At 31.2% G+C, this 57,671-nt stretch carries 58 protein-coding genes and 2 pseudogenes; 30 read left to right on the top strand and 30 right to left on the bottom strand.

Annotated elements, in window-relative coordinates; all coding sequences use genetic code 11:
- Window positions 1-193: 193 nt before the first annotated feature.
- Both C7448_RS09860 and C7448_RS09855 read left to right on the top strand, forming a co-directional pair.
- On the top strand, window positions 194-388 hold the full coding sequence (locus C7448_RS09860) for a hypothetical protein (protein WP_115901202.1): 195 nt from the start codon (window positions 194-196) through the stop codon (window positions 386-388).
- A gap of 495 nt (window positions 389-883) precedes the next feature.
- The gene (locus C7448_RS09855; RefSeq protein ID WP_115901201.1) at window positions 884-1,705 is read left to right on the top strand and encodes a hypothetical protein; all 822 of its coding nucleotides are present in this window, start codon (window positions 884-886) and stop codon (window positions 1,703-1,705) included.
- Between the two features lie 30 nt (window positions 1,706-1,735).
- Here C7448_RS09855 and C7448_RS09850 read toward each other — a convergent pair whose 3' ends face one another.
- The gene (locus C7448_RS09850; RefSeq protein ID WP_115901200.1) at window positions 1,736-2,413 is read right to left on the bottom strand and encodes a GNAT family N-acetyltransferase; all 678 of its coding nucleotides are present in this window, start codon (window positions 2,411-2,413) and stop codon (window positions 1,736-1,738) included.
- On the bottom strand, window positions 2,406-3,293 hold the full coding sequence (locus tag C7448_RS09845; protein ID WP_115901199.1) for a TIGR01777 family oxidoreductase: 888 nt from the start codon (window positions 3,291-3,293) through the stop codon (window positions 2,406-2,408). Before C7448_RS09845 ends, C7448_RS09850 begins: the two co-directional genes overlap by 8 nt.
- A 193-nt stretch (window positions 3,294-3,486) precedes the next feature.
- Here C7448_RS09845 and C7448_RS16185 point away from each other — a divergent pair, with 193 nt between their 5' ends.
- From C7448_RS16185 to C7448_RS09825, 4 genes are all read left to right on the top strand, one after another.
- Window positions 3,487-4,137, top strand: coding sequence for a DUF4331 family protein (locus C7448_RS16185; protein WP_115901198.1), 651 nt, complete (start codon window positions 3,487-3,489; stop codon window positions 4,135-4,137).
- Window positions 4,138-4,164: 27 nt separating this feature from the next.
- Window positions 4,165-4,725, top strand: a complete 561-nt coding sequence (locus C7448_RS16180; protein WP_115901197.1) for a DUF4331 family protein — start codon at window positions 4,165-4,167, stop codon at window positions 4,723-4,725.
- 90 nt (window positions 4,726-4,815) lie between these two features.
- On the top strand, window positions 4,816-6,111 hold the full coding sequence (locus tag C7448_RS09830; protein WP_115901196.1) for a tetratricopeptide repeat protein: 1,296 nt from the start codon (window positions 4,816-4,818) through the stop codon (window positions 6,109-6,111).
- 15 nt (window positions 6,112-6,126) lie between these two features.
- A complete protein-coding gene (locus C7448_RS09825) occupies window positions 6,127-8,355 on the top strand; it encodes a TonB-dependent receptor (protein ID WP_115901195.1) in 2,229 nt (742 codons plus the stop codon).
- Window positions 8,356-8,496: 141 nt separating this feature from the next.
- On the opposite strand, the gene C7448_RS09820 is transcribed toward C7448_RS09825, so the two are convergent.
- From C7448_RS09820 to C7448_RS09810, 3 genes are all read right to left on the bottom strand, one after another.
- Entirely contained in the window at window positions 8,497-9,294 is a 798-nt protein-coding gene (locus tag C7448_RS09820; RefSeq protein ID WP_115901194.1) for an anti-sigma factor, read from the bottom strand.
- The gene (locus C7448_RS09815; RefSeq protein WP_115901193.1) at window positions 9,294-9,821 is read right to left on the bottom strand and encodes an RNA polymerase sigma factor; all 528 of its coding nucleotides are present in this window, start codon (window positions 9,819-9,821) and stop codon (window positions 9,294-9,296) included. The genes C7448_RS09820 and C7448_RS09815 overlap by 1 nt, the downstream gene beginning before the upstream one ends.
- Window positions 9,822-9,961: 140 nt before the next feature.
- Window positions 9,962-12,556: a zinc-dependent metalloprotease gene (locus tag C7448_RS09810; protein WP_115901192.1), complete on the bottom strand. Its 2,595-nt coding sequence runs from the start codon at window positions 12,554-12,556 to the stop codon at window positions 9,962-9,964.
- 478 nt (window positions 12,557-13,034) lie between these two features.
- Here C7448_RS09810 and C7448_RS09805 point away from each other — a divergent pair.
- Window positions 13,035-13,178 (top strand): annotated as a pseudogene (locus C7448_RS09805) (TIGR00266 family protein); the annotation flags it as partial.
- 86 nt (window positions 13,179-13,264) lie between these two features.
- Here C7448_RS09805 and C7448_RS09800 read toward each other — a convergent pair.
- A complete protein-coding gene (locus tag C7448_RS09800) occupies window positions 13,265-14,659 on the bottom strand; it encodes a TlpA family protein disulfide reductase (protein WP_115901191.1) in 1,395 nt (464 codons plus the stop codon).
- Between the two features lie 168 nt (window positions 14,660-14,827).
- On the opposite strand from C7448_RS09800, the gene hutH reads away from it, so the two are divergent.
- Entirely contained in the window at window positions 14,828-16,333 is a 1,506-nt protein-coding gene (gene hutH, locus C7448_RS09795; protein ID WP_115901190.1) for a histidine ammonia-lyase, read from the top strand.
- A gap of 76 nt (window positions 16,334-16,409) precedes the next feature.
- On the opposite strand, the gene C7448_RS09790 is transcribed toward hutH, so the two are convergent.
- The 7 genes from C7448_RS09790 to C7448_RS09765 all read right to left on the bottom strand — a co-directional run bounded on the left by C7448_RS09790 (window position 16,410) and on the right by C7448_RS09765 (window position 19,922).
- Window positions 16,410-16,835: a hypothetical protein gene (locus C7448_RS09790; protein WP_115901189.1), complete on the bottom strand. Its 426-nt coding sequence runs from the start codon at window positions 16,833-16,835 to the stop codon at window positions 16,410-16,412.
- Between the two features lie 28 nt (window positions 16,836-16,863).
- Window positions 16,864-17,409 carry a hypothetical protein gene (locus C7448_RS09785; protein ID WP_115901188.1) on the bottom strand — a complete coding sequence of 182 codons (546 nt, stop codon included), beginning with the start codon at window positions 17,407-17,409 and terminating at the stop codon, window positions 16,864-16,866.
- Between the two features lie 220 nt (window positions 17,410-17,629).
- A complete protein-coding gene (locus C7448_RS09780; protein ID WP_115901187.1) occupies window positions 17,630-18,055 on the bottom strand; it encodes a MoaF-related domain-containing protein in 426 nt (141 codons plus the stop codon).
- Window positions 18,056-18,437: 382 nt separating this feature from the next.
- The gene (locus C7448_RS16175) at window positions 18,438-18,560 is read right to left on the bottom strand and encodes a hypothetical protein (RefSeq protein ID WP_394342465.1); all 123 of its coding nucleotides are present in this window, start codon (window positions 18,558-18,560) and stop codon (window positions 18,438-18,440) included.
- A 40-nt stretch (window positions 18,561-18,600) separates the two neighbouring features.
- The gene (locus C7448_RS16025) at window positions 18,601-18,846 is read right to left on the bottom strand and encodes a hypothetical protein (RefSeq protein ID WP_245939463.1); all 246 of its coding nucleotides are present in this window, start codon (window positions 18,844-18,846) and stop codon (window positions 18,601-18,603) included.
- 269 nt (window positions 18,847-19,115) lie between these two features.
- The gene (locus tag C7448_RS16170) at window positions 19,116-19,292 is read right to left on the bottom strand and encodes an ester cyclase (RefSeq protein ID WP_170137032.1); all 177 of its coding nucleotides are present in this window, start codon (window positions 19,290-19,292) and stop codon (window positions 19,116-19,118) included.
- A 105-nt stretch (window positions 19,293-19,397) separates the two neighbouring features.
- Window positions 19,398-19,922 carry a hypothetical protein gene (locus C7448_RS09765; RefSeq protein WP_115901185.1) on the bottom strand — a complete coding sequence of 175 codons (525 nt, stop codon included), beginning with the start codon at window positions 19,920-19,922 and terminating at the stop codon, window positions 19,398-19,400.
- A 123-nt stretch (window positions 19,923-20,045) separates the two neighbouring features.
- Here C7448_RS09765 and C7448_RS09760 point away from each other — a divergent pair.
- Window positions 20,046-21,573, top strand: a pseudogene (locus tag C7448_RS09760) (IS1182 family transposase).
- A gap of 91 nt (window positions 21,574-21,664) precedes the next feature.
- On the opposite strand, the gene C7448_RS09755 reads toward C7448_RS09760, so the two are convergent.
- From C7448_RS09755 to C7448_RS09740, 4 genes are all read right to left on the bottom strand, one after another.
- Window positions 21,665-22,153: a hypothetical protein gene (locus C7448_RS09755; RefSeq protein WP_115901184.1), complete on the bottom strand. Its 489-nt coding sequence runs from the start codon at window positions 22,151-22,153 to the stop codon at window positions 21,665-21,667.
- Between the two features lie 87 nt (window positions 22,154-22,240).
- Window positions 22,241-22,735, bottom strand: a complete 495-nt coding sequence (locus tag C7448_RS09750) for a hypothetical protein (protein WP_115901183.1) — start codon at window positions 22,733-22,735, stop codon at window positions 22,241-22,243.
- A gap of 81 nt (window positions 22,736-22,816) precedes the next feature.
- Entirely contained in the window at window positions 22,817-23,323 is a 507-nt protein-coding gene (locus C7448_RS09745; RefSeq protein WP_115901182.1) for a TIR domain-containing protein, read from the bottom strand.
- On the bottom strand, window positions 23,323-23,979 hold the full coding sequence (locus tag C7448_RS09740) for a hypothetical protein (RefSeq protein WP_147300521.1): 657 nt from the start codon (window positions 23,977-23,979) through the stop codon (window positions 23,323-23,325). The genes C7448_RS09745 and C7448_RS09740 overlap by 1 nt, the downstream gene beginning before the upstream one ends.
- Before the next feature lie 141 nt (window positions 23,980-24,120).
- On the opposite strand from C7448_RS09740, the gene C7448_RS09735 reads away from it, so the two are divergent.
- Window positions 24,121-25,188, top strand: coding sequence for a tyrosine-type recombinase/integrase (locus tag C7448_RS09735; RefSeq protein WP_115901274.1), 1,068 nt, complete (start codon window positions 24,121-24,123; stop codon window positions 25,186-25,188).
- On the opposite strand, the gene C7448_RS09730 is transcribed toward C7448_RS09735, so the two are convergent.
- Window positions 25,189-27,393, bottom strand: coding sequence for an endonuclease MutS2 (locus C7448_RS09730; RefSeq protein ID WP_211321908.1), 2,205 nt, complete (start codon window positions 27,391-27,393; stop codon window positions 25,189-25,191).
- Between the two features lie 160 nt (window positions 27,394-27,553).
- Here C7448_RS09730 and C7448_RS09725 point away from each other — a divergent pair, with 160 nt between their 5' ends.
- Entirely contained in the window at window positions 27,554-28,219 is a 666-nt protein-coding gene (locus C7448_RS09725; RefSeq protein ID WP_115901180.1) for a uracil-DNA glycosylase, read from the top strand.
- Here the strand turns inward: C7448_RS09725 and C7448_RS09720 are convergent.
- The 6 genes from C7448_RS09720 to C7448_RS09695 form a co-directional block, all read right to left on the bottom strand.
- A complete protein-coding gene (locus C7448_RS09720) occupies window positions 28,206-29,222 on the bottom strand; it encodes a glycosyltransferase family protein (protein WP_115901179.1) in 1,017 nt (338 codons plus the stop codon). The two genes, C7448_RS09725 and C7448_RS09720, sit on opposite strands and share 14 nt — an antisense overlap.
- Before the next feature lie 96 nt (window positions 29,223-29,318).
- Window positions 29,319-30,191, bottom strand: coding sequence for a UDP-2,3-diacylglucosamine diphosphatase (locus C7448_RS09715; RefSeq protein ID WP_115901178.1), 873 nt, complete (start codon window positions 30,189-30,191; stop codon window positions 29,319-29,321).
- Between the two features lie 168 nt (window positions 30,192-30,359).
- Complete coding sequence (secA, locus tag C7448_RS09710) at window positions 30,360-33,710, bottom strand: preprotein translocase subunit SecA (protein ID WP_115901177.1); 3,351 nt, start codon at window positions 33,708-33,710, stop codon at window positions 30,360-30,362.
- Between the two features lie 127 nt (window positions 33,711-33,837).
- On the bottom strand, window positions 33,838-34,059 hold the full coding sequence (locus tag C7448_RS09705; protein WP_047789198.1) for a DUF2795 domain-containing protein: 222 nt from the start codon (window positions 34,057-34,059) through the stop codon (window positions 33,838-33,840).
- Window positions 34,060-34,158: 99 nt separating this feature from the next.
- Complete coding sequence (locus C7448_RS09700; protein ID WP_115901176.1) at window positions 34,159-34,731, bottom strand: cob(I)yrinic acid a,c-diamide adenosyltransferase; 573 nt, start codon at window positions 34,729-34,731, stop codon at window positions 34,159-34,161.
- Between the two features lie 22 nt (window positions 34,732-34,753).
- A complete protein-coding gene (locus C7448_RS09695) occupies window positions 34,754-35,158 on the bottom strand; it encodes an acyl-CoA thioesterase (protein WP_115901175.1) in 405 nt (134 codons plus the stop codon).
- Window positions 35,159-35,330: 172 nt separating this feature from the next.
- On the opposite strand from C7448_RS09695, the gene dnaA reads away from it, so the two are divergent.
- The 3 genes from dnaA to C7448_RS09680 are packed head-to-tail and all read left to right on the top strand — an operon-like array spanning window position 35,331 to window position 37,954.
- The gene (gene dnaA, locus C7448_RS09690; RefSeq protein WP_115901174.1) at window positions 35,331-36,755 is read left to right on the top strand and encodes a chromosomal replication initiator protein DnaA; all 1,425 of its coding nucleotides are present in this window, start codon (window positions 35,331-35,333) and stop codon (window positions 36,753-36,755) included.
- Window positions 36,756-36,806: 51 nt separating this feature from the next.
- Window positions 36,807-37,250: a low molecular weight protein-tyrosine-phosphatase gene (locus tag C7448_RS09685; protein ID WP_394342464.1), complete on the top strand. Its 444-nt coding sequence runs from the start codon at window positions 36,807-36,809 to the stop codon at window positions 37,248-37,250.
- The gene (locus tag C7448_RS09680; protein ID WP_115901173.1) at window positions 37,250-37,954 is read left to right on the top strand and encodes an SAM-dependent methyltransferase; all 705 of its coding nucleotides are present in this window, start codon (window positions 37,250-37,252) and stop codon (window positions 37,952-37,954) included. Before C7448_RS09685 ends, C7448_RS09680 begins: the two co-directional genes overlap by 1 nt.
- A gap of 52 nt (window positions 37,955-38,006) precedes the next feature.
- On the opposite strand, the gene C7448_RS16165 is transcribed toward C7448_RS09680, so the two are convergent.
- Window positions 38,007-38,594 (bottom strand): peptidoglycan-binding protein LysM, encoded by a 588-nt coding sequence (locus tag C7448_RS16165; protein WP_115901271.1) that lies wholly within the window; start codon window positions 38,592-38,594, stop codon window positions 38,007-38,009.
- Window positions 38,595-38,787: 193 nt separating this feature from the next.
- The gene (locus C7448_RS09670; RefSeq protein ID WP_115901172.1) at window positions 38,788-38,988 is read right to left on the bottom strand and encodes a helix-turn-helix domain-containing protein; all 201 of its coding nucleotides are present in this window, start codon (window positions 38,986-38,988) and stop codon (window positions 38,788-38,790) included.
- Window positions 38,989-39,205: 217 nt separating this feature from the next.
- Between C7448_RS09670 and C7448_RS09665 the strand changes: the two genes are divergently transcribed.
- The 4 genes from C7448_RS09665 to C7448_RS09650 all read left to right on the top strand — a co-directional run bounded on the left by C7448_RS09665 (window position 39,206) and on the right by C7448_RS09650 (window position 43,363).
- Window positions 39,206-39,412, top strand: coding sequence for a hypothetical protein (locus C7448_RS09665; protein ID WP_115901171.1), 207 nt, complete (start codon window positions 39,206-39,208; stop codon window positions 39,410-39,412).
- A gap of 67 nt (window positions 39,413-39,479) precedes the next feature.
- Window positions 39,480-40,187 (top strand): GLPGLI family protein, encoded by a 708-nt coding sequence (locus C7448_RS09660; protein ID WP_115901170.1) that lies wholly within the window; start codon window positions 39,480-39,482, stop codon window positions 40,185-40,187.
- Between the two features lie 5 nt (window positions 40,188-40,192).
- Window positions 40,193-42,838, top strand: a complete 2,646-nt coding sequence (locus C7448_RS09655; protein ID WP_115901169.1) for a TonB-dependent receptor — start codon at window positions 40,193-40,195, stop codon at window positions 42,836-42,838.
- Window positions 42,839-42,844: 6 nt separating this feature from the next.
- Window positions 42,845-43,363, top strand: a complete 519-nt coding sequence (locus C7448_RS09650; protein ID WP_115901168.1) for a thioredoxin family protein — start codon at window positions 42,845-42,847, stop codon at window positions 43,361-43,363.
- A 6-nt stretch (window positions 43,364-43,369) separates the two neighbouring features.
- Here C7448_RS09650 and mltG read toward each other — a convergent pair whose 3' ends face one another.
- From mltG to dapF, 3 genes are read right to left on the bottom strand one after another with little or no spacing between them, the layout of a single operon-like run.
- Complete coding sequence (gene mltG / locus C7448_RS09645; RefSeq protein WP_115901167.1) at window positions 43,370-44,398, bottom strand: endolytic transglycosylase MltG; 1,029 nt, start codon at window positions 44,396-44,398, stop codon at window positions 43,370-43,372.
- On the bottom strand, window positions 44,391-44,915 hold the full coding sequence (locus C7448_RS09640; RefSeq protein ID WP_115901166.1) for a GNAT family N-acetyltransferase: 525 nt from the start codon (window positions 44,913-44,915) through the stop codon (window positions 44,391-44,393). Before C7448_RS09640 ends, mltG begins: the two co-directional genes overlap by 8 nt.
- Window positions 44,915-45,691, bottom strand: a complete 777-nt coding sequence (dapF, locus tag C7448_RS09635; protein ID WP_115901165.1) for a diaminopimelate epimerase — start codon at window positions 45,689-45,691, stop codon at window positions 44,915-44,917. The genes C7448_RS09640 and dapF overlap by 1 nt, the downstream gene beginning before the upstream one ends.
- A 136-nt stretch (window positions 45,692-45,827) precedes the next feature.
- On the opposite strand from dapF, the gene C7448_RS09630 reads away from it, so the two are divergent.
- The 8 genes from C7448_RS09630 to C7448_RS09595 all read left to right on the top strand — a co-directional run bounded on the left by C7448_RS09630 (window position 45,828) and on the right by C7448_RS09595 (window position 53,933).
- A complete protein-coding gene (locus tag C7448_RS09630) occupies window positions 45,828-47,216 on the top strand; it encodes a trypsin-like peptidase domain-containing protein (RefSeq protein WP_115901164.1) in 1,389 nt (462 codons plus the stop codon).
- A gap of 163 nt (window positions 47,217-47,379) precedes the next feature.
- Window positions 47,380-48,822, top strand: coding sequence for a glyceraldehyde-3-phosphate dehydrogenase (locus C7448_RS09625; protein WP_115901163.1), 1,443 nt, complete (start codon window positions 47,380-47,382; stop codon window positions 48,820-48,822).
- 96 nt (window positions 48,823-48,918) lie between these two features.
- On the top strand, window positions 48,919-49,281 hold the full coding sequence (locus C7448_RS09620) for a hypothetical protein (protein ID WP_115901162.1): 363 nt from the start codon (window positions 48,919-48,921) through the stop codon (window positions 49,279-49,281).
- A gap of 135 nt (window positions 49,282-49,416) precedes the next feature.
- On the top strand, window positions 49,417-49,980 hold the full coding sequence (locus tag C7448_RS09615; RefSeq protein WP_115901161.1) for a hypothetical protein: 564 nt from the start codon (window positions 49,417-49,419) through the stop codon (window positions 49,978-49,980).
- 4 nt (window positions 49,981-49,984) lie between these two features.
- The gene (gene ligA, locus C7448_RS09610) at window positions 49,985-51,982 is read left to right on the top strand and encodes an NAD-dependent DNA ligase LigA (RefSeq protein ID WP_115901160.1); all 1,998 of its coding nucleotides are present in this window, start codon (window positions 49,985-49,987) and stop codon (window positions 51,980-51,982) included.
- Window positions 51,983-52,054: 72 nt separating this feature from the next.
- Complete coding sequence (locus tag C7448_RS09605) at window positions 52,055-52,711, top strand: lysoplasmalogenase (protein ID WP_115901159.1); 657 nt, start codon at window positions 52,055-52,057, stop codon at window positions 52,709-52,711.
- 7 nt (window positions 52,712-52,718) lie between these two features.
- Complete coding sequence (locus C7448_RS09600; RefSeq protein WP_115901158.1) at window positions 52,719-53,426, top strand: helix-turn-helix transcriptional regulator; 708 nt, start codon at window positions 52,719-52,721, stop codon at window positions 53,424-53,426.
- 48 nt (window positions 53,427-53,474) lie between these two features.
- Window positions 53,475-53,933 (top strand): GyrI-like domain-containing protein, encoded by a 459-nt coding sequence (locus C7448_RS09595; RefSeq protein WP_115901157.1) that lies wholly within the window; start codon window positions 53,475-53,477, stop codon window positions 53,931-53,933.
- Between the two features lie 46 nt (window positions 53,934-53,979).
- On the opposite strand, the gene C7448_RS09590 is transcribed toward C7448_RS09595, so the two are convergent.
- Window positions 53,980-54,369 carry a DoxX family membrane protein gene (locus tag C7448_RS09590; RefSeq protein WP_115901156.1) on the bottom strand — a complete coding sequence of 130 codons (390 nt, stop codon included), beginning with the start codon at window positions 54,367-54,369 and terminating at the stop codon, window positions 53,980-53,982.
- Window positions 54,370-54,530: 161 nt separating this feature from the next.
- Here C7448_RS09590 and C7448_RS09585 point away from each other — a divergent pair, with 161 nt between their 5' ends.
- The 4 genes from C7448_RS09585 to C7448_RS09570 all read left to right on the top strand — a co-directional run bounded on the left by C7448_RS09585 (window position 54,531) and on the right by C7448_RS09570 (window position 57,638).
- Window positions 54,531-55,604 carry an esterase-like activity of phytase family protein gene (locus C7448_RS09585; RefSeq protein ID WP_115901155.1) on the top strand — a complete coding sequence of 358 codons (1,074 nt, stop codon included), beginning with the start codon at window positions 54,531-54,533 and terminating at the stop codon, window positions 55,602-55,604.
- Window positions 55,605-55,633: 29 nt separating this feature from the next.
- Complete coding sequence (locus C7448_RS09580) at window positions 55,634-56,146, top strand: DUF6913 domain-containing protein (RefSeq protein ID WP_115901154.1); 513 nt, start codon at window positions 55,634-55,636, stop codon at window positions 56,144-56,146.
- Entirely contained in the window at window positions 56,146-57,021 is an 876-nt protein-coding gene (gene dapA / locus C7448_RS09575; protein WP_115901153.1) for a 4-hydroxy-tetrahydrodipicolinate synthase, read from the top strand. Before C7448_RS09580 ends, dapA begins: the two co-directional genes overlap by 1 nt.
- Before the next feature lie 101 nt (window positions 57,022-57,122).
- The gene (locus tag C7448_RS09570; protein ID WP_115901152.1) at window positions 57,123-57,638 is read left to right on the top strand and encodes a ferritin; all 516 of its coding nucleotides are present in this window, start codon (window positions 57,123-57,125) and stop codon (window positions 57,636-57,638) included.
- Window positions 57,639-57,671 lie beyond the last annotated feature (33 nt).

The following is a 57,671-nucleotide window of genomic DNA, read 5'->3' as shown; positions in this document are numbered from 1 at the left end:
AAACCTAGGCCTTTTAATTATATATAGAAAGTAGTTGTAACAAAAACGACATTTTAATAATAGATATAATGCTTATTTTAAGGAAATGTTTTTTATCAACATCATTAATTAATAGAGGTATTCTAAAAATAAATTTCTATAATTTATAGAAATGATTTATGATTTCTATTATATTTGAGAAAAATAAAAAATTATGAGTAAATTAGAAAACCTTAAAAAATTTAAAATAGCTAAAGAAGAAGCAAAATCTATTAATGGAGGGAATGTAGACCCTCATGCTTTAGTATGTTTTTCGTATAGAAGTTATTTAGGAAAATTTGAAAGATGTAGATCTGGTTATAGGTGTATAGAAGATGATATAAGGGATTATGTTCAACTTTTTTGTTAATCACAAAATCTATTTTAAATAAAAAAAGTTTAGGAGAATATTCTAAACTTTTTTATTTATAGAGCATAAACTAGTTTCTACAAAGTTAAATCAATTTCTTCTGAAAATGTTTTAATAGATATTTTCAGGAAAAGTTACAGGAGGAGCTGATGGGGATATTACAGGAGCTATGGATATAGATAGAGGTTCAGGGATACCTTTAGAGTCAAAGATTAATATGACAATGAAGATTCAAGGACGAGATGCAACAACAAATATGACGACTAAGTTTACCAAAGGTTAAAATAGAATACATAATTATTTAGAAAGCTCAGAATTTATTCTGAGCTTTTTTATGTTTTAAAAATAGTTAAAATACTTACCTTAAGTAGTTTAAAATTTGTTAAATTTGTAAAACTCTCATTATACTTCTCATAAAAGGGCTAGTTTATGATACTTTTCTTAAGCGAATCCTTGAAAATTACATTTTTTCAATCATAACTAAATCTTACTATTATGAAAACAGTTAAACTTAAGTTATTAATGGGATTTCTATTGTTTATGGCTATTCCAACTACTATCTTTTCACAAGAAGATAATCAACGTCCTGAATATATTACGGTCACAACAGGGCATTGGAACCTTAATTATGAAAATTTTGATAAAGGAGAATGGATTGCTACGGAAAAAGAATTTTTAGATAAAGTTGTAAAAAAGAATGAGTTTATTCTAAGATCATTTGTGTTTTTACATCGATTTACACCAGATAATACAGAGATAATTTTTGTAACTACGTATTCTTCTTGGGATAATATTGATAAAGCTAACCAAAGAAGTGGTGAATTAGCAAAAGAAGCTTGGCCAGATAAAGATAAAAGAGAAGCATATTTTAAGAAAAAAGATGCCTATTATACACATCATCATTCAGATGAGATTTATGCACCTATTGGAGGAGTAAAGATGTTACAACCTACCAATAAAGAAATGATTTGGTTAGTAGTAAAAGGACATTTTGCATTTCCAGAAGATGGCTCTATGGAAGAGTTTGAAGAATTATCTAAACAATATTTAGATAACGTTATTCAAAAAAATGAATTTATAAAAGGATTTTACCAACATGCACATGCTTGGGGATCTGATAGAACAGAGTATACCAGAGCTTATGTAATAGAGTCAATGGGAGGTTTAGATAAAATGGGAAAAAGAAGTAATGAGCTTTATAGAGAACATTGGTCTGATGAAGCAAAAAGAAAAGAGTTTGGAAAGAAAATGAGTAAATATTTTACCGGTAAACATGGTGATTATATTTATACATCAGTACCAGAACTAACCAAATAAAAAGAAAAGAGCTCAGAAATTTCTGAGCTCTTATTTTTTATGAAAAAACCACCAATTCATATCTCTTGTTAGTTTATACCCTAACTTTTCATAAAGCTGTATTGCAGGGTTTCCTTTGTTGGTATGTAAAATAGGATGTTTTCCATCTTTTAAAATCTCTTTAGTAACGTGTTGAGAAAGTTGTTTAGCTAATCCTTTTCTAGTATACTTAGGATGAGTAACTACAGCGCTAACCTCAATAAAATTGTTAGTTTGTATACGTTGTCCTGTTACAGCAACAAGCATATTATCTTTAAAAACACCAAAATACTTTCCCATGTCAAATGTTCTTTTTTTATAGTATCCAGGCATTACTAACCATACTAGCTTGTAAATTTTATCAACATGTTTTTCTGTTAATGGTATAATTTCTTCGGTAATATCTAATTCGGTTACATTCTCTAATACCATTTGACAACCATCAATCTTTTTATACAAAAGAATGTTGTCTTTGTTATAAGTAGGAATTTCTTTTTCAGAGACTAAAAAGAATTGATCAGTCAGTTTTGAGTATTCATCTAAAGCTTCCGTAGTTTTTGAAGCATCCGTAAAAGCACCAAATGGACAAATTGTAGGGTTGTAAAATTTTACATCATCATAATTAATAGCAAAGTTTTCATGTGTTTCACACAACGAATGCCAAACAGGATTTTCAAGTTTATTATTCATTATAAATATTGGTTAAAGCAGTTTTTAAGTTTGGAAAAATAAAATTATAAGTATTACTTGTTTTTTCAGAGGAAACTTTACTTCCTTTTAATAAAATATAAGCCATTTCACCCAAAGCAGTTTTTAAAATAAAAGAAGGAGCATTCATAGGAAGCACCAGTTTATTAATAACACTTCCAAGTATTTTAGTGAAATTTTCATTGGTTTGATGTTCAGGAGCAATAGCATTAAAAACCCCAGTAAAGTTCTTGTCTTCTATTGCTTTTATATAAAGATTACACAAATCATCAATATGAATCCAGGGCATGTATTGTTTACCATTACCTAAAGCAGATAAAAATAAAGGTGTGTTCATTTTTTGTAAGGCTCCGCCTTTTTTTGAAAGTACAATGCCAGTTCGTAAAATAGTTACGGGAATGTCTATTTGCTCAAATTGATGAGCAGCTTCTTCCCATTTTATACAAATTTTAGAGATAAAATCATTTTCAGGCTTATCTTTTTCTGTAAATACTTTATCAGAAGTAACAGCTCCATAATACCCTACGCCAGATGCAGAAATAATTTTTTTAAGAGGTATTTGATATTCCTGAGTTTTATTGAACAATAAATTTGCAGTTTTTACACGACTATCAATTAATTCTTTTTTTCGATTGTTAGTCCAGCGTTTATCCGCAATTCCAGCTCCTGCTAAATGAATAATATAATTTACGTTGGTAAAAGCATCTTTATCGATAAAACTTTCTTCAACATTCCAACGAAATTCATTGTCCTTTTTAGGAGTTCTAGTAAGAATATTTACCACATGTCCTTCACTAGTTAACTTTTTAGTTAACTCTTTTCCAATTAAACCAGTTCCGCCTGTAATTAATATAGTAGCCATAGTACTCAAAAATAAACATTCATTTTTAAAAAAACTAAGGGACGAAAGAAGAGGATTAAAAAATAAGAGCTACAATCCTTGTAAAATAAGGTGGTTGTGAATTTTTATAAAAAAAAGTTAAAAAATGAAAACCAAGATTATCATTTTCTCGTAAGTAAGGTTGAATGAGTAATTAACTTTAAAATTTACAACCATGAAAAAAATGAAATTAATTATTGGAGCTAGCGCTTTAGCATTAATAGGAATAATGTTATTAGCAGCTGATCATATTGACGCTCCAGACGTAACAGGAGGGTCAAGTGATATTACAGACTTTTATGCTTTCCAAGGAGAAAATATAAGTAACCTTGTGTTTGTAGCAAATATTCAAGGATTACTAAGTCCATCGGCTACAGCAGCAGCAAGTTTTGATGAAAATGTATTGATTGAGTTTAATATTGATAATACTGGTGATAATGTTGAAGATTTGGTAATTCAAGCAATTCCAAGAGATGGAAAAATGTACTTTTTTGGTCCATACAATCCATCAATTACTGGTTTAAGTAGCATGTTACCACAAGATGGATCAGAGTATGGAGTTTCTATAACTCCTTATGGATCTAATGCTATTATTGGTAGTAAAGGGGGGATGCAGTTTTTTGCAGGACCTAGAGATGATCCTTTCTTTATGGATTTTGCTCAGTATGGTGAAATTATAGCTGGAAATGCAGGTGGTTTTAACGACCCAGGAGCAGACACTTTTGCGGGTACTAATGTATTATCAGTAGCAGTAGAAGTTCCAAAATCTATGATTGGAGGCTCAGGAACCATTAATACTTGGGTAGAAACAAAAACAAAGCAGTAGAAACAATCAACTTTAAAAATAAAAGATATGAAACTTAACAATATAAAAATCGTAGCAATTTCAATCCTATCAATTTTTGCTTTAGCAAGTTGTAGTGATGATGATAATAATATACCGCCAATGGCTTCTATTGATTTTTCAGGAAGCTATATGCAAAAAGATCAAATGGGTAGACCAGCAGTAAATACAGTTTTTGTAAATAGTGATATGAAAGATGCATTTAATGTAACTATACCGTCAGAGCAAGGAGCAAATTTTGCTGTAATGTTTGAAACGAATTTAAAAGCATTAAGCCCTGCTTATGCAAATGATGGAGATACGAATGCATTAGGTTTAGACGCAGCAACTTTTGCTGGTGTATTGGCAACTGATGTATTAACTGTGTCGTTAGATGGTACAACAACTTTTTATGATGGAACGAATGTGTTAACAGGTAGAGCTTTGGCAGATGATGTAATTACCGTTGAATTATTATTGATTTTCGGAGGAGAAGATTTTTCTGAAAACCCAACATTGTCAGACGATAATGTAGATGCAAATGACAAAGACTTTTTAAGTTCTTTTCCATACTTGGCTAGTCCTTGGTAAAAAAGGAATGATTAAACCTCCTAGAATTAAAATTGGTTGCTTTTTAGCAACCAGTTTTTAAACAAATTTTTAACTAAAAATCCTTCTAAAATGAGAACTATTAAAATAATTATATGTGCTATTTTAAGTAGTACCATATTAAGTTGTACAACTTCAAAAACAACAAAAGTAGCCAACCAAGAAGCCTATAATAAGTATTTGCAAAATACAAAAACTACTTCAGAATCGTTAGCTCAAAAAGAATTAGATTTTTGGCAGAAAAAACTAAACAATCAGCCAACACAATATCCGTATTTAAGTAAACTAGCGAAGGCTAATACATTACTTTTTTCAGAAAAGGGAAACATTTCTTACTTGATAGAAGCGGAAAAAAAGCTATTAAAAATCAACCAAAAAACGAATTATAACAAAGCTTCGCACTTAAGATCTTTAGCGAGAAACTATATTTCTCAACATCGATTCAAAGAGTCGCTAGAATTATTAAAAAAAGCTGAGGTAAACGGTGAAAACCTAAATGCCACTCAAAAAATGTTATTTGATGTTTATTTAGAGTTAGGAGCTCCACAAAAAGCTTCTGAATATTTAGCAAAAATTGAAGATTATTCCGATTTTGATTACTTGATAAGAGTTTCTAAATGGCATGATTATAAAGGGGATTTGTCTTCAGCAATTCGTTTTATGGAAAAAGCGATGAAGAAAGCAGAAGAAGCGAATAATAGAGAGTTAAAAGCTTGGAGTTATACCAACTTAGCCGATTTTTATGGTCATAACGGACAAATAAAAGACTCTTATAGTTTATACTTAAAAGCATTAGAGTTAGATAATAGCAATGCGTATGCCAAAAAAGGCATTGCTTGGATAGTATATTCTCATGATAAAAATGCGGATGAAGCATTACGAATTTTAGATATAATAAGTAACGAACATTCTTCACCAGATTACTATTTGTTAAAGGCAGAAATAGCCGAGTTTAAGAATAATTTAACAATGAAAGAAAGTAATATAGAGGTATATTTATCGGCTGTAAAAAATAACCTATACGGTGTAATGTATAATCAGCATTTAGCTAAATTGTATTTAGAAGAATTAAATGATGCACCAAAAGCATTGTCATATATTGAAAAAGAAATAGAGAATAGACCTACACCGCAATCGTACGATTTATTAGCTTGGTATTATTATAAAAATAAAGATTTTACAAAAGCTTTAGAAATAATCAATACACATGTAGTAGATAAAACTTTCGAGCCTAAAGTACAATATCATATAGCTGAAATTTACAAGGCAAATGGAGTTAAAGATAAAGCTATGGCTTTAAAAGAAGAGTTATTAGAAAGCTCTTTTGAATTAGGACCATTGATGACAGAAAAAATTTTAAGTATATAATCAAACCTCAATATTTTGAAAACAAAGATTTTATTTTTAGTGGTACTACTAGGTAGCTGCCATGTATTTTCACAGCATTTTAAAGGAAAAGTTTTAAATGTCAATAAAAAACCTTTAGAGAACGTGTATGTATATAATACTACCAGTAATAGTCATACACATACAAAAGTTAGTGGAGAATTTATTTTAGATAACTCGAAAGTAGGAGATATTATTGAGTTTGGAATTTTAGGGTATAAAAAAATCAATTTACAATTAGATAGTGAGGATTTAAAATTTCCAAAAACAGTTGTCTTAAAGATGAAAAGTTTTTTATTAGATGAAATGGTATTGTCTAATAAAAGAGACCCATTACAAACAATTGTTAGGGTTGATTTAGATAAAAAACCAGTAAGTTCATCTCAACAAATTCTACAGCGAGTACCAGGACTTTTTATCGGTCAACATGCTGGAGGAGGAAAGGCAGAACAAATTTTTTTAAGAGGTTTTGATATAGATCACGGTACAGATATAGCATTATCGGTAGATGGAACACCTGTGAATATGGTTTCTCATGCACACGGACAAGGGTACAGTGACTTACACTTTATAATTCCTGAAACAATTGAAAAAATTAATTTCGGAAAAGGGCCTTACTACGCTAGTAAAGGAGATTTTAATACTGCTGGATATGTAGATTTTAAAACAAAAACATATTTACAAAACAGTCAAGTAGAAGTAGGTATAGGGCAGTTCAATACATTTAGAACGTTAGGAATGTTTAATTTGTTAGATAAGAATAGTACTGATAATGCCTATGTTGCCATTGAATATTTAGAAACAGATGGTTTTGTAGAGTCTCCTCAGAATTTTAGTAGAATTAATATCTTTACAAAGTATAGAACTTTTTTAAAGGATAATAGTAGTTTATCAGTATCAGCTTCACATTTTACTAGTAAATGGGATGCTTCTGGGCAAATACCACAAAGAGAAGTTGATAATGGAAATATTACTCGTTTTGGTTCAATAGATGATACTGAAGGAGGAACAACATCGAGAACAAACATAAACTTAGAACATTCAAAAGTTTTAAAGAATGACGTTAGTGTAACTTCAAACGTTTTCTATTCAAATTATAACTTCAATTTATTCTCAAACTTTACTTTCTTTTTAGACGATCCTGTGAATGGAGATCAAATAAAACAAACCGAAAACAGAGATATTTTTGGTTTTAATACACAATTTAAAAAGAAAACATATATATCAAATACTCCTGTAGAATTAACTTTTGGAACAGGTTTACGTGCTGATATTGCAGATAATTTAGAGTTATCTCATACACTTCAAAGAAAAGAAGTGTTAGATCAAATTCAATTAGGAAAGGTGAACCAAACAAACTATTATGCTTTTGTAAATAGTGAGTTTGAATTCGGAAAATTTATGGTAGCACCAGCGTTACGTTTAGATTACTTAAAGTTTAACTATAATGATTATTTATTAGATGAGTACAAAACGTTTTCTAAATCACAAGTAGTAGTAAATCCTAAAGTAAATCTAACGTATACTCCAAATGAAAAAATTCAACTGTTTTTAAAATCAGGAATTGGATTTCATTCAAATGATACTAGGGTAGTGGCAACACAACCTAATAGAAAAACATTACCAAGAGCTTATGGTGTTGATTTGGGAACAGTTTGGAAGCCTACTTCAAGAATAGCTATAAATACAGCATTATGGTATTTGCTTTCAGAAGATGAATTAGTTTATGTTGGAGATGCAGGTATTGTTGAACCATCAGGAGAAGCACAACGTTATGGAATAGATTTAGGCCTTAGATATCAATTAACAGATTGGTTGTATTTTGATAGTGATGCTACTTTTACAAAAGCAGAAAGTGTTGAAGATCCGTCAGGTGAAAATAATATTCCTTTAGCACCTAAAGTAACTGTAACAGGGGGATTATCAGTAAATAATTACAAGAATTTTTCTGGAGGAGTACATTACAGATATATAGGAGATAGACCTGCAAATGAAGACAATTCAATAGTTGCAGAAGGTTATTTTGTTACTGATGCGAATATTAGTTATAAAATAAATAACATAACACTAGGTGTAGCTTTAGAAAACATTTTTGACGTTGCTTGGAATGAAACCCAGTTTGCTACTGAATCGAGGTTGCAAAATGAGCCAAATCCAGAGGAAGAAATTCACTTTACACCAGGAACTCCGTTTTCTGCAAAAGCCACCATACGATATTCTTTTTAAAGTAAATGATAGTCCGGGGGGACTTGATTAAGTTGTCATTTTTTTAGAAGGATTAATGGCAACGAAAATATAGCCGCTTTAAGCGGCTATATTAGTTTATATATATAATAATTATATTAGTTTATATATATAATAATTATATTATACTGCACCTAGAGTATATAATTGTTCTAAAGTAGGTGTTTCGCTTCCACCTGCAGGCTCTAGAGTAATACCAAAAGCTTGCGATTCATTAGGATTGTTAATGGTGAATATTTTAGTATCACTAGCTGTAAAATTATCTATCGTTCCTAAACTGGTAGGAGATAACGGACTAAGTTTTAAAGACCATACTTGGTACACCTTTCCTTCTGGCGGATTAGGTAACCCTTGCACATCTAAGTAAATGTTTTTAGAGTTTTTATTCCAATATACCTTTGCGTAAGCTTCAGGAGATACTTTTTGTCCTTGTAACGGAACGGTAAGAATATCTTTACTTCTTATTACTGCTAAAAGTTTTTTGTTTTCAGCTAAATCAGTATTTGTTTTGTCTAATTGAACTTCATATTGCTCTTTAGCTTCATTAATAGTATCTATTTGACCTTGCAAATTAGCACTCTTATTTAAAGACAAAATTAAGGTACTACCAACAACTAAGGCAGCAGCCCATCCAGTATAAGTTACCCAATTATTTTTTGATGTTCGTAAAGGAATTGTTTTTACTGAATCTTCTTTTTCTTGTAACATTTTAATTAAAACGTCTTTAAAAGAATTTTCAACATCTTTAGGGGCAACATGAGACGTAAGAATAGAAATTGACTTTTCAATTTCTTTTACTTCTTCTAAAATCTCAGGATGTTTCATCATTAAACTATATACCTGCTCATTTTCTTTTTCAGAAAGAGCTCCAGCTACATACAGTTCTAATATTCCAGATTCTATGTGTTTATTTCTAGCCATTATTTAAGCATAAGTCTTAATTCGTTAATACAGTTTCGGCTTCTAGTTTTTACAGTACCAAGAGGCATCTTTAAACTTTCAGAAACCTCTTTTTGTGTAAAGCCTTTAAAGTAAAGAAGCTCTATAACCTTAATACAAGTATCTTTTAACTTGTTTACAAAGTTTTTTATACCAATTGCATCTGTTTGAGAATTCAAGCTATCATGGTTTTCTAATATATCTACGAAAATTTCAGCATCAAGGTTTTTTGAATTGTTCTTAAAGTTTTTAGATCTTGTTTTGTCAATAGCAGCATTTCTAGCAATATTAATAATCCACGTAAAAAAACGCCCTTTTTTCTCAGAGTATGTATTTGCATTATTCCAAGCTTTTATAAAAACATCTTGTGTTATTTCTTCAGCTATTTTTTGATCTCTAACAATATTGTAAATTACACCAGTAACGCTTTGTTTATACATTTCGTAGAGACTTTCAAAAGCTTTTACATCTTTGTTTTTAAAATTTTTAACGAGGGATTCTAGTTGCATATAGTTAATTGATTGGAGTACAAAATACTAAAAATCATTTAGAATCATAACTCCATGGTTTAAATTATAAACTTCCTGCAAAAAAACAAGCCTCATCATAAGAAAATGATGAGGCTTGTTTTGCTATAACTATAATGTAACTACTTAAAGTCTTTAAGTGAGTTATTAATTAATAGTTTTAATTGATTTTTGTGAGCTCTAGTAGCAATATTTCCAACACCATTACTTACCTGTGATTTAACTTTGTTTAAATTATACAAAGCCATAGATTTAGAGGCATTAGTATATTTACTTTTACTACTAATCATTTTTAGTAGCATTTTGGTGTATTCAGTTTGTAAATTTTGACGGAAAGAGTTTACATTGGTGTTTATATCAGCCTTAAAGATTGCATTATTAAGGTCTGTCATAAAACTAGCTAATTTATATTGATTTCCATATAATTCTGAATCAGAAATTCTTTGTAAAGTATTTCTGTGTAAAATATGATTTAAAACTCTTTTTTGATAACTTAAAACCTCAGCATGGATTTTAGGATCTTCTGATCCAGAGAAAAAGTTAAATCCACGTCTTTGTCTTGCTAAATAGTTATATAAGTCCTTAGGAGCTTTAAAGGCATCTGGAGCAAAAACATATGTTTTTAAAGCATCCATAGCTCTTTTTTGATCTGTTAAACTTACTGGGGTATAAGGTTGGTTAGCACTTTCTTGACCAGATACAGCTCTATCCACATAAACACCACCTATAAATCTAGAAATAACATCGCCGGCTCTAGCAGCTTGTCCGTTTAAGATATAATAAGCATTTCTAAGTTCTTCATAGGTTTCTCCATTTTTTGAAAAACGTTGTTTAATGTTTTTCATCATATTATTAGCCAGTTTAATGCGGTTAATTGAATATTTGATTTGATCGTTTGATAAATCGCCTGTCATAACACGAGGGTCTATTGCCTTACCAGGAGAACGCATATCATCAGCATCGTTACCAAAAATTAATTCCGGTTTTGTTGATTGTGCTAATAAAGCGTCCATTTCAGCTCTGTTTTTAAAAGGAGTATAACCGTATTGAATAGCCCAAATATCATAAGGCCCTACAGCAGTATCATAATATTGCCCTTGTTTACTTCTATCAAGAGTTAAATTAATAGCAGCATAATCCATTACAGAACCAGTTAAGCATTTTCCTTTTATAAAATCAGGGTCAGCTAGTTGTTCTGGAGTAAACAATTGACTTGCTTTCATATTATGGTTTAAACCTAGTGTATGACCTACTTCGTGCATGATTAATGATTTCATAGCTTCTCTTTTCATACCTTCCATTTCTAAATCAGAAGCACCTGTAACTGCTAAAACTGTTTTACCAAACATGGTGTTTTCGTGCATTAAATGACCTGCTGAACAGTACATAAGGTTGTTTTTATTGGTAAAAATAGCACGTGCCTCTTCTTCTGAAGAAGCTTTTGATATATCACCAAATATTTTATTGTATTTCACACGATTGGTAAAGTGAACATATTCAAGCATAATATCTGCCCCTAAAATTTCTCCTGTTTTAGGGTTCACAAAACTAGGTCCGTAACCACCAAAAGGAGGATTAGGAGAAGAGGTCCAACGTAGTACGTTGTAACGAACATCACCAGCATCCCATGTAGCATTATCTGGTTGAACTTTTACAACCATAGTATTTTTAAATCCAGCTTTTTCAAAAGCTTCGTTCCAAGCTAAAACACCTTCTTTTATAGTTTCAATAAACTCTTTAGGTGTTGAGTTTTCAATCCACCAAGTAATTGGTTTTACAGGTTCTGAAATGGCTAATTCAGGGTTTTTCTTAATAAGCTTCCAACGATGTATAAAATCTCTATAGTTCACAGTTTGTGTAGAGGTCATATCGTTAGTGTTTGTTAAAAAATAACCTACTCTTGGGTCATCTATTCTGGTTTGATAGTTGTTCTCAGGAACGTTCATAAACGTATGAAAAACCTTTATAGAAATATACCTACCATCTTTAATAGCTCTTGACCCTTGGTTTAAAACCGAAGGATTGTTGTATACATATTCAGTTTTAATGTTGGTGTTTTCTGGATAGTTTTTTATGGTATTTATTTTTGACTTTTTCTTATCAAATCTACCTAGCTTAAATGCAAAAGGTGAACTTTTAGGAAAGTTTGGAGCTTTAATTCGAGTAAAAGCTTCAGAAATAAATAAGGTATTAGCATCTATAAGATATTCTCCTTTTTTTTCATCAGAGGCTAAAATTTTAGTACTTGCTATAATAGCATCGCTAATATTTGCTTTGGCTGATTTAGAAATAGCATTATTTTTATCGAAATAAAATGAAGTATTAGGAGCAACAAACTCAATTTTATTAAAGTGTTTTTTTATATTGAAAATGCTAGAACCTTTATAAGCGCCTCTAAAAGCACCAGCCTCTGTAACACCATCAGCAATTTGTGAGAAATAAATAAAATCTTTGTTTAATTGTTCTTTTTTCAATAGTAACTTAACATTACCGGTAACTGAGTCTTGGAAAATAGTAAATAAACCGTCTAGTTTTTTACTACTTTTTGTTAAGCTTTTAATTGTTTTTTTGGGTTCCTTTTTTTTTGATTTAGAAGAAATTTCTGTTTTAGCTTTGTTCTTTTTCTTTTTCCTTTTTTGAGCATTTATGTCTTGAATGCCGATTATTGAAATGGTTAAAAAAAGTAAACAAACTAACTTTAGTTGTTTTGTAAACATAATAATTTGTTTGAGTTGATAAATAAGGTAACCAATTTACTTTATATTATTGTCTATTATTGTTAATTATATTATAAAACTTAACAGTTTATTCTTAATAGGTTAAATATTCTGAGGCTTATCTCATACAAAAAAAGTAATCATTGGGTGCATGTCCATATATTATATTCATCATCATAGAAGCTATAATATTTCAATACTTCTATACCCGTTTAGTTTGTTTGATTAAATATAGAGGTTTGATTTAAGACCTAAAGAGATAATATTTTAAAGGAAGCTTGTTTTAACTATTGAAGATGATATGAATGAGATTCACTTTTGGGGATAGGAAGAGGTAAGAAATACGTTTATTTTTACTTCAGAATGTTCGGACTTACAGTCCAACTAAAATAGTTAGGGGGATTACCATATTATAGCAAGGGAGATTTTTTACAAACACGAGGTGTTAAATGTGCTTTGCAGTGAGGTTCGTTATGAAACTGTATATATTCAATCATTACCATTTAGCCGATTAGCAGGTAGAGTGTTAGCAATGGCGCCTCAAACAGGCAAAGGTGATAGAGGAGAAGGAAGTGTTTTAGGTGGTTTAGGAGATATCTTAGATGGAGATAATCGTTTTTAATTATAACCTATAAAGTAGTACTGAATATAAAAAGCAGCTAAATTAAATTTTAGCTGCTTTTTTTAGTTTGTGTTAGTTTTTAAGTTTTAAATACCTAACTCTTCAAACATATTGATTAAACGCTCTCCTTGTGATGGAGCAGGAGCATTAGGACTTACAATATTACCTTCAGGATCTATTAAAATAAATCTTGGTAATCCTTTAATTAAGAAGTTTTGTGCCCACTCTAATTTTAAGTGACTATCACCTGCCATTAACTGTATACCAGTCATTTCTCTGTCTTGAATGGTTTCTTTCCATTTTTCGTCATTACCCTTCGCGTCAACATTAATACTTACAAACTCAATGTTTTTACCATGGTATTCTTGCTCTAATCGCTTTAACAAAGGAATTTCTCTTTTACAATACGCACACCAAGTAGCCCAAACATCAATATATAAGTACTTCCCATGTCCTAATAAATCATCAAAAGAAGTTGTTCCGCCATTATAGTTTACATAGTTTGTAAATTTAGGTGCAGGTTGCCCTTTAGCAGTAGTTTTTAAAAGATCGTAGTCTTTAGTAATTTCTTTTTTATGTGTTTCATTTGTAGAATATGCCATAAATTTTCTGTAAAACTCTTTTAAGTCACTGGTATATGTTATACTGCTTTCAGCACTATTATATAATAAATCATTTTTTGCAATTGTATCGGTAACTTCAGTTTGAACTGTTTCTAAATAAGTCAAGTATAAATCTTCACCTTCTTTGTTTTTTTCTTTAGCTATGTTGTTTAACTCAGTTTCTAACATTGCTCTATAGAAGTATGAAGTAGAATAGTCGCCACCACTATAGTTAAAGTTTTCTAGTGGGTCAGGAAAATTTTCAGAAACAGTGAAATCTTTATTTCCTGTTAACGTTCTGTGATAATCTTGATAATTATATAAGTTTCTTAAACATTCATAGTCAATGTTTTTTACTTCTTTTTTTAAGAAATCAGCAGGTAATTGTTTAGAGATAGAAGCTTCGGTTACAGCATCTTTATATTCATTAGTTTTTGCTAAAAACTCTTCTTCTTCTAAAGCAAAATATTGATTAGCACTAACAAGTATTTCAGGCCAAGTTTTTTGTTTTTCATGAAGGTAACTATTTATTCTTTTGTTAGTACCTTCAAAATTAATAAAGTCAGGGTTATCGTAATCAAAGACAATACCTGTATCATCAGTTTTTGTTAAATATAAATTGATAGTTTTAATAGGTTTAGTATTATAAACTAACGTGTAATACCCATTTCTATTAATTTTAAGGGTATCGATAAAAGAACCAGTTTTTTTATCAAACTTTATTTTCTTTTCAAACTGAAAGCCATTTAAAGTAACATTTCTTTTTTTAAAGTTGTCAATCTTTCCAGTTAAAACTAAGTAGTCTTTAACAGGCTTCTCTTCCTTTTTACATGAAATTATGGTAACTCCTAAGAGGACTAAAAGTACTAGTTTTTTCATTGTTTAATGTTTAGTGAAAATATGGTGTTTAAGGCGCCGAAGTTACTTTTTTTAACTTTTTTATCAAAGAAATTAACATTTTATTTAAACTAAGCTTTATTTTTTACAAAAAATCACCTTGGAGTTTTATCTTTTTTTTGGTTCTTTGTACACCTTAAAAATATTAAAATGGATACTACACATATAATAAATTCACAACCAGTAGGTTTAGAAGATATTCATGGTATTTTACTACTAGATAAAAAACTTTCTTTATCAGAAGAATCAACTGAAAAGATATTAAAATGCCGCGCCTATCTTGACGAAAAAATGAAAACTCATAGTGATCCAATTTATGGAATCAATACAGGGTTTGGTTCATTGTGTAATGTTAAGATTAGTGGAGATAATTTGCAACAACTTCAAGAAAACTTAGTAATGAGCCATGCTTGTGGAACAGGTGATGAAGTGCCACAAGAAATTGTAAAGTTAATGTTGTTGCTAAAAATACAATCGTTAAGCTATGGTCATTCTGGAGTACAGTTGGCTACAGTTGAGCGTTTAATAGAGTTTTACAATAACGATATTTTTCCAGTTGTATATACACAAGGTTCGTTGGGGGCATCTGGTGATTTAGCACCGTTAGCACATCTTTCATTACCATTAATTGGTTTAGGAGAAGTGTATGTTTCTGGTGAACGAGTTTCTGGAGAAAGTTTATTAGAAAAATTTGGATGGGAGAAAATAAACTTACAATCTAAAGAAGGTTTAGCACTGTTAAACGGAACTCAATTTATGAGTGCTTATGGTGTTCATAATTTATTAAAAGCGTATAAACTTTCGTACTTAGCAGATGTTATTGGTGCTGTTTCTTTAGAAGCTTTTGACGGAAGAATTGAGCCTTTTAACGAGCTAATTCATTTGGTGCGTCCACATAACGGACAGTTAGCTACAGCAAAACGTATTAAGGAGGTATTAGAAGGTAGTGAGTTAATTCAACAACCAAAAGAACACGTACAAGACCCTTACTCTTTTAGATGTATGCCTCAGGTTCACGGAGCGACAAAAGACACATTGGAGTTTGTAAAGAAAACATTCATTACAGAAATCAATTCGGTAACGGATAACCCAAATGTATTTGTTGATGAAGATATTATTGTTTCAGGAGGAAACTTTCACGGACAACCATTAGCTTTAGCTTTAGATTATTTAGCGATTGCAATTGCTGAATTAGGAAATATTTCGGAAAGAAGAACCTACCAGTTAGTTTCTGGTTTAAGAGGATTACCTGACTTTTTGGTGTCCAATCCAGGATTAAATAGCGGATTTATGATTCCACAGTATACAGCAGCTAGTATTGTAAGTGCAAACAAGCAACTTTGTACACCATCTAGTGTAGATTCTATCGTGTCAAGTAACGGACAAGAAGACCACGTAAGTATGGGAGCTAACGGGGCTGTTAAAGCTAAAAAGGTAATAGATAATGTATGTTCTGTATTAGCTATTGAATTGATGAATGCTTCTCAAGGACTTTCTTTTAGAAAAAATAACACTTCTGAATTTTTAACTTCTTTTGTAAGTATGTTTAGACAAGATGTACCTATAGTAAATGATGACAGAGTATTGCATAACGACATTAAAAAAGCAGAAAGCTTTATTAATAGCTTAACTATTGAAGTTGAGGAATTGTTTTAAGCAATTATAAAAAATAGTATAAAAAAGCTCAAACTGTAAAATTTTACAATTTGAGCTTTTTGTTTGTTATTGATGGTTAACTTCCAAAACTAGAATATAAGAAGAATACAATTGAAGCATTTCTATACGCGTCATTTTTAACAGGTGATATTTTCATTCCTGTACTTTCATTTCCTCTCATTAATTCACCATTTTCAGACCATTCGATAAAAGTTTCTGAACCATTGTCCATTTTCCCGTTTTCGTCAATTTTAATTAGAGTTTTACCTTCTGAATCTTGAAGTATGTTACCTTCTCCTATTGTTGCGATTACAGTTCCGTTTTTATCTGTCACAGTTCCATCTTTTGAAATATTACCATTCACTTCATTATTAATAATAATACTTCCGTTTGTTTGTACGATAATTCCAGTTTCTCCATCTGCATTTTTAATTTCAAAGTCAGTTTTAGCTCCACAAGAAATTAAGAATACTAAGCTTAAGCATAAAAATAATTTTTTCATAATATTGAATTTTTAGTTTGCCTACTTTCTATTTTTGGGGTTCGGCTGTTCCCGTTGTTTTTAATATTTTAAGAAATGTTAGAATTTCATTTTTTTGAACTTCTCCACACTCTTTTGCAATAGATAAAGTTTTATTAATAAAATTTGTAGTAAAAAAAAAATTAATCAGAGAGGTAGACTCTTTAGATAAGAAAACCCCTTTAAGTTCTTTCTTGATAAAATTTTGGTTTGTACTATAATCTCTTCCTGAAGTTATAAAGCTAAAAATAATTTTCCTAAGAGCTTCATAAGTAACATCAAGTTGCTCATATATTACCATTTCTGTTAGTATTTGTAGCTCAATATCACCAAGATTTACATTACTTAGATGAATATGTCCCGAAATAAGAGATTTCATATTATCTGATTTATTTTTGTAATTGTTTTTTAAATAAATCCAATCTTTTTCATCGAGATTCTTAATAATATCTTTATCGATAGCTTGATGGGCATACTCAACCCAATCCATAGAATCTGTTCCCTCTTTTTCATATTTTTCTAACTCAGAGAAAAGTTTTTTAATGTTTGGTGTCATATTTTTTGCCCTTCTTTTATGTTAGGATTGATGTTAATGTGTTTGTTTATAGTTTTTTATGTGTAAAGATGTAGGTGTACAGGTTTTTTTAGATTAACTAAAAGTAATACGTTATTTTAACGTACCATTATTAAAAACCAGGTTTAAAATTTGACGTATTTCATAAATGAATTCGAATCTTACAGTTAAACTAGGTTTTATATTAGATACCTGTTGGTTTTTATTCATCTAATTTTTGTAATTCATGAATAGTCCCTGCAATTGGGATTATTTCTTTGCCTATTTTTAAAAAAGTATTAACAGTATTATTTTTTAAGTTAATAACTTGACTAACCCCTAATCCATCTTCTTCAACCCATGAAATAAATAAGGTATAGTTATTTAGTTTTTGTTTAGAGTAAGTTTCATCAGCTTCTCTTCCTTTTTCATTTCCTTTTACACATTTCCAATGTAATGTGGTTTCTGATTTAAAATTAACTTCATAAACATAATCACCATAATTATATTCAAATGATTTTCCTGATAAGGAAACAGTTTCTTTAGGTCTACCTTTTTCCATTTCTGTTAATTCGTCTTTAGATTCATTTTGATTTTTACAGGATATGATTGTTGTTAAAATCATAATAATGAAGATTACTTTTTTCATACTTTATTTTTTATTACTTATGTATTTTAAATATTATTTATATGGTTTTTGACTGTAGCAAATGGTCTGTGTAAGGTTAATGATGCTTTTAAGTAACTAATTTAGCAAATACAAACCTAATAGAAGATTAAAAAGGGGGTAAGTAGGCTTGAACTAGCACTTTTTATAGGATACAATATTGTGTGTAGCTCTTATTTCTTTACAAAATTTTACTGTATGCGGTGTTTTTTATACTCAAGTTTTGTCCATACTTTATTAGAGCTCCTGCAAACAATTCCAACTCGTTATTGACTTTTCTTGAGTGAATATGAAGTTGAAGAGATGTTGGAGTTTTATGAGAAAATATAGAGGCTTTCTCAAAAGTTTTTTCAATAATGTTATCCTACAACTCTATTCCTTTCTTATCAGCAATTTTTTTGATTTCGTTCATAATATTAGTTGGATCTTCTTTTTGGGATTTATCAACACAAACCATTCCTATTGATGAGTTATATTTTGCAGTTATAAGCCCAAAACTTACTATAAAAATAAATTTCGTCCAAATGTCAACCTAAAACGTTATCTTTAAAATCAAAGTCTGTTTTACTGTTTTCCATCAAGTCAATAACCCAATCGATTTTCTCGGAATTGTTTTTCGGATCTTTTCCGAAAATTAATTTCCCTACCTTTTCTTTATGTTTAACAATATCTTTTTGTTTTATATGAGATGCCACATATACACAAGAAGGTAAAATGATATTATTCGGAATTATTTGTTGAATTCTATCATAAATATCTGCACCATTCATCATTGGAAGTAAAATAGTATTGCTTGTTATTATCTTTTACAAACCCTTCGGTTTTTTTAATAAAAGCTCTATTGTAATCTAATTTTTCTTTGAAAGCAAGGTAGAATTTCTTTGGAATTTCAAATTCATCAATAAAAATAACTTCTTTTTTGTGAATTTTGATTTATTAATTTTTCTGGGATTACACTTAATTGTTGGAAAAAAGATAATTTATCAGGATATGCCTTACTGTTAACGATTTTGCGATTTTTAATTCATAAATACTGACTCTCTCAACTATTATTTTTTTTATCAGTGGGTAAAATATTACTATAGATATTCTTATGTGTTCCACTCCAATTATATAAGGTTATAACGTTGTTAACGTCTCCGAATATTTCATTTATCGTGAATTCTATATCGGGAAAGGCACTCAATAGCTGTTTGTTGGTAGTATTGAACTCTTTCAAATAATCCTTATCGATAAACAGATTTACTTTATCTAGTTGCTTTTGGTATAAGATTTTGTAAAATTTACTTGTTTTTTACCTCAGTTCTTTGTTGTACTTAGTACTTTATTCTTTAAACTCAATACTCAGAAGTATAGCCATAGCTTCTTTAAAATTAGTGTCATAAATACTTTTAAGAGAAGAATAATTGTAATTATAATATTCTTCATTATGTTCAAAATAGATAGTATATCTTTTATAGTTTTTTCCGTTCCACTTTGATTCGGTTTCAAGAGTGTAAACATCTCCGAGTTGACTGTTTTCAACTAATAAGGCTTCTTGAGATGTAATATTAAGGGTTTTATTGGTTTCTTTTATTTGACTTAAAGAAAACTCCTTTAATGACGAAGGTTTTTCTTTTAGCTGATATTGAAAAATAGAAACCAAATTATTGAAGAAATTATCTCCTTTTTTAATGGGAGTATAACCAACATAACCATGATGTTTTATTGGTCTCCAATTATTAGGTCTAACAACAACAAAGTTTTGACTATTTATCCAATTTTGTGTTTCAACTTCAGTTTTATTTTTTTTGACTGATCCACAATTAGATAATATAAAAATCATGAGTAATAAAATAATTTTTTTCATTCAGTTTTTCGTAAGTAAGCTAAAAGTAAGCAATTACTTATAGCCATTGTGCCTGTTGCACAAGTTAGCAAAAAATTGACATTATGTTGATATTTTCCTTTCATAAGATTCTTAAATTGAAGGATGCAAGGCAAAAAACAATATCAGGAAAAGCTATTCAATCAGTTTCAGTTAAGTGAACGCGTTCCCAAAGAAAATTTCTACCGCCGGTTAAAAAAGGTATTGGATTTAGATTATCTATACCAGTTAACCAAAGGCTACTATGGCAGTAGCGGACAAAAGAGTATCGATCCGGTAGTGTTTATTAAACTGTGTCTGGTTGGATATTTTATTCTTTTTAGGTTACGATATCGATGAAGAACTTCCCTGGCACTCTACGATGAGTCGTACGCGTCAATTGTTTCCTGAAGCAGTATTTGAAGAAGTTTTTACTAAGGTATTTGAATTATGTGTGTCTTCGGGGATGGTCAGCGGCCATACCCAGGCTATCGACAGTGCCCCTGTAAAAGCCAATGCCTCGATGGACAGTTTGGAGCTCAAAGTGCCTGAGGAAGAGTTGGAGTCACACCTTCGTAAGGTTCGTCATATTAGCAAAAGAGACAAGGACAAATCGTTACGTCAGGCGAAAGAGAACAAGGCAGGGAAGGAACAACAAACCCTATCGGCCAGTAAAAAGGAGTTACAAGATATTGCCAGCAGGAATATCAAATGGGCAAAAGAACAGGACGGGCGTCCCGGGGCAGGCAATAAAGGAGCCAGATATACCAGCAATAAAACCCATTACAGTCCTACCGATCCCGATGCCCGTATCAGTGTGAAACCGGGAAAGGCTAGGAAACTCAATTACCTCTCCCAACTTACTGTAGATACCTCCAATCATGTTATAACGGATATTAAAGCCTACCATGCCGATGGCAAGGACAACCAACAACTCCCTGATATTGTAAAAAGGGTACAGCGGCGATTATGGAACTCAGGCTTGGTATGGGAAAACTGTGTAGCCGATACGGGGTATAGCAGCGGCGAGAACTATGCCTTTTTAGAGAAGAAACAAATCAAGAGTTTTATCCCACCCCATGGTACCTATAAAGGGAGTCCAAATGGATTTACCTATAATGAATCCGAAGATCATTATATCTGTCCACAAGGAAAGGTGATTCCTTTTAAAAAAGTGTTTTACGAGAAAAAGAACAATACAAAGAAGAAAGAATACCGTGCATCTAAAAAAGTCTGTATCGATTGCCCTATACGTAGGCAATGTTTAGGCAGGACAGCACAGGAAAAGAAATTTACGGTAACGTATTACCGAGGAGAGTACCAACGTAATATAGCCCGGGTGAACAGTCCGCAGGGTCGTTATATGAAAGCCAAACGACAAAGTACTGTAGAACCGGTGTTTGGTACCCTAACCCAGTTTATGGGACTAAGAAAAGTAAATACTATAGGAATTAACCAGGCCAACAAATGTATGCAGCTCTCGGCCATAGCTTACAATCTTAAAAAGTATCTGAAGTTCATTGAAAAACGTACTAAAAGTGGAGCAGTAAACAAGCAAGAGGTTTGTTTTTCTTTAAAAGTAACCATACACCGTATTTTACTTCTTTTTAAGCCTCATATCTTTAACCTGAAACTAAATTACATTGTAAAATAAAAGCCCTCAAAAGGGCTTATTTATATCTTGTTTTGGTGAAATTAATAGCTTGTGCAACGGTTACCATTGTTAGGTGTAGTTGGTTTAAATTCTAAATTAGAACTTTTATAGCAAGAAAGATAACTAATAGAATTGTAATAATCCACGCAAGCAAAGACTTTAGATTCTGTCTATTTATCATTCGTCCATATTTTTCAACATCTGTAGAAAAATTCCAATTCATTCTTTGTGAGGCATGCCTGAAGATACTCATTTGAGAGATTTCAATATATACTAGATAAAAAATACTCCCTATAGGTAAAAGAACATACCATAAGCTAAATAGTGGGTTATCCGCTGGGAATTTAGCAAAACCAATATAAAGTGCTATCAAAATACTATTAATGGTGAATAATTTATCATGTATACGATCGAAGATTGTTTGAAGTTTGTTGGCTGCATCTTCTCCTTCTTTTTCTGCTTTTTTAATTAAACCATCACCTTCCGACATTCGTTCCTTGGTATCAATTCTTACTTCGTTTTTAGCCATTAACTTCAGTATTTGCTGAAGGATTTCATTAGTTTCTTTATTTTCTCCCATACTTTATGTGTGAATTAATTAGGTGTTTACCAATTAGTTAGTCTGTAGTCTTAGTGATATGTTACTGAAGAAAATTGATTTTTAGAACTAAATTAGGGATTTTATTAAATTCCAAATAGGCTTTAAATTTGTCAAAATGGCTCCTGCTACAAATGCGATAACCGAATAAATAATATATCTCTTTAATTGAGTATTCTGTAATTTGAGATTTTCAATAGTCAAATTGTCAATTTCCGATTGTTTTTCAACAACCGAATTCTGATGTTTTAGATTTTCGTTTTGAAGTTTTAAATTTTCTGTTGTTAGATATTGAGTTTCGTTTTCTTTGTTGCTTTCCATTCTCAAATCATAGAAAGTTGTAAAATCCCATCCTTTTTGCGTTAACTTAATACTCTGTAAAGGTGTATATTCTGCTAATTCTAGTTGTTGTAATCTATCTGCTAAAAAAGCAGGCTCAAAATAAGTATGCCCAGAACGATGAAGTTCCCTTTCAAGGCGATAAAAATCCATTCGTCCACTTCTGTCTTTTAGAGTATGAACTATTAATTGTAATGCAGCTTCTTGTCTTTCAATGTTATTCATTTTGTTTAAATTACACCTAACGTTCTGTGTATGGTGTGTATCCCGAAGGGTATGCACTATACACCTTGTTGGCTGTAGTTTTTATATCAATCCTAAGTTTCTGTAGATATGTTCTTTCCAAACTCTATTGTTCTTCTCGTCTTGAGAAACAAGTCTTTTATGTTCATCAATCCAATTGTCTATTGAATGTCGAATTAGAATTTGATTAAATTGTACATTTAGTACTAATTCATCTCTTAAAATAGGTGGATATTTGTCCCAAACACGAGTTTGATTATCTAAAATATTTACTGCTATTATCGGGATTTCTAATTTTAAGGCCACTTCAATTTCCCAACGAACATATTTATAATGAAATCTAGTTTGGCTCCCAACTAAAACTATTAAAAGCTTAGTGTCATTAAATCTTTCACGAAGTCTTCGTTTAATGGTTTCTTCACTACTGTCATCTCGTAAGTTATTTAAATCGTGAGCATCATAAAAGTTAAAATCGATATGGTCAGCAGCTTTCCATTGCTGCATTGCTCTATAATATTCTATATCTCCATCTGCATCAAAGCAAACATAAGTTTTGTTTCTGTATGCCATTAATCTACTTCTTTTATTTGAGGAATTGAATTTGCTAAAATTATTGTTAAGAAAACAAATGATATTATTGTCTCTATTAAAGAAATTCTGTGTCCGACACTACTAATAATAGTTACAGGTTCATAACTTGAAGTTATTGAATTTGATAAACTAAAGAGAAGTGAATCAGATAATGTTGAATAACCATTTTGCCATTTAAAGTTAGAGGAAAAAGGTTGAGCAAATAAATAACCAAAACAGGTCACGTTGAACGCAATTGATAACAATAAATTCAAAAACCTTCTTTTTATTCGGTCAAGGTCAAATTCATTTCTCGCTAATTTTTTTGACCAAGAGTGATGATAGAAATAAGTGTATAAGTTGCAAAAGATTAAATACCAAACAATTGTGTTTGCAAAAGAGTTTTTTATATTAAAAAACCAAAAAAGACTAATCACTATCCATTTAAGTATTATAAATAAATCAACAGCAGCCCTAGAAGCAGTTCTAGTATTTCTTGGATATATTTTTTCTGCTATTTTTTTAAAATATTCAACAAGATTTAGATACTTTAAGTTCTCTATAATCCAATCAAAAATTGTATATATTATTCCTCTCTCCATTTTTTTATAATTACAGCCAACACCCAAATATATGGACATTTCTTTATCAAACAAAATTGTTTTATTTTAAATATTGCGTGTTGTTTATTTGGTTCTTAATCAATGGTTTATGTTTTGTTTTTTGCTGTCTGTAATTTGTATATAAAAATCAAATTACTTAAATTCGACAAACGAATTAATATACAAATTACAGACATGGATTTTTCTCAATATACATTTACACCCAACCAACATAATGGAGAAAACAGAATCTTTATATCTTTTCAGTATACGATTGAAAAGAAAAATGCGTTGAGAAAAAGATTTCCGTCTGCTAAATGGAGTAAAACGAAACGCGCTTGGCATCTCCCAGATTTGCCTGTTGTGCGAAAGGCTCTAAACATACCTTTAAAATCTATCTTTATTCAACAAAAATCTAAAATTCATGCAGTTAACGAACAAGCGCTTTCTAATTTTATAGCTCAATTAGAGCTCAAAGCATATAGCCAAAATACGATCAAAATTTATGTTTCTGAATTTATACATCTCCTAAAGATTTTAAAAAGTTATTCAGTTAATAACCTTACACCTAAACGCCTCAAAGACTACTTTTTGTATTGCGTAAAAGTAGAAAAAATGAAAGAACGGAAAATTAATGGAAAAATCAATGCTATAAAATTTTACTTTGAACAAGTATTACATCAAGAACGTATGTTTTTTGATATTCCTCGTCCTAAAAAACCACAGACTTTGCCTAAAATGCTGAGTAAAACAGATATTAGAAAAACGTTCAAAGCGGTAGAAAATCCAAAGCACTTACTAATGCTACAATTGTGTTACGGAATGGGTTTGCGAGTAAGTGAAGTAGTAGGATTGAAAATAACACATATAGATAGCAAACGTATGCAGGTACTTATACTAGAAGGAAAAGGTAAAAAAGATCGTTATGTAAACCTACCAGAATCTGTTCTCACACTTTTGCGGACATACTACAAATCGTATAAACCAAAAAGTTGGTTATTTGAAGGTCAGTATGGTGGGCAGTATAGTACTACAAGCGTACAAAAAGTATTTAAAAGAGCGATGAAAAAAGCAGGTATAAATAAACAAATAGGTATTCATGGGCTACGTCATAGTTATGCAACACATTTATTAGAAAGTGGTGCAGATTTACGTTTTATTCAGAAGCTTTTGGGTCATCATAGTATCAAAACAACGCAAACCTACACACATGTATCTAAAGCATCTATTAAAAATATAAGTAGCCCTTTAGATAGCTTATAGCTATTTTTTTGCGCGTTCCACCAATTCTAACTGTTCAATTTTTGCTTCAGTGGTGAACATCCCGTAATTAATAAACGCTTTTTTCTTTTCTACTTTATCAATAGTACCCACGGCATTTCCATCAACTAAACGAACGCGATCGCCAACTTTAAAAACATAAGCAGCTTTTTCTTTGGCAATTTTTTCGGCTTCTTTTTCTTTTTCTTCCCGAACCTTCACAACTTTTTGCAACACTTCTTTTTCTACTTTTTTAATTGCTTCTTGTTGCTTCTGTGTTGCTGCTTTTTCTTGTTTTTTTTCTATTTTGGTTTTCTGCTGTGGCGGATTCTTTTTTAAATGTTTTGTTTTTTCAGCGGTTACCCATTTAAAAAAGTTAGTTGACAATTCTTTTTTATTGTTGGTTTGAAAGTACTTGTTCAATAACTCATTAATCTTTCTACCCAACGAAAGCATACGTTGATTGTTATCATATAATTCTTGAAAACCTTCTAGCTTTTCACGTATTTTAAGCTCTTTTTCTTGTAAGTTTTCAATATGTTCTTGCCCTTTTGATTTTTGTTTGTTTAAACTCTCAGATGTTTTTTGCAGGCGATTTCTCTCTTTTTGAAGTTTGGAAATCGTTTTATCTAAACGAATTTTTTCAGTTTCTACACGTTTTTTAGCACGGTTGATTAAACTATATGGAATTCCGTTTTTCTGTGCTACCTCAAAGGTGAAAGAGCTTCCTGCTTGTCCAACATACAACTTATACAACGGTTCTAAAGTGCGTTCATCGAATTGCATGTTAGCATTGGTAACATTATCTAATTCATCTGCCAATACTTTTAGGTTAGCATAGTGCGTAGTAATAATTCCGAAGGCTTTTTTCTCATAAAACTCTTCTAAGAAAATTTCAGCTAAAGCACCACCTAACTCAGGATCTGATCCTGTACCAAATTCATCAATTAAAAACAAGGTGTTTTCGTTGCATTTTCTAAGAAAAAAGCGCATGTTTTTCAGGCGATAGCTGTACGTGCTTAGTTGATTTTCAATAGATTGATTGTCGCCAATATCTGTTAAAATAGTACTAAAAAGTGTAGTTTCACTACGTTCATGTACTGGGATTAACAAGCCGCTTTGTAACATAGCCTGTAGTAAACCAATAGTTTTTAAAGTGATGCTTTTTCCTCCCGCATTCGGTCCTGAAATAACAATAATTTGTTGTTGTTCATCTAGCTGAATGGTTTGCGGTATGGTGTCAATATTCTTAGCCTTGTTCTTTTGCCATAAAATAGGATGGAAAGCATTTTTGAAAAACACTTTTTTCTCTTTGGTAATTTTTGGGAGTAATCCGTTAATCGTCTTAGCATATTTTGCTTTTGCACCAACCATATCCAAATGCGTTAAAAACGAAACGTATTCAGTTAATAGAGGGGTTAAAGGTCTTATTTCACCGGCTAAAGCTCTTAATATACGTACTACTTCTTGTTTTTCTTCATACACCAAGTTTTGTAACTCTCTACTATAAGAAAGTGTTGCTTGTGGAGCGATATAAACAATGTTTCCTGATTTTGATGAACCTAATAGGCTCCCTTTTATTTTACGTCGGTGCATAGCCAAAACCGCTAATACACGCTGGTTATCAATCACTGTCTCTTTAATATCATCTAAATATCCACTAGCTATATTTTTACTTAAGGCACGTGAAAAACTTTCTGAAATTTTGCCTCTTACTGAGCCAATTTCCTTTCGTATTTGTTTTAAAGTAGGAGACGCATTGTCGGCAACTTCACCGAATGGAGTAATAACTTTCTTAATACTATCTACAATAACGGTAGTAAGCTCAACTTCATCACTTAGTGCAAACAGTGTAGGGTAGTAGGTTTGAAATTTTTTTAAAAACTTCTTTTGTTCATTTACAGTTTCTGAAACTGAAGCAACTTTTAAGAAACCATCTGTTTCTAAAAAACTATTTTCAATAGCAAGTCGTTTAATTTCTTCAGAAATATCTTCAAAATAATGATTCGGAATTCTGTTTTCATTTTCAAATGAAGCCAAATATTCATTAACCATATTCAGTTCAAAAAATAACTTTTTTTTGTTTGAAATAGGCTGAATTTGCATTGTTTTTTCTTTTCCTAAACTAGAAATACAATGCATTGCAACTTGTTCTAAAACCGTTGTGAATTCTAAATCTTGAAGTGTTTTTTCTGTAATACTCACTATCAAATTTCTATTTTTGTTTTTAATTGTCACATCGAGTTAATTTGTGAGGAACAAACAAATTTGTATCGAGATGTAAAGAGTTCTCGATACATTTTTATTCCTTTGTCAGAAAACCACTCGAACTGACAGATTTTTTTGAGAATCACAAAAATAACAAACAATGCAAGTAAAAATTAATGATAGCTGGAAAAATATTTTACAATCAGAATTTGAGAAACCGTATTTTGAAAATCTTACCGGTTTTGTTAAAAATGAATACTCAAAACATACGTGTTACCCAAAAGGGTCAGATATTTTCGCAGCGTTTGATTTCTGTGCGTTGAATGATTTAAAAGTGGTGATTTTAGGGCAAGATCCATACCATGGAGTAGGGCAGGCAAACGGATTGTGCTTTTCGGTACATGATGGTGTTACACACCCACCGTCACTTATTAATATTTTTAAAGAAATAGAAAAAGATGTAAACATTCCATACCCTAAAAGTGGCGATTTGTCTCGTTGGGCAAAACAAGGAGTGTTATTGTTAAATGCTACTTTAACGGTTAGAGCAGGAGAGGCCGGGAGTCATCAAAAACAAGGGTGGGAACAGTTTACCGATGCTGTGATTCAGAAAATATCCGAAGAAAAAGAAGATGTAGTATTCTTGCTTTGGGGTGGTTTTGCTAAGAAAAAAGCAAAGCTTATTGATAAAAATAAACATCATATTTTAACTTCAGGGCATCCATCACCATTAAGTGCTAATAGAGGGTATTGGTTTGAGAACAAACATTTTTCTAAAACCAACGATTTTTTACAAAGTATTGGTTCAGAAACTATTCAATGGTAATTTCGGGTAAAATAGTTTTGTTGTAATACGGTAAAATAATTGCATCTAACATATCTTCAGTAACGTCAGGGTAGTGAACTTCAATAATTTTGTTAGTGTTAATCCACTTTTCAATTTTAGGAAGCTGTTTTTTACTCAATTTTTTCACGACTGTAACTCCCATTTCTTTTAATGTGACAGCATTGCACTGCTGTTCATATTGATTTTTCATAGGAATAACCAATAATTTTTTACGTAAATACAAGGCTTCAGTAGGTGTTGCAAAACCAGCACCACAAACTACTCCTTTGGCTGAAGCCATGCTACGGATAAAAACATCGTCGTTAATTGGTAGGATAGTAATATTATGGAAGAATTGATGTTCTTTTGTTTTTTTAGAAAAGACTTGCCACTTTATGTCTTTTATGCTTGAAAGTACTTTGATTATTTTTTCATCACTATAAGAGGGTAAATACACGGTATAATGCCCTTTGTTTGTAATATTTCTATAACGAATTTCTTTACGGATTATGGGTAAAAAGGTAGAAGAAGAATGAGTTTTAAAATGAAATCCGAATTTGTTTTTTGCAGGAGCGTAGTATTTAATAATTAAGCGTTCTAACCTAAACTTTTTAAAGGCAGAGTTTTTCTCATTTAATAAAGCATTTTGGTTGCTTAATGAAATAATAGGTACGTTTCTAAATAAGCATGCCCATGCTGATATTGGTTCAAAATCGTTGATAACTAAATCGTATTCTTTTACAGGAAGTATTTTAACCTCTTTGTAAACTTTCTTTAGGTTTAAGTCTTTTAAGGTGTTTATTAGATCAATTCCACCTTTTTTACCAAAAACGAAGCCCAATCCATGTAATTTATATTTAATATCAAAAGGGAGGCTTATTTCGTATTGTGATCCACTAACCAATATATCAACATCACCACGCCTCTGTAAATGTGGAATAATTTCTAAGGCTCTACTAGCATGTCCGTTTCCTGTTCCTTGAAAGGCATATAATATTTTCATCTTTTTAACTTTTTTATAATTGATTGTTTTCAGAAAATCACCTATTTAAATAGGTGCTGACCATTCTTTAACTTAATGCCTATTACGGCTTCATGATTATTGGGTTTTAATGTTAAACTCTTTAAGTAATTCTGAAAAAAGTTCACTGTTATTGTGTTCAGAACTGATGAGTTCTAAATCTTTTACAGGGTAGTCTAAATGAATATTTTTAGCGATCTCATCTTTTTCATATTCGTATAAAGACCAATTGTTGTTTTTATATTCTAATGCAGTTAAATTCTCAATCCAATCGCCAGAATTTAAGTAAGTAGTACTTCCTTTTTCAGTTTTGATAATTCTTATTTCTGGTTGATGAATATGTCCGCATACCACATAATCGTATCCTTCATCGATAGCAATGTCGGCAGCAGTGGTTTCAAAATTGTTAATAAATTTAATAGCACTTTTTACACTATTTTTAATTTTTTTAGAAAATGATAGTCTGCCATACCCCATTTTATGACTTATCCAGTTTACAATGGTATTAATTAGGATTAAAAAATCATACCCCATGCCGCCTAACTTAGCAAGCCATTTGGAATGTTGCATGGTTACGTCAAAAACATCTCCGTGAAAAAACCACCCTTTTTTACCATCGATATCTAACACCACTTTGTTTACGATTTCAAAGCTTCCTAAACGAAACCCTTTAAATCTTCGTAACATTTCATCATGATTTCCTGTGATGTAATACACTTTTGTTCCAGAGGTAATAAAATTCATCAGTTGCTTGATGACTTTCATGTGAGGCTTAGGAAAATACCGTTTGTTAAATTGCCAAATGTCAATAATATCACCATTTAAAATTAAAATCTTAGGATTAATGGTTTTTAGGTAATTGTTGAGCTCAGTGGCTCTACAACCGAAAGTGCCTAAGTGTACATCTGATATTACAGCAATATCTAATTTACGTCTTTTGTGTTTTTTCATTCTAAGTGTACTTCGATGTTTATCAAAGTTACTTTTCGAATGTTTTTAAAAAGTGAAGTAATTATAAAGTGTTAGTAATAAAATCTTTACTAAAAAGTGTTGTAAAGGTTATGAAAAAGTAAAAAGCTCGGTTTTTACCGAGCTTTTTATATATAATTTGTTTTAATATTATTTGTTGTACAATACCCATTCTCCCTTTTCTAATAAAGGAATAGCTTGTTTGTACTTAACTTCTTTCTCTTCACCAGACATTACATTTTTGATAGTAACTTTTTCGTTACGACCAATTTTTGGCTGCTCACGCACAACAGTTTCTACTACTTGTTGTTCTTGAGTTTGTTGGTTACGAGCATTACTAATAGCTTGTTGAGTTGAGTTTTGAACTTCATCTTTACGTAAATCTAATTGCTCACGTTGTTCTTCACGAGCTTCTGATACTTGTGAAGCTTCTTGACTTGGTAGTTTTCCTTTGAATAAGAAAGATAAAACCTCTTTGTTTACTTTATCAATCGTTTCTTGGAATAACTCAAAAGCTTCAAACTTATAAACTAATAAAGGATCTTTTTGTTCGTATGTAGCATTTTGAACAGTTTGCTTTAACTCGTCCATTTTACGTAAGTGATCCTTCCAGTTTTCATCAATAATTGCTAAGGTGATGTTTTTTTCAAAGTCGTTTATTAATGATTTTCCTTCACTTTCGTAAGCTTCTTTTAAATTGGTAACTACTTGTAAGTTTTTAGTACCATCGGTAAAAGGAACCACAATACGTTCGTAACGATCACCTTCATTTTCAAAAACATTTTTAATTACAGGGAACGCATTTTCAGCATTTCTTTCTGCATCGTTTTTGTAATGTTCAGTTACTATTTTGTATAATTTGTCAATTAATTCTTGGTCTGACTCTTTATTGAATTCTTCTTCAGAAAAAGGAGAAGTCATAGCAGAGAAACGAATTAATTCGAACTCAAAGTTTTGGAAATCTTTAGCTTCTTTATTTTGTCTTACAATTGAATCACAAGTATCATAAATCATATTTGCAATGTCAATTTGTAAACGTTTTCCGTCTAAGGCATGACGACGACGTTTGTATACAAACTCACGTTGTGCGTTCATAATATCATCATACTCTAATAAACGCTTACGAATACCAAAGTTGTTTTCTTCTACTTTCTTTTGCGCTCTTTCAATAGATTTTGAAATCATAGAATGCTGAATTACTTCACCTTCTTTTAATCCCATTCTATCCATCATTTTTGCAATTCTATCTGAACCAAATAAACGCATTAAGTTATCGTCTAAAGCTACATAGAATTGAGAAGAACCTACATCTCCTTGACGTCCTGCACGACCACGTAACTGACGGTCTACACGACGTGAATCATGACGTTCTGTACCAATAATAGCTAAACCACCTGCAGCTTTTACTTCATCAGATAATTTAATATCGGTACCACGCCCCGCCATGTTAGTTGCAATTGTTACTATTCCAGGTTTACCAGCTTCTGCAACTACATCTGCTTCTCTTTTGTGTAATTTTGCATTTAAGATATTGTGAGGAATTTTACGAATTTGTAACATTCTTCCTAATAATTCAGAAATTTCAACAGAAGTAGTACCAACTAATACTGGTCTTCCTTCCCCAACTAATTTTACAACATCTTCAATTACTGCGTTATATTTTTCACGAGTTGTTTTATAAACTAAATCTTGTTTGTCGTCTCTTTGAATTGGTTTGTTTGTTGGGATTTCAACAACATCTAGTTTGTAAATTTCCCAGAATTCACCTGCTTCAGTAATCGCTGTACCCGTCATACCAGATAACTTACGGTACATTCTAAAGTAGTTCTGTAAAGTAACGGTTGCAAAAGTTTGTGTAGCGTCTTCAATCTTTACATTTTCTTTTGCTTCGATTGCTTGATGTAGTCCGTCAGAGTAACGACGACCGTCCATAATACGACCTGTTTGCTCATCTACAATCATTACTTTATTATCCATCACAACATATTCCACATCTTTTTCAAAAACTGAATACGCTTTTAAAAGTTGATTCATTGTGTGGATACGTTCACTTTTTATACTAAACTCACGATATAATTCTTCTTTTTGATCTGCTTTTTCTTCAGGAGTAGCGTCACTATTGTCTATTTGACCAACTTTTACACTAATATCTGGTAAAACGAAGAAAGTTTCATTTTTTGTGATATCAGAAAGGTGTGCAATACCTTTATCAGTTAAGTCAATTTGATTATTTTTTTCTTCAATGGTAAACCATAACTCTGCATCAACTTCAGGCATTAGCTTATTGTTGTCTTGCATGTAAAAGTTTTCAGTCTTTTGAAGAATTTGTTTAACTCCTTCTTGTGATAAAAACTTAATTAAGGCTTTATTTTTTGGAAGACCTCTGTAAACTCTTAATAATAAGAAACCACCTTCTTTAGTATCACCTTCTTTAATTAAACGTTTTGCTTCTGCTAAAACACCTACTAAATATTTATTTTGAAGTGAAACTAAATCAGCAACCAAAGGTTTTAACTCATTAAATTCATGGGTATCTCCTTGTGGTACTGGTCCAGAAATAATTAATGGTGTACGAGCATCATCAATTAAAACAGAATCCACCTCATCAATAATAGCGTAGTTTGGCGCACGTTGTACTAAGTCTTTCCTAGAGTTTGCCATGTTATCACGTAAGTAATCGAATCCAAATTCGTTATTAGTTCCATAAGTGATGTCTGCATTATAAGCTTCTCTACGTGCTTCAGAGTTTGGTTGGTGAAAATCAATACAGTCTGTACTTAATCCGTGGAATTCAAAAATAGGAGCCATCCACGCACGGTCACGTTTTGCTAAGTAATCATTTACAGTAACAACGTGAACTCCGTTACCTGTTAAAGCGTTTAGGTATACAGGTAGTGTAGAAACTAACGTTTTACCTTCCCCTGTCATCATTTCGGCAATTTTACCTTGATGCAATACAGATCCACCGATTAACTGAACATCGTAATGAACCATGTCCCAAATTACTTCTTTTCCTGCTGCATCCCATGAATTAGCCCAAAAAGCTTTGTCGCTTTCTAAGGTAATGTGTTCTCTTGTAGCTGATAATTCTCTATCAAAAGGAGTGGCAGTTACTTCTAATTCTTCATTATTGGTAAAGCGCTTTGCTGTTTCTTTTATCGCAGCAAAAGCTTCTGGCATAATGTCTAGTAAAACAGCTTCAGAAGCTTGGTAAGCTTCATCTTTCAATTTGTCTATTTCTGCATAAATTTCTTCTTGACGATCGATGTCTGCACTTTTAGCTTCTTCCTCAAGTTCAGTTATTTTGTCAAGAAAAGATTTCGTAGCATCATTAATTTTCGATTTAAATTCGATTGTTTTTGCCCGTAATTCATCATTTGATAAACTGCTTAATGAATTTTCAAAAGATCGTACCTTTTCAACGATCGGTTGTAGTGACTTTAGGTCTTTTTGTTGTTTGTCTCCAACAAATAGTTTTATAATCGAATTTAAAACGCTCATTTGTAAAATATTGTTTTATAGCTAATTAAGTTGTTTTTAATTAGCGTTTTATAGTTGTTTTATAGGGTGCTTAAAAGTAAGCAAAAAAAAAGCCTCTGTAACAGAGACTTTTTAAGATTGTATTTTATTAGTATTCATCTTCGTTCCAAAGATAATCTTCTTCTGTTGGGTAATCTGGCCAGATTTCAATAATAGAATCGTACGCCTCACCTTCATCTTCGATATCTTGTAAGTTTTCTACCACTTCTAATGGTGCTCCAGTACGAATAGCGTAATCAATTAATTCGTCTTTAGTTGCAGGCCAGGGTGCATCTGCTAAATAAGATGCTAATTCAAGTGTCCAATACATTTCTTTATCTGTTTAATAAGATTTCCGCAAAAATAATTTTTTTTTGTAGAAAGTCAAGTTTTTTTTAAAAAATGTGAAATCAATAATTAAAGAACTTAGTTAAAGCTTTTCAGGAATCCATTTAATTTCCTCAGCTTGTAAGTCTTGAGTCAACTTTCGTGCCAACACAAAAAGGTAGTCAGAAAGTCGGTTTAAATACTTTAAAATAGTTTCACTAATTGTTTCTTCTTCATTTAAAGCCACAGCCAATCGTTCCGATCTACGGCATACGCAGCGTGCTATGTGACAAAATGACACGGTTTGATGACCGCCTGGTAATACAAAGTGTGTCATTTGGGGTAGGTCCTTATTCATAAGGTCAATATCGTCTTCTAAAAACTGAATTGACTCTTCATTAATTTTAGGAATGTTTAAGCGTTCTTTACCACTTTTTAAAGTTTCTTTTTCTGGTGGTGTAGCTAACATTGCTCCTAATGTGAATAAATCGCTTTGGATTTTTGTTAATTTCTTTTTTAAAGTGTCGTTAATGTTTTGATCTCTAATTAACCCAATGTAAGAGTTGAGTTCGTCAACGGTTCCATAGCTTTCTATTCTTAAATGGTGTTTTGGAACTCGAGTGCCTCCAAATAGGGCAGTGGTACCTTTATCACCTGTTTTAGTATATATTTTCATATGTTTTTACTTGTTTGATTAACTATTTTAAGATAGCTAATTTATCTAAAATATAATCGGGACAACGCATCGGTTTTTTTGTTTCATTGTTAATAAATGCTAACACGGTGTTTCCAGTTGAAATAAGTTCGTTATTCTGATTGGTAATTTCATAGTCGAATTCAATTTTTACTGAAGGTGTTTTTTTTAAAATGGTTGTAATGGTTAATTCATCATCGTATAATGCTGATTTTTTAAAGTTACAAGATAAAGAAATAACAGGCAACATGATTCCTGTTTTTTCCATATATTTGTAAGTAACGCCCAGAGAACGTAGCCATTCGGTACGACCAATCTCAAAAAATTGTGCGTAGTTTCCGTGATAAACTACTCCCATTTGATCAGTTTCAGCATACCGAACACGTATAGATGTGTAATGTTTTTGCAAAAGATTAATTCATTTTAATTTGACTAACAATACGCAAAAAAAAAATAAAAGTCAATAGTGATTTGATTTTTTTATACTAAAATTTATTCACACTTTTGTTCACCCAGACTTTCGTGTTTGGTGTCCCCTAAATCTGAATAAAAATTAACAACTAAAATTGTTTTTTACCAATATGACTAAAACAGCCGATTCAGTTTGGATGGAATGCTTGTCTTTTATTAAAGACAACATCAAACCACAGGCATACAAGACTTGGTTCGAACCGATAAAACCAATTAAATTGGCAGGGGAGGCTTTGACAGTTCAAGTACCAAGTAAATTTTTTTACGAGTGGTTAGAAGAGCATTACATAAAACTGTTAAGAGTAGCTTTGGTTCGTCAGTTAGGAAGTGATGCAAAATTAATTTACGATGTACGTATGGAAAATACATACAGCAGTAATAGTCCGCAAACAGTAAAAATACCTAGTTCAAACCGTAACCCTTTAAAACCACAAAAGGTAACAGTTCCGTTAGAGTCAAAACGAGAACTAAAAAATCCATTTGTTATTCCTGGACTACAAAAGGTAAAGATAGAGTCTCAATTAAATCCAAATTACAACTTTGTGAATTTTGTTGAAGGTGATTCTAACCGATTGGCACGTTCTGCAGGTATGGCTGTTGCAAACAAACCAGGAGGAACTTCATTTAACCCATTGTTAGTATATGGTGGGGTTGGGTTAGGAAAAACACACTTGGCTCATGCTATTGGTGTTGAAATAAAGGATAAATATCCAGATAAGACTGTGTTATATATTTCTTCTGAAAAATTTACACAACAATTTATAGATTCGGTAAAATCGAATACAAGAAATGACTTTATTCATTTCTATCAAATGATTGATGTATTGATTATTGATGATGTACAGTTTTTATCAGGAAAATCAGGGACGCAAGATGTTTTCTTCCATATTTTTAACCACTTACATCAAAACGGAAAACAGGTTATTTTAACTTCGGATAAGGCACCTGTTGATATGCAAGATATTGAACAACGCTTATTATCTCGTTTTAAATGGGGGTTGTCAGCTGAATTACAAGCTCCTGATTATGAAACAAGAATTTCTATCTTACAAAACAAATTGTATAGAGACGGTGTTGAGATGCCAGAAGAAATTGTAGAGTATATCGCTAAAAATATCAAATCAAATGTTCGCGAGTTAGAAGGGGTGATAATTTCAATGATAGCTCAGGCTTCTTTTAATAGAAAAGAGTTTACAATTGAGTTAGCAAAACAGATTGTAGATAAATTTGTAAAGAACACGAAAAAAGAACTGTCTATTGATTACATTCAAAAAGTTGTATCAAAATACTTTGATATGGATGTAGCAACGTTACAATCAAAAACACGTAAACGACATATTGTACAAGCACGTCAGTTGGCTATGTATTTTGCAAAACGTATGACAAAATCATCGTTAGCAAGTATTGGAAGTCAAATTGGTAAAAGAGATCACGCGACTGTATTACACGCATGTAAAACTGTTGATAACTTGACTGAGACTGATAAGCAGTTTAAAAAGTATGTAGAAGACTTAACGAAAAAGTTAACTTTATAAACAATGAACCTCACCTAGTGAGGTTTTTTTATGAGTATGAAAAAAATATTAATGGTTTGTTTAGGTAATATTTGCCGATCTCCGCTTGCTGAGGGTATTTTGCAATCAAAACTGTCATCAAAAAATTTTTTAGTTGATTCTGCGGGAACCGCAGGTTACCATGTAGGTGAGTTGCCTGATAAGCGTTCTATTGAAGTGGCTAAAAAGTATGAGGTAGATATTACCGGTCAGCGTTCAAGAAAATTTATAAAAACTGATTTTGATAAGTTTGACATGATTTTTGCAATGGATCAGAGTAATTATGGTGATATTATAGCTTTGTCTGAAAATGAAGAGGAACATGAAAAAGTAAAGATGATTCTGAACGAATTGTATCCTAATGAAAACAGGAATGTTCCAGATCCGTATTATGGAGGAGATCAAGGTTTTGAGAATGTATATAAAATGTTAGATGAAGCGTGTGAAATTATAGCTTCAAAATTAGAACAGAAATAATGAAAGGTAAATTATACTTGATTCCTACAACGTTAGGTGATACTGAACCATTAGAAGTAATGCCATTATCGGTAAAAAAAGTAGTAGAACAATTAAACTGTTTTATTGTTGAAAACGAAAAGTCTGCTCGAAGATTTATTAAAAGGATTACGCCAACAAAATCACAACCATCATTAGAGTTGATGTTGTTAGATAAGTATTCTGATGATTTAGAAACTAAGAATTACTTAGATGCTTGTGAGAAAGGAATATCTGTAGGGTTACTTTCAGAAGCTGGAGTTCCAGCAGTAGCAGACCCAGGGGCAAGTATTGTTAAGCTAGCGCATCAAAAAGGAATTCAAGTGGTTCCGTTAGTAGGACCTTCGTCTATTTTATTGGCAATTATGGCTTCTGGTATGAATGGACAAAGTTTCGCATTCAATGGTTATTTACCTATTGATAAGTCAGATAGAAAAAGAGCGATTAAAGATTTAGAAAAACTTTCAAAAGAGAAAAATCAATCGCAGCTTTTTATAGAGACACCATATAGAAATGAAAAAATGCTGGATGATTTGCGAGCTACTTTATCACCTGATACAAGAGTTTGTGTGGCGTGTGATATTACACTTCCAACAGAATATATTAAAACATTAACGGTAAAAGAATGGAAGCATGTAAAGAATGATTTACATAAGCGACCAGCAATTTTTATCATTCATAAATAAAAAAAGCATCGATTTAATCGATGCTTTTGCTTTTTTAATACTTTCTTATTAATTAAACCGTTGGTTTTTTGTCAGCTTTGATGTTAGAAACATCATAACCTGCAAACCTTTTAAGGTATGATTGTATTGAGGTTCCGTAAGCATCGTTAAAACGGATAGATCCGTTTGAACGTAAGAATTTTTTTACATTACCAGCGCCACTTAAATGTGCTGCTGCTAAAATACCTGATTCGGTTATTTTAACTCCATTAATGGTTTTGCCAACACTTCTCTTTATGTCTTTTCTTAAAATCCATTTGTTTAATTTACAATAAGCGACAAATGTGCGTTCTTGTAATTTTGGGCTTTTAAGAAAGTGAGTGGTGTTGTAAATTCTGAATCTCTTTAGGGTTTCCTTACCAAATTGGTATTTCCCTAAGTATCCAAGTGTGTTAACTACTCTATACCTGCCTTGTGATTCTTTAAAAGCTAAAGCTTCTTTAAACCCTACAAAATCATTTAATAAAAAAGGAATGTTAACCTTCTCTACCTTATGAATTGGTATTGGTGTTGTAGTAGTTTTTTCTTTTTTAGCTGTAGTCTCTGTAAAACTGGTTAGTAATACAAATCCTAAAAATACTAATACTAAATATCTGATAATTAATTACTTTCTGTTTAGCGAGGCAAAGATACGGTAATTTTTTATAACAGACTATAAATCAATAATTTACAGTTTTTTAACTGTTGATGATTCAGTTGTTTTCTGGTGTTTTTTTTAGGTAAAAACCAAAAAAAACTATTTTATATTAACTTTTTGATAATGTTTTGTTGAAGTTGATGAGAATAAAATTTTGTTAAAATAATTCTTTTGGAGGGATATTTAAAACTTTACATATAGCCAGAAAACGATACATATCAAGTCTAGTTTTCCCTGTTTCTAATTTAAAATAAGCATTTTGACTCAATCCTATTTTTTTGCCAAACTCATATTGAGATAAGCCTTCTTTTTCTCTTTCTTTCTTAATTTTCTCTAAAATAATACTTACTCTTTCCATAGTTTACTTTTTCTAATTTTCAGTGCTAATATAAAAAATAAGTTATAACTTTTGGGGTTAAGGGAAAACACTTAGTTGCAAAAGGGGTTATGTTTTTTTTGTGTAAGTGTTTGGAAATTATATTTTTGGGAGAACATTGCAATGTAGTCGGTAGTGCTATGGCTGACTATAACAAATCATAGTTTTTTATTAAATAATTTTAAAAACAATTTTTATTATGAAAAAAGTAATTTTATCAGCACTTTTTTTAAGTGCTTTTACTGCAGCGAATGCTGTAACTCTAGATAATCAGTATTTTAGTGATAGGTGTCATGCACAAGCTTGTGAAGCAGTAGGAGATGCAGAAGCAGTTTTTGGAGATGAATTATCAGCTGCAGAGTATGAAGTACTTTATGATATAGAGTTTCAAAACTGTAAAGGATAATTGGTAAATATTAAATGATTAATGGAGCTTGTTTTGAGTTCCGTTAGTCATTTTTAAAAAAAATAGAATGAAAAATAAAATATTTCTTATATTCTTATGGTTTTTATTTTTAATAAAAGCTTATTCCCAAACTGGTGAGGTGACGTATCGTGTAGAGTCAATAAAGCAAAATAATTTAGATAACCCTCTAGTAATGGGAGTAAATAATGAATTGCAACAAAAAACATTTACACTAAAGTATAATAAGTATGAATCTATTTTCAATAAAAATAAAAACATACCAATTAATAAAAGGTATAGTGGTTTAGCAGACGTTTTAATAGGAGCTTTTAGTGACTGGTATCAAAAATCTTTTACTAAAGAAGCTCTAATAAATAAAGAAATTGGAGGTAAAATATATATAGTAAGCTATCCATCAATGACAGGTTGGGAGTTAACTGAGGACACTAAAGTAATAGAAGGTTATACTTGTTACAAGGCAATAAGAAAACAAATTAATAAAAGAACCAGTGTAGGAAAAGATAAAAGATATATAGTTTATACAGCTTGGTATACACCAGAAATTCCAATACCTTATGGGCCCGCTGGAAACGGAGGATTACCAGGGCTGATACTTCAACTAGATAAGAATAATGTTGCTAGATATACTGCAAAAAAAATTAAACTCAACCACAAAAAGAATATTAAAATACCTAAGCTGAAAGAAGCAACAAAAATAACACCAGAAAGAATGGTCGTATTAATGAGGAAAGCAAGGAAGGTAACTGTTGATTAAATCATATGAGATGTAGTTTGTTATTAGTACTGGCTTGTTTGTTTGCAAAAAATATATTTGCACAAGTTATAGTTTCTGGGGTTGTAAAAGGAGAAAATGAAATATTGGAGAATGCTAACATTATAGCAAAACCTTTAACAGAAGGGGCTCGCTTTACCTATACAGTAACAGATGATAAAGGAAATTATAAGCTAAGTTTAACGAAAAATGCAACGTATAAAATAACGGTAAGTTTTATTGGGTATATCACTTTAAAAGAAGATGTTTTGGTTGCAAACATGCCTATAACTAAAGATTTTATTTTAAAAGAGGATCCAAACGAGCTACAAGAAGTTATTATTAATTACAGAGAACCGATAAAAATTAGAAAAGATACTACTACCTATAGGGCAGATGCATTTGTTAATGGTAAAGAACGTAAGCTACGTCAAGTGCTTAAAAAATTACCAGGAGTAGAAGTGGATAGAAAAGGGAATGTAACTGTTAAAGGTAAAAAGGTAACCACTGTATTGGTTGAAAATAAAAAGTTTTTTACTGGTGATAGTAAACTAGCTGTTAATAACATACCTGCTGATGTAATTGATGAGATTCAGGTTATAGAAGATTATCATGAAAGTGATTTACTAAAAGGTTTAGAAACGTCAGAAGATATTGCCTTAAATATTAATTTAAAAGAAGATAAAAAGAAGTTTGCCTTTGGAGATATCGAAGTAGGTGGAGGAGTAAAAGAGAGATATGTAGTACACCCAACCTTGTTTAGATATTCAGAAAAAATAAATTATAGTTTTATTGGAGATTTTAACAATGTAGGAGATAAGTCTTTTACTGTAAAAGATTATATCACTTATGAAGGAGCCTTCGATATAAATTCCTTTTCATCTTTGTATAATTCACCTATTGTTAGATTGTTAAGGGATAAAAAGTATAATGAAAATAAACATTTATTTGGAGGGCTGAATTTACAGTTCAGTACAAGTGAAAAGAATGATTGGAGTGCATTCGTAATAGCTCTTAAAGATAATACGAATTCGGTTGAGGGTTCATACCAAAATTATTTAGTGGATACTATTGAGGAAACAAGGCGCATTTATGATGATAAAAGACAGAATATGTTGTTAGGGAAAATAGAATTAAAATCAAAACCAAATGAAGATGTTCGTATTAAGTTTGAAAATAAAGTAGAAATATCTTCAGCCAATAATAAATCAGAAACTGAAAGTAATTTTAATTCTGAAGATTTACTATATAACTTGAATGATAAGGTAGATAATGTATCATTAAAATCTAATTTAAAGATAGAAAAGAAGTCTTCAAGAGATCATACTTCTCAAGCTAAGATAAATCTTGTTTTTTCAAAAAATAATGAAAATCAAAATTGGTTCAGTACTCAAGATATTTTTTCAAACAGTTTACCTATAGATCAGGCTGAAGAACATATTTTTGTCAGACAAAAAATAAATTCAGAGAATTATCAAGCTAAAACTTTATTAAAGCATTTTTGGATAGTGAATCCAAGAAATCATTTGTATTTTGGAGTTAAAAATGAGTTATACTTCAATACTTATAATTCAAACCTTGGGCAATTGATAGGAAACGATGAGTTAGATAAGTTTGATGATTTTGATAGCGAAAACTCTAATAAAGAAGTATTTTCTTCTTTTTTTGCAGAGTACAAAAAATTAATCGGAGATGCTTTTCTAACATTTAAACTAGAGTATTTAAACTACAATAGGTTTAATAAGCAATTCGAATTAGAAAAAAATAGAACATTTCAAAAGCTTTTACCCAGTGTTAATTTAGAATGGGATTTTGATGCAAATAAAAAGCTTGTTTTTTATTATAGGAAAACAAATGATGTTCCTAGTTATAATCAACTAAATAGAAATAAAAAATTAATAAATTTTAATAGTATTTATCAAGGAAATATTAACTTAACAGAAAGCAGTTATCACTATTTTCGTTTATCTTATAGAAGGTTCAAAACTTATGGATGGAGTTTTTACCCAACAGTAAGTTACAGGTTAAGAACCAATAAAATTCAGAATACTTTTATTTCAGATAATATATATTTTTATAACAGTCCTATAAATATTACAACTCCTGAAAAAGGTCTTTCTCTTGATTTTAAAACTATTTATAATTATAAATACTGGAGAGCCTCTTTAGGGGTTAATTATGGTGATAGAAGTTATATAACGTTATTTAATCAGCGAGAGGAAAAAGCAAATGACGACAGTTATTCGGCAAGATTAAAGTTCAAGTCAGTGTATATTAATGGACCTAATTTTGATGTTTCTTTGAGTCAAAACTATAATGTAAATAAGAATAGCTTTATTAGCGATAATACTTCCTATAGAACTAAGTTTGACTTTCAGGTGGATTATGAGATTGGAGACTGGATTTTTATAGGAGAAAATTTGTATTCTTATTATCAAAACGAAACTTCAAAAACAAAAAACTCTTTTAATCAAATGAATACTTCTATTTTTTATCAAAAAGAAGATAGTCCTTGGGGTTTTGAAATAAAAGCAAATAACTTGTTAGATAATAAAGAACGTGTAACCTCGAGTCTTTCAGATATATTATTCAGTGAGCGTACAGAGTTGGTTTTTCCAAGAACCATAGTATTTAAAATTGTTTACAAAATTTAGTATAAAATGAGAAGAAAAATATATATAATCTTATTCTCTCTGTTTTTCTCTTGCTCTTCTAATAAAAGGGCTGTTAAAATAGAAGAAGGTGGGGAATTCACGGGGGTAATTACCCAAGATGATTTGTTAGAAAAAAATAATGACACCTGGTTTAAATCTCGTTATGAAGCATATGAAATAGAAGACACTTTAATTTCAATATTTGAAAAAAACCTCAAGGATGTAAAAATAAAAGCATTTATAGGGTTGTGGTGCGGAGATAGTAAACGTGAAATCCCTTTATTTTTGAAAATGTTAAAACAAGCGAGTTTTTCAGAGGAAAATATAGAAATAATAGCAGTAAATCACAAGAAAAAAGCAAAAGGTATAGAAAAAGGTTATGATATTTTCAGGGTACCTACTTTTATTTTTTATAAAAAAAATAAAGAGTTAGGTAGATTTGTAGAATTTCCTGTAGAATCTTTAGAAGAAGATGTTCTAAAAATAATATCGGGTAAACCCTATAAACACTTTTATGAAGAATAAAAGAGATTATCTTTTAATTCCTTGTTGATTCATCCATTGTTGATATTTCACTGCATTTCGATTATGCTGTGCTAAAGAGTTAGCAAATTCATGAAAACCAATTTTATCAACACTTGCACACATGTAGTAATAATTGTGTTTTTGATGGTTTAAAACAGCATCAATAGAGGAAATATCAGGCATTGCAATCAAAGTAGGAGGGAGTCCTGTGTTTTTATAAGTATTATAAGGAGAGTTTATTACTAAATCTTTGTTTAAAACTCTTTTTACAACAAAATCTTGTCCTTTAACTTCTTTAATAGCGTATATAACTGTAGGGTCAGCTTGTAAAGGCCAATTACCTTTTAATCTATTAAGGTATAAACCTGCAACAATAGGACGTTCTACTTTTTTAGCTGTTTCTTTTTGAACGATAGAAGCTAGAGTAATTACTTCTTCTTTTGAAAGATTTAGTTTTTTAGCCTTTTCTAATCTTGCAGAAGTCCAAAAACGATTGTATTCATGTAACATTTTGTCACGGAATTTTTCTGGAGAAGTATTCCAGTAGAACTCATAACTATTCGGGATGTATATTCCTAAAGCTGATTTTTCAGTAAGATTATTAGTTGCTAAAAAAGAAGGATCTTTCATAGCTTGTAAAAGAGTAATAGAATCTGCTTCGATTTGTTCAGCAATCCTTCCTGCTAATTTTTCTAAGGTGTCTTGATTGTTGAAAGATAAAGTAATTGGTGTTTGATTTCCACTTCTTAAAAGGTTTACAACATCATTCATGTTCATACCTTTTTTTAATAGGTATTTTCCACCTTTAGGTTTTGTGAATTTTTTCTTTTCTGCAACCCAAACAAAATTTTCAGGATGTTTAACAAATTCAGAAAGTTGTTTTTTTACGTCTACAAAAGAAGCATTAGAACCTATATATATAGCACCGTTTTTAGTAACAGCTTTACCAAATATTTTTTGATAGTAGTTAAAACCAATAATTCCACCAATTAAAAAAATGGCAGTAATACTTCCTAAAATAATTTTCTTATTCATTGATTAATTGAAATAATAGTTCGTTTTTATATGTTCCGTTATGAAATATCCAATCTTTCTTAACCCCAATTTGTTTAAAGTTTTGTTTTTCAAAAAGGTGTAAACTGTTGATGTTGTCATCAGTAATGTTTGCATATAATTGATGTAAATGCAAATGCGTAAAACAATATTTAATTAATAATTGAAGCGCTTCTGAAGCAAATCCTTTCTGTTGAAAATCAGGGTGGATTAAAATTCCGATGCCAGCTCTTTTATGTTGCGGGTTAAAATTGAACAAATCTATCATACCAATAGATTCATTTGTAGCTTTTTCTTCAATAATTAAACGTAATTGTTTTGCTTCAAAAATATCTAAATGCGCATTTTCTAAATATTGTTTTAATAAAAATTTAGAAAATGGGGCTTGTGTATGACTCACTTCCCAAAAAGATTCATTGTTTTCAATTTGAAATAAAAATTCTAAATCTTCAGGTTCTAAAGCTCTTAACTTAATATATGTTCCAGTTAACGTATGCACTAAATGTTTATTTTACCTTCAAATACAAATGTAGCAGGTCCTTTTAGAAATATATTAGAATAGGTTCCGTTTTGTTCTTCAAAAGAAACTTCTAACTCTCCACCTTCAACAGGTAAAGTTATAGACGAACTGTCTGTTTTTTTAGTTGCATGCATAGCTATGGCAACAGCAGTAACTCCTGTACCACAAGCTAACGTCTCATCTTCAACACCACGTTCGTAAGTACGTACTTTAAAGGTGTTGTTTGTGATTTGTTCTACAAAATTAACATTGCTACCTTCGGTACCATAAATCTTGTTTCGAATTTTCTTTCCGTTTGAAAACACATCATAATCAGTAAGGTTACTCACTAGTTGTACATGATGAGGTGATCCCGTATCAGTAAAAACGTACTCATCATAAATTTTCACCTTATTAACATCAATCATTTGTAAAGAAACAAGATTGTTAGAAATAGAAGCATGATGTAATCCGTCAATAGCAATAAAGGTGGTTTCGATTTCGAAAAGCTCAAGTTTATGCGCAAAGGCTACTATGCAACGTCCACCATTACCACACATCGTACTTTCGTTTCCGTCTGAGTTGTAATACACCATTTTAAAATCGGTAGTAGCGTCTTCTTCAAGTAAAATAAGACCATCAGCCCCAATACCAAAGTGTCTATCACATAATTTTGCAATTATGTCAGTTTTGTTTTTTGGAAAGGTTTTTGAACGATTATCAATCATGATAAAATCGTTGCCTGTTCCTTGATATTTGTGAAATTCTAAATCCATATTAATGGACAAAGATACATATTTTATCAAGGAAAGAAGATTGTTAAATAGCGGTTAAAATCAGTTAAATAGAAGTTAAACATATTTGCTTGAAATGTTAAAATAGTATATTTGAAGTATAAAATTTTGTAAGCATATGAAGAAAATTATTGGAACTTTAGGAATTGCGATATTAGGAGGCGCAATAGCACTTGCAGGATATAAGACAATAATAGAAGAACCGCAAGTTTTTGTAGAGAAAGCAGTAGAACCAACACTGCAAACAGTAAAGGCAAGTTATACGCCAACAGTAATAAACTCAACATCAACGCCAACGGACTTTACAGAGGCAGCTGATAAAACAGTACATGCAGTTGTACACGTTAAAAATACATCGATAAGAACACAGCAAAACCCGTTAGCGGAGCTGTTTTATGGTAGAGGTAGCGGTACAAGAAAATTTGAGCAAGTAGGAACAGGTAGCGGTGTTATTATTTCTCCTGATGGATATATTGTAACAAATAATCATGTAATAGACGGGGCAAATGATATTGAAATTACGTTGAATAATCAAAAGAAATTAAAAGCTACTTTAATTGGAGCAGATAAAAGTAACGATATCGCATTGTTAAAAGTAGAGGCTGATTTTGATTTGCCAAATTTGCCTTTTGGAAACTCTGATAATATAAAAGTAGGAGAATGGGTGCTGGCAGTAGGAAACCCATACAATTTAACATCTACTGTCACTGCAGGTATTGTAAGTGCAAAAGGACGTGACTTAGATGGAAATACTAATATAGATTCATTTATTCAGACAGATGCTGCAGTGAACCCTGGAAATAGTGGTGGAGCTTTGGTAAACACGCGAGGAGAGTTAATAGGAATTAATACAGCTATTTCATCAAGAACTGGTTCTTTTATTGGGTATTCGTTTGCAGTACCTTCAAACATTGCTAAAAAAATAGTAGATGATTTGTTAGAGTTTGGAGCAGTACAAGAAGCTGTTTTAGGAATTAGTATAGATCCAGAAACAAAAGACATTGAAGGAGTAAGAATAGGAGCAGTTTTAGAAGAAGGAGGTGCTAAAAAAGCTGGGTTAAAAGAAGGAGATGTTATTACGAATGTAAACAATGTGAAGATTTCTAAGTTTTCAGATTTAAAAGGACAGTTAACAGCAAAAAGACCTGGAGAATATGTAAATGTAACAATTAATAGAGATGGTGAAGAATTAACTAAAGTAGTTAAGTTAACTAAACTTATAAAGTTGCCTGTAAGTAGAGTTTTAGAAACCGAGTTTGAAGACCTTACAAAAGAAGATAGAAAAAAGTTTAAATTAGATGGAGGAGCAAAGATAAAGAGTACTCAGAATATGGCATTCAAACAGTTTGAGGTAGGGAAAGGATATATTTTGACTAAAATTAACGGAAAGAAAGTAAGTAATGCAAAAGAAGCTGTTAGTATGTTAGATCGTTCATATGGTAGTGGTAAAAGGCTTTTATTAGAAATGATTAGTCCATCGGGTCAAATTGAAAGGTTTAGGTATTAATACCTAGTATTAAAAAGTTTATAGAAGAATAAATAATATACTTTAAAGAAAAAGCCTTGTTAAAATCGTTTTAACAAGGCTTTTTCTTTTATAAAACCAATAAAAAATAAAGAAGAAATACCTATTTTTGCACAAATTTTTTAATTTTAGTTAACACACAACTATGTCAACAATAACAAATTACGAAAAAGAAGTAGTAAATCAAGCGCAAGTTCGAAGAGCTACGGTTGAGTTTATTAACATCGTTAACGATTTATGGTACGATAAATCTATCGAGTTAGTATTATTTAGAAATCCATTAGTAGATAAAAGAGCTAGTGAGGTTTTAAACTTAATTGATTATGCTAAAGAGTTTGTAGCAAAGCCAATAACAATAGAAGATGCTTTAGAAATAGCTAAAGCAATTCAATCAATCGATTTACCACCATCAAAATTAGATATTGGTAAGTTAGCGTATGAATTTCACTTACAAGATGATGCATCAGCAGATAAAGTAGTTTTTGTAAAAGAGCAATTAAAAGATGCAACTGAAGCAGAAAATATTCAACCAAAGGATGTAGTCTTGTACGGTTTTGGACGTATTGGGCGTTTATTAGCTCGTGAGTTGAGTAGTAAAATGGGTAAAGGTTCTCAATTACGATTAAGAGCGGTAGTTACTCGTGGTAAAATAGATCAAACAGTACTAGAAAAAAGAGCTTCTTTATTAAGTGTAGATTCAGTTCATGGAGATTTCTTAGGAACAGTTCAAGTAGATGCTGATAACAATGCATTAATCATTAATGGTACAACTGTATATATGATTTCTGCAGCACAACCTGAAGATATTGACTATACACAATACGGAATTAACGATGCGTTAATTATAGATAACACTGGTGCTTTTAGAGACGAAGAAGCATTAAACCGTCATTTAAAAGGAAAAGGAGCAAGTAAAGTGTTGTTAACAGCTCCAGGAGCAGGTGTACCTAACATTGTACATGGAGTAAACCATGGAGAAAACAATCCTGATAATGTTGATGTTTTCTCAGCAGCTTCATGTACTACGAATGCTATTACACCAGTATTAAGTGTGTTAGAGGATAATTTCGGGATTAAAAAAGGACACTTAGAAACAATTCATGCATATACAAACGACCAAAACTTGGTTGATAACATGCATAAAAAATACCGTAGAGGTAGAGCTGCAGCTTTAAACATGGTAATTACTGAAACTGGAGCAGGAAAGGCAGTAGCAAAGGCATTACCAGCGTTAGCAGGTAAATTAACATCAAGCGCTATTCGTGTACCAGTACCAAACGGATCTTTAGCTATCTTAAACTTACAATTAAAAACTCCAGCGACAGTTGAATCTGTAAATGCTATCATGAAGCAATATGCGTTAGAAGGAGATTTAGTAGAGCAAATTCAATATTCATTAAGTAATGAATTAGTGTCTTCTGATATTGTAGGAACAACAGCACCGTCTATTTTTGATAGTAAGGCTACAATTGCAGATGGAGATACCATTGTGATTTACGTATGGTATGATAATGAGTACGGTTACTCACATCAAGTAATGCGTTTAGCAAAACATATTGCTAAAGTACGTCGTTATACTTATTATTAAAATAGGTTAAAAACAGATAAAATGGCCGAAGCATTGATTTGCTTCGGCTTTTTTAGTATATTTGAGGAAGAGTAACCCCTTAAAAATTTCCCCTCAATGAAAAAAGTAATTGTATTACTATTTCTAATACTTGGTGCTACTTCACTAAGTTATTCCCAAGAATTAAAAACACTAGTTTCTGGTAAATGGTTTGTAGATTCAATGAAGATTGGAAATGAAAAATTTGAGTTTTCAGATGATAAAAACTGGCTAGAATTGAGTCCTGATGGAAGGTATCAGATAATGATGAGCAATAAAGAAGATAGTGGCACTTGGAAGTTAATTGCAGACACAAATGAGCTAGAGTTTGATGACAAAAGTTTTGAAGAAAATTTAAAAATTGAAAAAATTAGCGAAACAATACTACTAGTTTCAGCAAGAAATAAAGAAACCATCTATACTATGTGGTTAAAAAAATAAACTATCATACATAGTTTGTTTTTTAACGACCGAGGTAAGGGATTGCCTCGGTTTTTTTATTTTTAATAGACACTATATTTTACATATACTACTCATAAATCTTTTCCTTAAATTAGCGTCAAAAAATAAGATTAAATGAAGGCAGTACTTACACCACTACTATTGTTATTTGCAGCAATAACAACAAACGCACAATCTAAATTACCATATTACGAAATACCAAAAGAGACCAAAGAATTTACTTCAGGTTCTGTAATTAGTAGAATGATAGATGGGTTAGGGTTTCGATATTATTGGGCAACGGAAGGCTTAACAGAAAAAGATTTAGAATACAAACCAAGTGTAGAAGCAAAAACCACAGGAGAAACAATAGATCATGTGTTAAGTTTGTCGGAAGTAATTAAAAATGCAGCGTTAAAGGTTCCTCATAAAAAACTAAAGTCAGAAATGACATTTACTGAAAAAAGAAAAACAACCTTAGAAAACTTAAAACAAGCCAGTGATATTTTGAGAGAAAGTGATGATGTGTCACAATTCAAAATAATTTTTGGAGAAAAAGAGTTTCCATTATGGAATGCTATTAACGGACCTATTGCCGATGCTATTTGGCATGCAGGTCAACTAGCTTCATTTAGAAGAGCGTCAGGAAATCCAATCAATTCAAAAATCAATCATTTTACAGGTACCGTTAGAAAATAGTTCGATGACAGTTCAGGAGAAGATACAACAATTAAGAGAAGAGTTACATAGACACAATCATAGTTATTATGTGTTGGATGCACCAACTATATCTGATTATGATTTCGATATTAAATTAAAAGAACTTCAACAGTTAGAAGATGAAAATCCAGAATATTTCGATCCAAATTCACCAACACAACGAGTAGGAGGAGAGGTAACCAAAAATTTTGACACTGTTACTCATAAAAATAGAATGTATTCGTTGGATAATTCCTATTCTAAAGAAGACTTATTGGACTGGGAAAAGCGTATTCAAAAAATTCTTGGAACTGAAGATATCGAATATACCTGCGAGTTAAAATACGATGGAGCTTCTATTAATCTTACCTATGAAAATGGTCAGTTTGTACAAGCAGTAACTCGAGGAGATGGTTTTCAAGGAGATAACGTAACGACTAACATTCGTACCATAAAATCTATCCCTTTATTACCTAATAGTGATTTCGTTACTGATTTTGAAATGAGAGGAGAAATCATTTTACCATTAGAGGGTTTTCATAGAATGAATGAAGAGCGAGTGGCGAATGAAGAAGAACCGTATAGAAATCCACGTAACACCGCTAGTGGAAGTTTAAAACTGCAAGATAGTGCTGAGGTTGCGAAGCGTCCGTTAGATTGTTTATTGTATCAAGTAGTAACAACCGAGCGTAAATATGCATCACATTTTGAAAGCTTGGAAGCTGCTAGGAAAGTAGGATTTAAAATTCCAGATACGATTGCTTTAGCAAAATCTATAGAAGAGGTGCTAAACTTTGTAAACGAATGGGATGTAAAACGCCATACATTACCTTATGAAACTGATGGGGTTGTAGTAAAAGTGAATTCATACCAACAACAAGATGAATTAGGGTATACCTCAAAAGCACCACGTTGGGCTATCGCTTATAAATTTAAAGCAGAGCAAGTTTCAACAATATTAAATGAAATTACCTATCAAGTAGGGCGTACGGGAGCAATTACGCCAGTGGCTAATTTAGAATCTGTACAATTGGCAGGAACGATTGTAAAAAGAGCTTCATTACATAACGCAGATCAAATAGCAAAATTAGATGTACGAATAGGTGACACAGTTTTTGTTGAAAAAGGAGGTGAGATTATTCCAAAAATCATTGCTGTTGATTTAACTAAACGTCCAGTGGATTCTGTTCCAACTCAATATGCAACTCATTGTCCAGAATGTCATACCGAATTGGTGAGAACTGAGGGAGATGCAAAACATTATTGTCCGAATGAATTTGGATGTGCACCACAAATTACAGGAAGAATCAAGCACTTTATCAGTAGAAAAGCCATGGATATTGATGGTTTAGGAGGTGAAACAGTGGATTTATTACGTAAAGAAGGATTGATAAAAAACTATGCTGACTTGTACGATTTAACAGTAGAACAAGTAATTCCTTTAGAACGAATGGCAGAAAAGTCAGCACAAAATATGATTGAAGGAATTGAAAAATCAAAAGAAATTCCGTTCGAAAAAGTGTTGTTTGCTTTAGGGATCCGATTTGTGGGAGAAACCGTAGCAAAAAAATTAGCAAAACATTTTAAGTCGATAGACAACTTACTAAATGCCGATTTAGAAACATTGATTGCTGTTGATGAGATAGGTGATAGAATTGCACAAAGTATTATTGATTTTTCGAATGATTTAGGAAATATCGATTTAATTAACCGACTAAAATCGCACGGAGTTCAGTTAGAAGTTTCTGCAGAGAGCTTAGAAGGTCAAACAGATAAGTTAGTAGGAAAAGTGTTTGTGGTGTCAGGAGTTTTTCATCAAATGAGTAGAAACGAACTTAAAAAAGCGATTGAAGATAATGGAGGAAAAGTATCGAGTTCTATTTCCAAAAAAACCACCTATATCATTGCAGGAGATAATATGGGACCAAGTAAACTTACTAAAGCTGAAAGTTTAGGAATTCCAATTATTTCTGAAGAAGATTTTATTGATATGATTGCTTAGCTTTAAGCAGTAGGGAGAATTGTGTCATTGCTAGTGTGGTGAAGTAATCTTTATAAATTAAAAAAGAAAAATATGACCAAACAAACTAAAGTAACCTTAGCATCCATTATATTTTTATTGGTTGCTATTGCTGATGTGTATGCAGTAATTGTACAAAACAAAACCGTAGAAATGATTTTTAAACCCCTACTAATGACAACACTAGCAGTGGTGTATTTAGCATCGGTAAAAAAGCCTAGTTTTTGGTTGTTATCAGCGTTGTTTTTCTCATTTTGGGGAGATGTTTTTCTATTAGATAAAACAAATTTTTTTGTGTTTGGTTTAGCCTCATTCTTGGTTGCTCATGTTGTTTATATAAAAATAACTACCAATTTCTTGTATAAAGATTCAGCGATAAAAACACTAACATCATCCATTCCTTTTATATTGTTATTTGTTGGATTGTTAGGTTTAATTTATAATAATTTAGGAGATATGTTACTTCCTGTAATTGTATATGGAGTCGCTATTTCAATTTTTGGTACGGCTGCATTACTAAATTATCGTCAGCAAAAAACAACAGCAAATACTTGGTTGTTGTTAGGAGCTATATTGTTTATCGCTTCTGATAGCCTTATAGCGCTAAATAACTTTTATATGCCAAAACCATTATTTAATATTGCTATAATTATATTGTATGTCGTTTCTCAATATTTAATTGTTAAGGCAGTCATAGCTAAAGAAAAGTAAATTTCTAATGGAAAAACCGAGGTTAACAAGGTTAACTCAAATTGTAACATTACTGCAGTCAAAAAGATTGGTTACGGCTACTGAATTGGCAAAAAAGTTTCAAGTAAGTGTTCGTACAATTTACAGAGATATTAGAACGCTTGAAAGTTCAGGAGTTCCTGTGGTTACTGAAGAAGGAAAAGGGTACTTTTTACAGGAAGGATATCAGTTGCCGCCAATCATGTTTTCTGAAGAAGAAGCCAATGCACTGATAACAGCAGAGCAGTTGATTTTGAAAAACAAAGATACTTCATTAGTTGAAAACTACAGAGAAGCTATAACTAAGATTAAAGCAGTCTTAAGATATTCGCAAAAAGATAAGGTAGATTTACTTTCCCAGAGAATTGTTTTTAGAGCAAATACAGAAAAAGAACAATCAAGTAATTACTTAATTCAAATTCAGTCAGCAATTACAAATTTTCATTTACTAGAGTTAGATTATTTATCACTTGAAAACAACTTTACAAAGAGAACAGTAGAACCTTTTGCTTTATATAGCACCAACGAAAACTGGTTGTTAATAGCGTATTGCCAATTGAGAAATGAATTTCGGGTATTTAGGTTAGATTGTATTCAGAATATGAGGGTTTTAAATGATGTATTCACTCCTCATGAAATAACCTTGGAAGAATATTTTAAAATATGTCAAGAAAAGTATGGTGTACCCCTGACATAGGGTTGACATAGTGGGGTTTTACTTTTGTTGAAAATTAAAAAACAAAAGATGAGTACAGAACAAAAAAAAACGTTTTACGTAGTAGGAGTTTCAGTAAGAACTACTAACGAGAATCAGCAAGCAGCAAAAGATATCCCTGCTTTATGGCAACGATTTATGTCTGAAAACATAGCCGAACAAATCCCGAATAAATCTTCCAATGAAATCTATGCTGTGTACACGGATTATGAATCAGACCATACCAAGCCATATACAACAATCATTGGTTGTAAAGTAAAAGATATAGCTACTGTTCCAGAAGGTATGACGTATAAGAGAATAGAAGCTCCAGACTATAAGAAGTATGTAGCACAAGGTAATTTAACTGAGGGTGTGGTTTATGATAAATGGCTAGAGATTTGGGAAGAGGATATTAACAGAGCTTATACTTCCGATTATGAAGTATATGGAGCAAAAGCATCGGATTCAACAAATGCTGAAGTAGAAATATTTATAGGAGTAAATTAATCAAAAAAAGGACAGTTCTAAAGCTGTCCTTTTCTGTATTGTAAAGTTATAGTTTGTCTCCAACTATCGGGATGTTTTTTCTATAGAAAATCAATAAAATTATTCCTGAGATAAAAGTTACGGTTGCGCTTATAAACAAAGTGCCACCATCTCCATTATGTTCGATGCCTAAAATGGTTAAATGACTCATAATTGCTCCTGCCATTAAACCTATAATTAACAAAGCACCCAACCAGATTCTTTTAGGGATAAATAAAAGTATAGAAGCAATTAATTCAAAAACACCAGTGCCTATTCGCATGTAAGTTTCATTATCTCCAGCTATTTTAGTGAATAAATCAATACTTTCCTGGGCTCCAGTAAATTTAAAAAATAACGTTTGAAGCATTATAATAGCTGCTATCAGTTTTAAAATTAAAAGAATATATTTTTTCATAATTAACTAAATCTATTGAATTAGACGTTGCATTTTTTAATGCTTACATAAACTAAAAGCAATACTTTTGCAGGTATGAAACCTACATGTTTAAAATATTCTTTATATTTTATATATATCAAGGTTACATGTGACTACTAAAAGTTAATAAAAAAGAACACATGAAAAAAATAGTACTAGCCCTATCCGTTTTTGGTTTATTAGCTTGTAAAAAGCAAAAAACAACACTTAAGTTTTTAGATGAATATTTGGTGAAAGATTCTTTAGTTATTAATAACACTGTTATCGGTGGAATCTCTGGAATTGATTATTACAATAACAACTACTATATGGTAGTTGATGATGCTACGAATCCAAGAATTTTAGTAGGAGGTATCACTGTTAAAAATGATTCGATACAATCGGTAACCTTTGAAGATGTTATCATAGTCGATACTATCAGTCAGTTTACTAAAAACCATGTATTAGATTTAGAATCTATTTTTGTTGATAATGGAACAATTAATTTAACGAGTGAAGGTTCTATTCAATATAAAAAAGACCCAAGTATATTTGAAATAGACATAAAAGGAAACTTTAAACAAGAGGTAGAAATACCTAGTTATTTCAAAGCAACATCAGAAGCAAAACCAAAACATAACGGAATTTTTGAAGGCTCTTCGAAAAGTTTTGATGGAAAAGGTTTTTGGGTAGCAATGGAAGCTCCTTTAGCAATGGATGGAGAAGAGCCAACATTTAGTGAAACACAATCTCCTATCAGAATTACCTATTATGATAACGAATCAAAAAAAGCAACGAAACAGTTCGCCTATCAATTAGAGAAGATTGATAAACCAGCTAAAGGAAACATAAACCTGAACGGAACGACCGCTATTTTAGAATATCAAAAAAATAACTTTTTTATAATTGAAAGAGCATATCAAAGTGGATATGGTAGCCATGGAAATGTAGTTAGAATATTTAAAGCAACTATTGATAAAGCTTCAACAAACACATTGGGAATTCAGTCTTTAAAAAATGAAGAATATATACCGTTAAAAAAAGAACTGTTGTTAGATTTTAGTACTGTTAAAAATCAATTAACTGATGGAATTATCGATAATATTGAAGCGATTACTTTTGGACCAAAATTAGCAAACGGAAACAAATCGTTAATCTTAGCTGCTGATGATAATTTTCAATTGTATGGAAAGCAGTTAAATCAGTTTTTATTACTAGAAATTGAAGAGAAATAACATACATTAGCTATTCGTAATTTTTACAGATGATAAGTACCCTAAAGAAAAAATCTATTCAGAAAACATACGACAAACTAGTTGTAAAAAAAGTAAATACTTTACATAAAGAAGCCAAAGTTAAAAGTGTAGCAATATTGCTAGACAATGAAGCTTTAGTAAATGTAGTAATAGCCAACTTAACAAACATTTTTCCTTTTGAAAAAACAGATATAAGAGTACTAGTTTACAAAGAGTACTCAAAAAAATATGAACCTTCTCCTCAGTTTTTTACTGAAAAAGATTTAGGCTTTAAAGGGAGTTTAAAATCTGACAATTTAAAAAATTTCGTTAAAAACAAATATGACCTGCTCATAAACTATACAAAAACACCAAACTTATTAACGAATGTGGTAACTTTGTTATCGGAAGCAGATATTAAAGCTAGTTTTGCAGAAATTGATGATAGATTGTACGATATAGTAGTGTCTGATGATAGTTTTAACGAAGCGGTTTTAAATAAAGAATTAAAAAAATACCTAACGATTTTAAATAAAATATAATGCAAAAGTTTGTAGGAACTGGGGTAGCTTTAGTAACTCCTTTCAATGAAGATTTAAGTGTAGATTTTGAAGCACTTAAAAAGTTAGTAAATTATAATATTGAAAACGGTACAAACTATTTAGTAATAAATGGAACTACTGGAGAAAATGCTACCATTACTAAAGAAGAAAAAATAGAAATAATAAAAGTAATTGCTACAGAAAATAAAGGACGCTTACCGTTAGTTTTAGGAGTTGGAAGTAATAACACACAAACTGTTGTTGAAGAACTACAATCTTTAGATTTATCTGAAATAGACGGAATTTTATCCGTTGCTCCTTATTATAGCAAACCAACACAAGAAGGATTCTATCAACACTACAAAGCAATTTCTCTAGCAAGTCCTAAGCCAATTATTATGTATAATGTTCCTGGTAGAACAGCAAAAAATATGGAACCAGCAACTACGTTACGATTGGCGAGAGATTTTGAAAACATTGTTGGAGTAAAAGAAGCAGGAAATAACCAACAACAATACTATGAGTTGTTAAAAGAGAAACCTGAAGATTTTTTAGTAATTTCTGGCGATGATGATTTGGCTGTTGGAGTGGCTTTAGCAGGTGGAGCAGGAGTTATTTCTGTAATAGGACAAGCATTACCAAAAGAGTTTTCAAAAATGATTCAATTAGGATTAGAAGGAAAAGCAAAAGAAGCTTACGCACTTCACTATAAGCTTATGGATGTAGTAGATCTTATTTTTGAAGAAAATAACCCAGCAGGAATTAAAGCTGTATTACAAAAACTAGGTATCTGTTTAGATGAGGTACGCTTACCGTTGGTAAAAGCATCAGAAGAATTACAAACGAAAATATCAGACTTTATAGATAATCTATAAGCTGTCTAAACAAAAATAAAGAATGCAAAAGGCTACAATTTCGTTATTGTAGTCTTTTTTTAGCATCTTTGTACAAAGAGTAATTTTTTAAAAAGAAAAATATGTTATCAAAAGTAATAGAGCAATCATTAAACGATCAAATAAGAGTAGAAGCAGAGTCATCACAAGTATATTTAGCAATGGCATGTTGGGCAGAAGTTCAAGGGTTTGAAGGAGTAGCACAATTTATGTATGCCCATTCTGATGAAGAGCGTATGCACATGTTAAAGTTAGTGAAATTCGTAAACGAACGTGGTGGACATGCACGTGTTTCTGACTTAAAAGAACCGCCAGCAAAGTTTGGGTCTTTTAAAGATATGTTCCAAACATTGTTTGATCATGAGGTAATGGTATCTAAATCAATAAACGATTTAGTACATATTACACTACAAGAAAAGGATTATGCAACCCATAATTTTTTACAGTGGTATGTATCTGAGCAAATAGAAGAAGAAGCATTGGCTCGTAACATTTTAGATAAAATTAACCTAATTGGAGATGATAAAGGAGGTTTATATTTATTTGATAATGATGTAAAGCAAATAGTAGCTCAATCTGCTTCTGGAACACAGGAATAAGATTAACAAACATTTAAGTTTTTTCTTATTTAT

It is taken from the genome of Tenacibaculum gallaicum (assembly GCF_003387615.1).
Lineage (GTDB): Bacteria > Bacteroidota > Bacteroidia > Flavobacteriales > Flavobacteriaceae > Polaribacter > Polaribacter gallaicus.
This window is presented reverse-complemented; position numbering and strand designations above follow the sequence as displayed.

Excerpts from the sequence above, each read along its gene's own strand:
- C7448_RS09735 (WP_115901274.1), top strand. The coding sequence starts at position 24,121 with ATGGATTTTTCTCAATATACATTTACACCCAACCAACATAATGGAGAA.
- dapF (WP_115901165.1), bottom strand. The coding sequence starts at position 45,691 with ATGGATTTAGAATTTCACAAATATCAAGGAACAGGCAACGATTTTATC.
- C7448_RS09580 (WP_115901154.1), top strand. The coding sequence starts at position 55,634 with ATGATAAGTACCCTAAAGAAAAAATCTATTCAGAAAACATACGACAAA.
- C7448_RS09830 (WP_115901196.1), top strand. The coding sequence starts at position 4,816 with ATGAGAACTATTAAAATAATTATATGTGCTATTTTAAGTAGTACCATA.
- C7448_RS09810 (WP_115901192.1), bottom strand. The coding sequence starts at position 12,556 with ATGTTTACAAAACAACTAAAGTTAGTTTGTTTACTTTTTTTAACCATT.
- C7448_RS09780 (WP_115901187.1), bottom strand. The coding sequence starts at position 18,055 with ATGAAAAAAGTAATCTTCATTATTATGATTTTAACAACAATCATATCC.
- C7448_RS09605 (WP_115901159.1), top strand. The coding sequence starts at position 52,055 with ATGACCAAACAAACTAAAGTAACCTTAGCATCCATTATATTTTTATTG.
- C7448_RS09595 (WP_115901157.1), top strand. The coding sequence starts at position 53,475 with ATGAGTACAGAACAAAAAAAAACGTTTTACGTAGTAGGAGTTTCAGTA.
- C7448_RS09600 (WP_115901158.1), top strand. The coding sequence starts at position 52,719 with ATGGAAAAACCGAGGTTAACAAGGTTAACTCAAATTGTAACATTACTG.
- C7448_RS09590 (WP_115901156.1), bottom strand. The coding sequence starts at position 54,369 with ATGAAAAAATATATTCTTTTAATTTTAAAACTGATAGCAGCTATTATA.
- C7448_RS09845 (WP_115901199.1), bottom strand. The coding sequence starts at position 3,293 with ATGGCTACTATATTAATTACAGGCGGAACTGGTTTAATTGGAAAAGAG.
- C7448_RS09790 (WP_115901189.1), bottom strand. The coding sequence starts at position 16,835 with ATGAAAAAATTATTTTTATGCTTAAGCTTAGTATTCTTAATTTCTTGT.
- secA (WP_115901177.1), bottom strand. The coding sequence starts at position 33,710 with ATGAGCGTTTTAAATTCGATTATAAAACTATTTGTTGGAGACAAACAA.
- C7448_RS09800 (WP_115901191.1), bottom strand. The coding sequence starts at position 14,659 with ATGAAAAAACTAGTACTTTTAGTCCTCTTAGGAGTTACCATAATTTCA.
- C7448_RS09755 (WP_115901184.1), bottom strand. The coding sequence starts at position 22,153 with ATGGGAGAAAATAAAGAAACTAATGAAATCCTTCAGCAAATACTGAAG.
- mltG (WP_115901167.1), bottom strand. The coding sequence starts at position 44,398 with ATGAATAAGAAAATTATTTTAGGAAGTATTACTGCCATTTTTTTAATT.
- C7448_RS09680 (WP_115901173.1), top strand. The coding sequence starts at position 37,250 with ATGAAAGGTAAATTATACTTGATTCCTACAACGTTAGGTGATACTGAA.
- C7448_RS16025 (WP_245939463.1), bottom strand. The coding sequence starts at position 18,846 with ATGATGAATGGTGCAGATATTTATGATAGAATTCAACAAATAATTCCG.
- dapA (WP_115901153.1), top strand. The coding sequence starts at position 56,146 with ATGCAAAAGTTTGTAGGAACTGGGGTAGCTTTAGTAACTCCTTTCAAT.
- C7448_RS09570 (WP_115901152.1), top strand. The coding sequence starts at position 57,123 with ATGTTATCAAAAGTAATAGAGCAATCATTAAACGATCAAATAAGAGTA.
- C7448_RS09850 (WP_115901200.1), bottom strand. The coding sequence starts at position 2,413 with ATGAATAATAAACTTGAAAATCCTGTTTGGCATTCGTTGTGTGAAACA.
- C7448_RS09655 (WP_115901169.1), top strand. The coding sequence starts at position 40,193 with ATGAGATGTAGTTTGTTATTAGTACTGGCTTGTTTGTTTGCAAAAAAT.
- C7448_RS09705 (WP_047789198.1), bottom strand. The coding sequence starts at position 34,059 with ATGTATTGGACACTTGAATTAGCATCTTATTTAGCAGATGCACCCTGG.
- C7448_RS09815 (WP_115901193.1), bottom strand. The coding sequence starts at position 9,821 with ATGCAACTAGAATCCCTCGTTAAAAATTTTAAAAACAAAGATGTAAAA.
- C7448_RS09855 (WP_115901201.1), top strand. The coding sequence starts at position 884 with ATGAAAACAGTTAAACTTAAGTTATTAATGGGATTTCTATTGTTTATG.
- C7448_RS09585 (WP_115901155.1), top strand. The coding sequence starts at position 54,531 with ATGAAAAAAATAGTACTAGCCCTATCCGTTTTTGGTTTATTAGCTTGT.
- C7448_RS09765 (WP_115901185.1), bottom strand. The coding sequence starts at position 19,922 with ATGAAAAAAATTATTTTATTACTCATGATTTTTATATTATCTAATTGT.
- C7448_RS09660 (WP_115901170.1), top strand. The coding sequence starts at position 39,480 with ATGAAAAATAAAATATTTCTTATATTCTTATGGTTTTTATTTTTAATA.
- C7448_RS09665 (WP_115901171.1), top strand. The coding sequence starts at position 39,206 with ATGAAAAAAGTAATTTTATCAGCACTTTTTTTAAGTGCTTTTACTGCA.
- C7448_RS09670 (WP_115901172.1), bottom strand. The coding sequence starts at position 38,988 with ATGGAAAGAGTAAGTATTATTTTAGAGAAAATTAAGAAAGAAAGAGAA.
- C7448_RS09785 (WP_115901188.1), bottom strand. The coding sequence starts at position 17,409 with ATGACACCAAACATTAAAAAACTTTTCTCTGAGTTAGAAAAATATGAA.
- C7448_RS09625 (WP_115901163.1), top strand. The coding sequence starts at position 47,380 with ATGTCAACAATAACAAATTACGAAAAAGAAGTAGTAAATCAAGCGCAA.
- ligA (WP_115901160.1), top strand. The coding sequence starts at position 49,985 with ATGACAGTTCAGGAGAAGATACAACAATTAAGAGAAGAGTTACATAGA.
- C7448_RS09860 (WP_115901202.1), top strand. The coding sequence starts at position 194 with ATGAGTAAATTAGAAAACCTTAAAAAATTTAAAATAGCTAAAGAAGAA.
- C7448_RS09620 (WP_115901162.1), top strand. The coding sequence starts at position 48,919 with ATGAAAAAAGTAATTGTATTACTATTTCTAATACTTGGTGCTACTTCA.
- C7448_RS09700 (WP_115901176.1), bottom strand. The coding sequence starts at position 34,731 with ATGAAAATATATACTAAAACAGGTGATAAAGGTACCACTGCCCTATTT.
- C7448_RS09685 (WP_394342464.1), top strand. The coding sequence starts at position 36,807 with ATGGTTTGTTTAGGTAATATTTGCCGATCTCCGCTTGCTGAGGGTATT.
- dnaA (WP_115901174.1), top strand. The coding sequence starts at position 35,331 with ATGACTAAAACAGCCGATTCAGTTTGGATGGAATGCTTGTCTTTTATT.
- C7448_RS09725 (WP_115901180.1), top strand. The coding sequence starts at position 27,554 with ATGCAAGTAAAAATTAATGATAGCTGGAAAAATATTTTACAATCAGAA.
- C7448_RS09650 (WP_115901168.1), top strand. The coding sequence starts at position 42,845 with ATGAGAAGAAAAATATATATAATCTTATTCTCTCTGTTTTTCTCTTGC.
- C7448_RS09745 (WP_115901182.1), bottom strand. The coding sequence starts at position 23,323 with ATGGCATACAGAAACAAAACTTATGTTTGCTTTGATGCAGATGGAGAT.
- C7448_RS09820 (WP_115901194.1), bottom strand. The coding sequence starts at position 9,294 with ATGGCTAGAAATAAACACATAGAATCTGGAATATTAGAACTGTATGTA.
- C7448_RS09715 (WP_115901178.1), bottom strand. The coding sequence starts at position 30,191 with ATGAAAAAACACAAAAGACGTAAATTAGATATTGCTGTAATATCAGAT.
- C7448_RS09615 (WP_115901161.1), top strand. The coding sequence starts at position 49,417 with ATGAAGGCAGTACTTACACCACTACTATTGTTATTTGCAGCAATAACA.
- C7448_RS16185 (WP_115901198.1), top strand. The coding sequence starts at position 3,487 with ATGAAAAAAATGAAATTAATTATTGGAGCTAGCGCTTTAGCATTAATA.
- C7448_RS09720 (WP_115901179.1), bottom strand. The coding sequence starts at position 29,222 with ATGAAAATATTATATGCCTTTCAAGGAACAGGAAACGGACATGCTAGT.
- C7448_RS09750 (WP_115901183.1), bottom strand. The coding sequence starts at position 22,735 with ATGAATAACATTGAAAGACAAGAAGCTGCATTACAATTAATAGTTCAT.
- C7448_RS09630 (WP_115901164.1), top strand. The coding sequence starts at position 45,828 with ATGAAGAAAATTATTGGAACTTTAGGAATTGCGATATTAGGAGGCGCA.
- hutH (WP_115901190.1), top strand. The coding sequence starts at position 14,828 with ATGGATACTACACATATAATAAATTCACAACCAGTAGGTTTAGAAGAT.
- C7448_RS16180 (WP_115901197.1), top strand. The coding sequence starts at position 4,165 with ATGAAACTTAACAATATAAAAATCGTAGCAATTTCAATCCTATCAATT.